The sequence below is a fragment of the Streptomyces albus subsp. albus genome (assembly GCF_000719865.1).
Lineage (GTDB): Bacteria > Actinomycetota > Actinomycetes > Streptomycetales > Streptomycetaceae > Streptomyces > Streptomyces albus_E.
This window is the reverse complement of record NZ_JOID01000019.1, coordinates 1-56,276: the sequence shown is the minus strand read 5'-3', so window position 1 is coordinate 56,276 and position 56,276 is coordinate 1. Positions and strand designations below refer to the sequence as shown.

50 protein-coding genes and 2 pseudogenes (1 of these 52 running past the window's edge) are annotated in these 56,276 nt (G+C 73.0%); 27 read left to right on the top strand and 25 right to left on the bottom strand.

Annotated elements, in window-relative coordinates:
• Positions 1–258 carry the 3' portion of a hypothetical protein gene (locus IF83_RS33815; protein ID WP_158711080.1) on the top strand. 9 nt of this gene lie to the left of the window's left edge, so only the last 258 of its 267 coding nucleotides appear in the window; the start codon falls outside the window, past its left edge; it ends in the stop codon at positions 256–258.
• 93 nt (positions 259–351) lie between these two features.
• Here the strand turns inward: IF83_RS33815 and IF83_RS0120760 are convergent.
• A pseudogene (locus tag IF83_RS0120760) lies at positions 352–627 on the bottom strand (maltokinase N-terminal cap-like domain-containing protein); the annotation flags it as partial.
• Between the two features lie 325 nt (positions 628–952).
• Between IF83_RS0120760 and IF83_RS0120755 the strand changes: the two are divergent.
• Entirely contained in the window at positions 953–1,582 is a 630-nt protein-coding gene (locus IF83_RS0120755; RefSeq protein ID WP_030546327.1) for a hypothetical protein, read from the top strand.
• A 116-nt stretch (positions 1,583–1,698) separates the two neighbouring features.
• Here the strand turns inward: IF83_RS0120755 and IF83_RS0120750 are convergent, their stop codons facing one another.
• The 3 genes from IF83_RS0120750 to IF83_RS0120740 form a co-directional block, all read right to left on the bottom strand.
• Positions 1,699–3,081, bottom strand: a complete 1,383-nt coding sequence (locus tag IF83_RS0120750) for an outer membrane protein assembly factor BamB family protein (protein WP_158711078.1) — start codon at positions 3,079–3,081, stop codon at positions 1,699–1,701.
• 494 nt (positions 3,082–3,575) lie between these two features.
• The gene (locus IF83_RS0120745; protein ID WP_030546323.1) at positions 3,576–4,151 is read right to left on the bottom strand and encodes a maltokinase N-terminal cap-like domain-containing protein; all 576 of its coding nucleotides are present in this window, start codon (positions 4,149–4,151) and stop codon (positions 3,576–3,578) included.
• Between the two features lie 223 nt (positions 4,152–4,374).
• Entirely contained in the window at positions 4,375–4,941 is a 567-nt protein-coding gene (locus IF83_RS0120740; protein WP_030546321.1) for a hypothetical protein, read from the bottom strand.
• A gap of 342 nt (positions 4,942–5,283) precedes the next feature.
• Between IF83_RS0120740 and IF83_RS0120735 the strand changes: the two genes are divergently transcribed.
• Positions 5,284–6,105: an alpha/beta fold hydrolase gene (locus IF83_RS0120735; RefSeq protein WP_244177143.1), complete on the top strand. Its 822-nt coding sequence runs from the start codon at positions 5,284–5,286 to the stop codon at positions 6,103–6,105.
• A gap of 55 nt (positions 6,106–6,160) precedes the next feature.
• Here the strand turns inward: IF83_RS0120735 and IF83_RS0120730 are convergent, their stop codons facing one another.
• Positions 6,161–7,501: a ferredoxin reductase family protein gene (locus IF83_RS0120730; RefSeq protein WP_030546317.1), complete on the bottom strand. Its 1,341-nt coding sequence runs from the start codon at positions 7,499–7,501 to the stop codon at positions 6,161–6,163.
• A gap of 234 nt (positions 7,502–7,735) precedes the next feature.
• Complete coding sequence (locus IF83_RS0120725; protein ID WP_030546315.1) at positions 7,736–8,557, bottom strand: helix-turn-helix domain-containing protein; 822 nt, start codon at positions 8,555–8,557, stop codon at positions 7,736–7,738.
• Positions 8,558–8,606: 49 nt separating this feature from the next.
• On the opposite strand from IF83_RS0120725, the gene IF83_RS0120720 reads away from it, so the two are divergent.
• Positions 8,607–9,065, top strand: coding sequence for a DUF2000 domain-containing protein (locus tag IF83_RS0120720; protein ID WP_030546313.1), 459 nt, complete (start codon positions 8,607–8,609; stop codon positions 9,063–9,065).
• A gap of 25 nt (positions 9,066–9,090) precedes the next feature.
• Here the strand turns inward: IF83_RS0120720 and amaP are convergent, their stop codons facing one another.
• The 5 genes from amaP to IF83_RS0120690 all read right to left on the bottom strand — a co-directional run bounded on the left by amaP (position 9,091) and on the right by IF83_RS0120690 (position 11,710).
• Positions 9,091–9,687, bottom strand: a complete 597-nt coding sequence (gene amaP / locus IF83_RS0120715) for an alkaline shock response membrane anchor protein AmaP (protein ID WP_030546312.1) — start codon at positions 9,685–9,687, stop codon at positions 9,091–9,093.
• An 8-nt stretch (positions 9,688–9,695) separates the two neighbouring features.
• Positions 9,696–10,358 (bottom strand): DUF6286 domain-containing protein, encoded by a 663-nt coding sequence (locus tag IF83_RS0120710; protein WP_051723064.1) that lies wholly within the window; start codon positions 10,356–10,358, stop codon positions 9,696–9,698.
• 194 nt (positions 10,359–10,552) lie between these two features.
• Positions 10,553–10,960, bottom strand: coding sequence for an Asp23/Gls24 family envelope stress response protein (locus IF83_RS0120700; RefSeq protein WP_030546310.1), 408 nt, complete (start codon positions 10,958–10,960; stop codon positions 10,553–10,555).
• 3 nt (positions 10,961–10,963) lie between these two features.
• Complete coding sequence (locus tag IF83_RS0120695; protein WP_030546309.1) at positions 10,964–11,155, bottom strand: hypothetical protein; 192 nt, start codon at positions 11,153–11,155, stop codon at positions 10,964–10,966.
• Positions 11,156–11,236: 81 nt separating this feature from the next.
• Complete coding sequence (locus tag IF83_RS0120690) at positions 11,237–11,710, bottom strand: Asp23/Gls24 family envelope stress response protein (RefSeq protein ID WP_030546308.1); 474 nt, start codon at positions 11,708–11,710, stop codon at positions 11,237–11,239.
• Positions 11,711–11,893: 183 nt separating this feature from the next.
• On the opposite strand from IF83_RS0120690, the gene IF83_RS0120685 reads away from it, so the two are divergent.
• The 5 genes from IF83_RS0120685 to IF83_RS0120665 all read left to right on the top strand — a co-directional run bounded on the left by IF83_RS0120685 (position 11,894) and on the right by IF83_RS0120665 (position 17,718).
• Positions 11,894–12,853, top strand: a complete 960-nt coding sequence (locus tag IF83_RS0120685) for a hypothetical protein (RefSeq protein ID WP_030546307.1) — start codon at positions 11,894–11,896, stop codon at positions 12,851–12,853.
• 287 nt (positions 12,854–13,140) lie between these two features.
• Positions 13,141–13,848 carry a hypothetical protein gene (locus IF83_RS0120680; protein ID WP_030546304.1) on the top strand — a complete coding sequence of 236 codons (708 nt, stop codon included), beginning with the start codon at positions 13,141–13,143 and terminating at the stop codon, positions 13,846–13,848.
• A 395-nt stretch (positions 13,849–14,243) separates the two neighbouring features.
• Positions 14,244–14,930 (top strand): DUF5987 family protein, encoded by a 687-nt coding sequence (locus tag IF83_RS0120675; protein WP_347877111.1) that lies wholly within the window; start codon positions 14,244–14,246, stop codon positions 14,928–14,930.
• Positions 14,927–16,576, top strand: a complete 1,650-nt coding sequence (locus IF83_RS0120670; RefSeq protein ID WP_030546300.1) for an FAD-dependent oxidoreductase — start codon at positions 14,927–14,929, stop codon at positions 16,574–16,576. Before IF83_RS0120675 ends, IF83_RS0120670 begins: the two co-directional genes overlap by 4 nt.
• Positions 16,573–17,718 carry a hypothetical protein gene (locus IF83_RS0120665; RefSeq protein ID WP_107046833.1) on the top strand — a complete coding sequence of 382 codons (1,146 nt, stop codon included), beginning with the start codon at positions 16,573–16,575 and terminating at the stop codon, positions 17,716–17,718. The genes IF83_RS0120670 and IF83_RS0120665 overlap by 4 nt, the downstream gene beginning before the upstream one ends.
• A gap of 204 nt (positions 17,719–17,922) precedes the next feature.
• On the opposite strand, the gene IF83_RS0120660 is transcribed toward IF83_RS0120665, so the two are convergent.
• On the bottom strand, positions 17,923–18,486 hold the full coding sequence (locus IF83_RS0120660; protein WP_030546296.1) for a hypothetical protein: 564 nt from the start codon (positions 18,484–18,486) through the stop codon (positions 17,923–17,925).
• Between the two features lie 299 nt (positions 18,487–18,785).
• Between IF83_RS0120660 and IF83_RS0120655 the strand changes: the two genes are divergently transcribed.
• The 3 genes from IF83_RS0120655 to IF83_RS0120645 all read left to right on the top strand — a co-directional run bounded on the left by IF83_RS0120655 (position 18,786) and on the right by IF83_RS0120645 (position 23,832).
• Positions 18,786–19,409: a histidine phosphatase family protein gene (locus IF83_RS0120655; RefSeq protein WP_107046832.1), complete on the top strand. Its 624-nt coding sequence runs from the start codon at positions 18,786–18,788 to the stop codon at positions 19,407–19,409.
• A gap of 129 nt (positions 19,410–19,538) precedes the next feature.
• Complete coding sequence (locus IF83_RS0120650) at positions 19,539–21,518, top strand: ATP-binding protein (RefSeq protein WP_030546292.1); 1,980 nt, start codon at positions 19,539–19,541, stop codon at positions 21,516–21,518.
• Positions 21,519–22,134: 616 nt separating this feature from the next.
• The gene (locus IF83_RS0120645) at positions 22,135–23,832 is read left to right on the top strand and encodes a phospholipid carrier-dependent glycosyltransferase (protein WP_051723061.1); all 1,698 of its coding nucleotides are present in this window, start codon (positions 22,135–22,137) and stop codon (positions 23,830–23,832) included.
• 129 nt (positions 23,833–23,961) lie between these two features.
• Here the strand turns inward: IF83_RS0120645 and IF83_RS0120640 are convergent, their stop codons facing one another.
• On the bottom strand, positions 23,962–24,408 hold the full coding sequence (locus IF83_RS0120640) for an anthrone oxygenase family protein (RefSeq protein ID WP_030546288.1): 447 nt from the start codon (positions 24,406–24,408) through the stop codon (positions 23,962–23,964).
• A 91-nt stretch (positions 24,409–24,499) separates the two neighbouring features.
• Here IF83_RS0120640 and IF83_RS0120635 point away from each other — a divergent pair, with 91 nt between their 5' ends.
• Complete coding sequence (locus IF83_RS0120635) at positions 24,500–25,078, top strand: TetR/AcrR family transcriptional regulator (RefSeq protein WP_030546286.1); 579 nt, start codon at positions 24,500–24,502, stop codon at positions 25,076–25,078.
• A gap of 122 nt (positions 25,079–25,200) precedes the next feature.
• Here the strand turns inward: IF83_RS0120635 and IF83_RS0120630 are convergent, their stop codons facing one another.
• A complete protein-coding gene (locus tag IF83_RS0120630; RefSeq protein WP_037680665.1) occupies positions 25,201–25,707 on the bottom strand; it encodes a MarR family transcriptional regulator in 507 nt (168 codons plus the stop codon).
• Between the two features lie 91 nt (positions 25,708–25,798).
• On the opposite strand from IF83_RS0120630, the gene IF83_RS0120625 reads away from it, so the two are divergent.
• On the top strand, positions 25,799–26,653 hold the full coding sequence (locus IF83_RS0120625; RefSeq protein WP_030546282.1) for an alpha/beta fold hydrolase: 855 nt from the start codon (positions 25,799–25,801) through the stop codon (positions 26,651–26,653).
• A gap of 94 nt (positions 26,654–26,747) precedes the next feature.
• Positions 26,748–27,353, top strand: a complete 606-nt coding sequence (locus tag IF83_RS0120620) for a YdcF family protein (RefSeq protein ID WP_030546280.1) — start codon at positions 26,748–26,750, stop codon at positions 27,351–27,353.
• Positions 27,354–27,521: 168 nt separating this feature from the next.
• Here the strand turns inward: IF83_RS0120620 and IF83_RS0120615 are convergent, their stop codons facing one another.
• From IF83_RS0120615 to IF83_RS0120605, 3 genes are all read right to left on the bottom strand, one after another.
• A complete protein-coding gene (locus IF83_RS0120615) occupies positions 27,522–28,019 on the bottom strand; it encodes a GNAT family N-acetyltransferase (protein WP_030546278.1) in 498 nt (165 codons plus the stop codon).
• A gap of 127 nt (positions 28,020–28,146) precedes the next feature.
• On the bottom strand, positions 28,147–28,980 hold the full coding sequence (locus IF83_RS0120610; protein ID WP_030546276.1) for an alpha/beta fold hydrolase: 834 nt from the start codon (positions 28,978–28,980) through the stop codon (positions 28,147–28,149).
• Positions 28,981–29,112: 132 nt separating this feature from the next.
• Entirely contained in the window at positions 29,113–29,589 is a 477-nt protein-coding gene (locus tag IF83_RS0120605) for an ATP-binding protein (protein WP_051723042.1), read from the bottom strand.
• Between the two features lie 149 nt (positions 29,590–29,738).
• On the opposite strand from IF83_RS0120605, the gene IF83_RS0120600 reads away from it, so the two are divergent.
• The 7 genes from IF83_RS0120600 (at position 29,739) to IF83_RS0120580 (ending at position 36,538) form a co-directional block, all read left to right on the top strand.
• Positions 29,739–30,626 (top strand): helix-turn-helix domain-containing protein, encoded by an 888-nt coding sequence (locus IF83_RS0120600; protein WP_078843697.1) that lies wholly within the window; start codon positions 29,739–29,741, stop codon positions 30,624–30,626.
• The gene (locus IF83_RS32365) at positions 30,623–30,829 is read left to right on the top strand and encodes a DUF397 domain-containing protein (RefSeq protein WP_078843680.1); all 207 of its coding nucleotides are present in this window, start codon (positions 30,623–30,625) and stop codon (positions 30,827–30,829) included. The genes IF83_RS0120600 and IF83_RS32365 overlap by 4 nt, the downstream gene beginning before the upstream one ends.
• A 39-nt stretch (positions 30,830–30,868) precedes the next feature.
• Complete coding sequence (locus tag IF83_RS32360) at positions 30,869–31,075, top strand: DUF397 domain-containing protein (RefSeq protein WP_078843679.1); 207 nt, start codon at positions 30,869–30,871, stop codon at positions 31,073–31,075.
• 248 nt (positions 31,076–31,323) lie between these two features.
• Positions 31,324–32,040 carry a PaeR7I family type II restriction endonuclease gene (locus tag IF83_RS0120595; protein ID WP_030546270.1) on the top strand — a complete coding sequence of 239 codons (717 nt, stop codon included), beginning with the start codon at positions 31,324–31,326 and terminating at the stop codon, positions 32,038–32,040.
• A gap of 89 nt (positions 32,041–32,129) precedes the next feature.
• The gene (locus IF83_RS0120590; protein WP_107046831.1) at positions 32,130–32,609 is read left to right on the top strand and encodes a GNAT family N-acetyltransferase; all 480 of its coding nucleotides are present in this window, start codon (positions 32,130–32,132) and stop codon (positions 32,607–32,609) included.
• A gap of 262 nt (positions 32,610–32,871) precedes the next feature.
• Entirely contained in the window at positions 32,872–33,942 is a 1,071-nt protein-coding gene (locus IF83_RS0120585; protein ID WP_078843696.1) for a DNA polymerase III subunit beta family protein, read from the top strand.
• A gap of 304 nt (positions 33,943–34,246) precedes the next feature.
• On the top strand, positions 34,247–36,538 hold the full coding sequence (locus IF83_RS0120580) for a HelD family protein (RefSeq protein WP_030546264.1): 2,292 nt from the start codon (positions 34,247–34,249) through the stop codon (positions 36,536–36,538).
• Between the two features lie 124 nt (positions 36,539–36,662).
• Here the strand turns inward: IF83_RS0120580 and IF83_RS0120575 are convergent, their stop codons facing one another.
• On the bottom strand, positions 36,663–37,070 hold the full coding sequence (locus IF83_RS0120575) for a RidA family protein (protein WP_030546263.1): 408 nt from the start codon (positions 37,068–37,070) through the stop codon (positions 36,663–36,665).
• A 147-nt stretch (positions 37,071–37,217) separates the two neighbouring features.
• Between IF83_RS0120575 and IF83_RS34910 the strand changes: the two are divergent.
• Positions 37,218–37,629, top strand: a pseudogene (locus IF83_RS34910) (winged helix-turn-helix transcriptional regulator).
• Here IF83_RS34910 and IF83_RS32350 read toward each other — a convergent pair.
• Positions 37,578–39,185, bottom strand: a complete 1,608-nt coding sequence (locus IF83_RS32350; RefSeq protein WP_078843677.1) for a helix-turn-helix domain-containing protein — start codon at positions 39,183–39,185, stop codon at positions 37,578–37,580. The pseudogene IF83_RS34910 and the gene IF83_RS32350 sit on opposite strands and share 52 nt — an antisense overlap.
• A 179-nt stretch (positions 39,186–39,364) precedes the next feature.
• Here IF83_RS32350 and IF83_RS0120565 point away from each other — a divergent pair, with 179 nt between their 5' ends.
• Complete coding sequence (locus tag IF83_RS0120565; RefSeq protein ID WP_030546259.1) at positions 39,365–40,102, top strand: DUF4232 domain-containing protein; 738 nt, start codon at positions 39,365–39,367, stop codon at positions 40,100–40,102.
• Positions 40,103–40,377: 275 nt separating this feature from the next.
• Here the strand turns inward: IF83_RS0120565 and IF83_RS0120560 are convergent, their stop codons facing one another.
• From IF83_RS0120560 to IF83_RS0120545, 4 genes are all read right to left on the bottom strand, one after another.
• Positions 40,378–41,895: an extracellular solute-binding protein gene (locus tag IF83_RS0120560; RefSeq protein WP_051723038.1), complete on the bottom strand. Its 1,518-nt coding sequence runs from the start codon at positions 41,893–41,895 to the stop codon at positions 40,378–40,380.
• Positions 41,892–45,029 (bottom strand): caspase family protein, encoded by a 3,138-nt coding sequence (locus IF83_RS0120555; RefSeq protein WP_030546255.1) that lies wholly within the window; start codon positions 45,027–45,029, stop codon positions 41,892–41,894. Before IF83_RS0120555 ends, IF83_RS0120560 begins: the two co-directional genes overlap by 4 nt.
• 3 nt (positions 45,030–45,032) lie before the next feature.
• On the bottom strand, positions 45,033–45,422 hold the full coding sequence (locus IF83_RS0120550) for an effector-associated constant component EACC1 (RefSeq protein ID WP_030546253.1): 390 nt from the start codon (positions 45,420–45,422) through the stop codon (positions 45,033–45,035).
• Positions 45,423–45,779: 357 nt separating this feature from the next.
• Positions 45,780–48,863, bottom strand: a complete 3,084-nt coding sequence (locus IF83_RS0120545; protein WP_030546251.1) for a hypothetical protein — start codon at positions 48,861–48,863, stop codon at positions 45,780–45,782.
• Positions 48,864–49,157: 294 nt separating this feature from the next.
• Between IF83_RS0120545 and IF83_RS0120540 the strand changes: the two genes are divergently transcribed.
• From IF83_RS0120540 to IF83_RS0120530, 3 genes are all read left to right on the top strand, one after another.
• Complete coding sequence (locus tag IF83_RS0120540; protein WP_030546249.1) at positions 49,158–49,886, top strand: GOLPH3/VPS74 family protein; 729 nt, start codon at positions 49,158–49,160, stop codon at positions 49,884–49,886.
• A gap of 385 nt (positions 49,887–50,271) precedes the next feature.
• Positions 50,272–51,129: a helix-turn-helix domain-containing protein gene (locus IF83_RS0120535; RefSeq protein WP_030546247.1), complete on the top strand. Its 858-nt coding sequence runs from the start codon at positions 50,272–50,274 to the stop codon at positions 51,127–51,129.
• Between the two features lie 360 nt (positions 51,130–51,489).
• On the top strand, positions 51,490–51,723 hold the full coding sequence (locus IF83_RS0120530; protein ID WP_051723036.1) for a DUF397 domain-containing protein: 234 nt from the start codon (positions 51,490–51,492) through the stop codon (positions 51,721–51,723).
• Positions 51,724–52,035: 312 nt separating this feature from the next.
• Here the strand turns inward: IF83_RS0120530 and IF83_RS0120525 are convergent, their stop codons facing one another.
• Both IF83_RS0120525 and IF83_RS0120520 read right to left on the bottom strand, forming a co-directional pair.
• A complete protein-coding gene (locus tag IF83_RS0120525) occupies positions 52,036–53,151 on the bottom strand; it encodes an ADP-ribosylglycohydrolase family protein (RefSeq protein WP_030546243.1) in 1,116 nt (371 codons plus the stop codon).
• A 391-nt stretch (positions 53,152–53,542) separates the two neighbouring features.
• The gene (locus IF83_RS0120520; RefSeq protein ID WP_078843675.1) at positions 53,543–56,176 is read right to left on the bottom strand and encodes a bifunctional FO biosynthesis protein CofGH; all 2,634 of its coding nucleotides are present in this window, start codon (positions 56,174–56,176) and stop codon (positions 53,543–53,545) included.
• Positions 56,177–56,276: the final 100 nt, after the last annotated feature.

Below are 56,276 nucleotides of genomic sequence, written 5' to 3'. Positions count from 1 at the left end.
CGCAAGCAAGGGTGGCTGGTCGGCGGTTGGCTCGTGCTGGTTGTCACCGGCTGGTCATTCACAGAGTCGATCAACGACGGCATCGAGCCGACGTCGGGGCCCCGGCCGGAGCCGTCATCGAGTTCCTCGGGATGCCCGGGGACGATGCCGACGCCGACGCCGACACCGACGGTCAACCCGGACCTCAGCGTGACCGGCTACACCGGTACGGAGTCCGACCTCGTTGTCACAGCGGTCATGTGCAAGACGTCGGACTAACGCCGGGCTCCCGATCCGACGTACAGACCAGCGCCCCCGCTACAGCGGTGCGTGCCCGACCCCGTGACAACGCCGGCGCGCAGCGGCGGACAAGCTCAGACCGATCAGCGCCTCGGCGGGGACGCCCTCCAGCGCCGCACCGCGGTGGCCCAACGGCACCAGGTAGGCCGCCGGCTCCTGCGCGGTGGTGTCCGCCACGATCATGAACTCGATCCCGACCTCACCCTTCGGATCGTCCAGACGGAACCCACCGGCCGTGGCCAGTTCCGGCGTTCCCGCGCCGCCCCCGTACCAGGGCTGCTTCGGCAGCCAGCCGCTGATCAGCTCCAGCTTGGCTGGTGTCATGGTCGTCTTGAGGATGAAGGCCATGCGAACTCCCTCGCGCGCGGGTCTGGGCCCGTCCTCCCACGGAATGTGTCGAACCTATACCCGTGCGAAACGCAGGCAGCGCGTCGCAGCCCTTGCCCAGCCCCCACCGTGTTTCCTCCCCGAGCCGCGGCAGTCAGGTCATCGCGGTGGGACGGGGGAGTTCGCCCGTCTTGCGGACGGGCGCGGTGGACGGCCGTCGGCGATCCCACCGACCGGGCGAAGACGCATTTCTACGGCCACGCCCTGGCCGGATCGCCCCCTTGCGTCCCGTTCGTGCGCCTGCCACACAAGTGGGAGACGGTCGGCCGGGCGGAGGGGGCAGGGTATGTCCGTGGTGGGTGGTGGTGATCCGTCGGCGCCGCCGGACTGGGCGATCAAGCGGTTCGGGCGGCAGGCCGGCCGGCTCGCCGCGGCGATTCCGGTGCAACTGGCCGCAGCGCACGGGAAGGCACACGCCACGCACCTCACGGCCGGGCTGAAGAGGCGAAGCCCCTACGGTGTCACCCTCGCGGAGGCCGTACGCGAGAACCTCGCGGACACGGCGCGGGAGCTGGGCGGGTCGGTGCGGAACGTACGCGGGTACGAGTACGCGGTGGTCAACGAGCACGCCCTCTTCCCCTACCGGTACGCGGACCGGCCGAGGCCGCTCGACCGCGCCCGGTTGCCCGCCAACGCCTCGCCCACGCGCCAACGGCTTTTCCGGGCACACGGACCGCGGCCGCAAGAGGGCCTGTTCGAGCTGGACGACGATCTGACGACGGCGGAGTACCTGGAGCTGCACGAGGTGTACGAGGAGTTGGGGGCGGCCACGAAGCTCGTCTGCGTGTTCTTCACAGCCGATGCCGAGAGCGGCATCCACGTCATCCACTGGGGCGAGGCTCGCCTCGAACCCGACCGGACCTTCACATGGCTCCATCACGGGCAGCTCCCGGTCGCTCCTGTGCCGCTCGAGTGAGGGGGTGGCGGCCGCCGCCGCTCGGTCGGTCCGCCCTGTGGCCTCGCTCGGCCGGTCCGGCTCGCGGCGGAGCGCCGCGGCTGGGGCTTCGTCTGCATGCGCTGCTCGACCGCGCACTACATGCCCTGGAACCCGACGGTCAAGGGGTTGTCCTCCAAGGCGTACTCCTCGCCTTCCTTGTCAGGGCCGAGGATGCCGGTGGCCGCGAAGTAGAGCCGGCCCCGTTCAAAGATCACCTGGGTCTCCTTCGGCCGCATCAGGCCGTTGATGCCCTCGGGCACGGGGACGACCAGCCAGATGGACTGCTTGCCAGTGGCAGGGTCGAGCGACAGGACAGCCCCGTTGGTCCAGCCGCCGCCTTGCCGGTAGGCGATGAGGCGATCACCGCTCATGCGCAGCGGCCAGATCATGAGGCCGGGCCGGCCATCGAATTTCTGCACCGCTTTCCCGGTCGTCAAGCTGAAGGCGACGATCTCATTGGCGGGCTCGCCGGCTTCGTAGCGCTCCTCGGTGGGCAGGTACAGCCTGTCTTCACTGACCACGGCGGTGCGGCAACTCTCCACGCCGTCGGTCGTATCGTTGTTGCAGTTCGGTTGGTAGTGGTTGTCCTTGAGGGCAATCCTCGCTTGGTGCCGGCCCTGGTCGTCGAGGGTTATGACGTCCGTTTCGAGGACGTCGCCGGCGGTGATGCCTATGACCGGCGGATCGGAAGAGAGAACCGACACCCTCTGAATGCCGCTGTCCACCTTGTACGTCCACTGGGGCTCCCCGGTGCGCGCGTCGATCCGCTGCACACGGAACTCCCGGTTCTCGTCGCCGCACTCGACCACGGCCAGGAGCTCACGGCCGCCGCCGAAGCCGGTGTCACGGCACTGGGAGGTGGCGCGGCTCTTCCACACCTGCTTGCCGGTATCCAGGTCATAGGCGACTGATCCGTCCCCCCAGGCGGAGGCGACGACACCGCGGGTGATGGCGACGTCGGCGGTGAGCTGTGTGGCGACCTGGGCATCGGGCATGGTCTTCCGGAAGACCTGCCGGCCGGTGTCAACGTCGAAGACGGTCAGGATGCTGCAGGCGCGTGGACGGTTCGGGCCGGCTCGCTTGCCGTCCTCGGAGACCACCGCGGTCCGGCCGTCCACCGTGATGTGCTTGGCCGCCGCGCAGAGTTGCCCCGGCAGCTCGAGCGTCCAGGCCGGTTCGCTGGTATCGGTCGCGTAGCCGACCACGGCGCTGTCCTGACCCTTGGCGTAGATCTTTTCCGATACCCACGCACCCGGCGCGGGGAGAACCGCGCCGACGGGCACCTTGGGCACCTCCACGCCGAAGGTCAACTGTCCGTCCACACTGGCCGGTCGCTTCTCCACGTTCTGCCGGATGTCGTCCGGGGCCTGTGGCGCAGTCGGCGACGGCTTGCCTTGCGCGTGCGCGGCGGTGTCCTCGTCACGCAGCAGCAGCCAGCCGCCCCCGGCGAGACCCGCGGCCAGCGAGATGCCGAGCACGCCGACGAGAACGGTGCGGCGTCTCTTCCGCGCGCCCGTGACCGCGGTGGGGGTCGATTCGGGGAGGGGAGGGGGTGGCGGGCCGAAGGCCATGCGGAGTGCCCTTTCTGTGGCCGTGCGCTGTGGCGGCGGCCGACGGTGTGACTGACCGGGAGGCGCGGTTACCGGACGGTGCCGCAGCCGGAACCGGCGGGGACGTATGGGGAGAGCCTGCGTGGCACACGCCCACGGGCCCCGGTGAGGCCCGTTCAGTACTCGTCCGACGCTGTGGACTCGGACCGAACCGCGGAGGTGGTCCGGAGCGCGGAACGCGGGGGCGCGTACCCGTAACGTCGTGGCGGATTCCTGTTCGCAGGTGAGGATGTGCCGTGAGCCGGGCGGGAGAGGCGTCAACCCGCCTGCGGCGGGACTGGACCACCCGCCGCTGGGACGGATATCCGGACCACCGGCTGTGGCCGAAACGTCGGGATGTTGCTGTGCTCTTGCGCCTCCTTCTACGGCGCGACGGACGCGAGCAGGCCCTGAGCGGGCGTTCCGTCGGGCCAGGTCCATCCGGCGACGACGTGTACGGGCGGCTTCTGCCCTTCCTCCAGCGGCCGCAGGACGCGGTTCACCTGGATGTCGAACACGCCGTCGGGGCCCGTTCCGTGCACGGTGACGGTCGGGTCAGGGGTGTCGCTCTCGCTCTGGTGCTGCGGTGTCGCCTCACCGCGCAGGAGAGCGCGCAACTGTGCCATCACCACCGGGTCGTGGACGCCGTCGTAGACCCACCGGGTGCCGAGTACGCCGTGCTCGGAGGTGCCGATCAACGCCTCGCCGGGGACGCCCTCCAGCGCCTCGCCGCGGTAGCTCAGCGGCACCAGGTACGCCACCGGCTCCTGCGCGGTGGTGTCCGCCACGATCATGAACTCGATCCCGACCTCGCCCTCCGGGTCGTCCAGACGGAACCCGCCGGCCCTGACCAGTTCCGGCGTTCCCGCGCCGCCCGCGTACCAGCTCTGCTTCGGCAGCCAGCCGCTGATCAGCTCCAGCTTGGTCGGTGTCATGGTCGTCTTGTGGATGAAGGCCATGCGAACTCCCTCACGCGCAGGTCTGGGCCCGTCCTTTCACGGGATGTGATCGAACCTATACCCATGCGGAAAGGCCACGCTTTCCCCAGGGCGGTGAACTCGTCATGCAGGCAGGGCTGTTGGCACTGCGGCGTTGGCCTTGACGGTGACGGTCCGGCCGTGCGGCCCGGCATCCGCGCTCCTTCCGGGACGGCGAGCAGGTCGGCCCGAAGGGTCCCGGCGGTCAGCCGCCGCGCCGGCGAAGGACACCGCGGCGTCCCAGCAGTTTCGCCTGCTCGCCTTTCAGGCGTATGAACTGCTCACGGGTGTACTGCTTCAGCTCCCGGCCCGGGAACGCGATGAGGGAGAGGTGCTCCTCGTACCGAGCCTCCTCCCACCGTGCCGCGGTGACCTCGTAACCGGCCACATGCGCGCAGAGTTGGAGCAGGACCGGCGGCATCTCCTCTTCGATGAGGAGATCCGCCTTGCCGACCACCACGTCCCGCATGGCCTGGATGTTCGGGATGAACACCGTGGTGGCCCACAGCCGCCACTCGGCCAGTTCCTGCTCGGTGGGAGGGATCTCGTGCCGGAAGGGGTCCCGGCCGTCGGGGCGGGCGTACTTCTCGGCAAAGGTGTCGTAGACACGGCCGTTGGTCTCCATCAGAGCGAACAGCGGTCCGTACAGCTCGCTCAGTTGCAGGTTGACCCGGGTCAGCCGCGCTTGCCTCTGAGCCAGGCGCAATCCGTTGAGATAGGTCGCGAGGTAGCCGACGAACGCCAGCCCAATGGTCGCGCTCACGGTGAGCACGGCACCCGGTTCCACGAAAACTCCCCCTGTCGATTCGGCTCATCGGCTCTTGACGGCAGCCTTCCGGGGGGCCGGTGCGGGCCGGATACCGTTTCCCGGATGAAGACAGTGCTCTGGTCCTTCCTTTCCCTCTTCCTCATTGTCGGCGCCATCGGCGGCTTACTCGCCGCCGCAACGGGAGGTGACCCCTCTGACATCATCCGTAGCCTGCTCTTCAGTGCCCTGTCCTCGTGGGGGGCCTGGCTGAGCTGGAAGAAGGCATCCCGCCCCATGGCGCCGCGAATCGCCCGTATCGCAGAACCGCGCCGGGCTCCTCGGCGGCGAGGGTGACCCTGTTATCGGGTGGCACCAGCGCTGTTGTCCTGCGAGCATCCGCGGATGCTCACCCTCACCGATGATCTCGGACACCTTTCCTACGTCGTCTCCGGCGATGGACCACCCGTCGTCCTCGTGCACGCCGGCGTCGCCGACCACCGCATGTGGGACGCGATCGTGTCCGGCCTGGCGGAACGGCACACCGTCATCCGGTACGACTTGCGCGGCTTCGGTCAGTCCGCGCCGCCCAGTGGCCCGTTCAGCGAGACCGACGATCTGCGCCGACTCCTGGACCACCTCGGCCACGACCGTGTCCGGCTCGTCGGCGCCTCCTGGGGCGGCCGCGTGGCCGTGGCCTTCACCCTCGCCCACCCGGACCGGGTGCGCTCCCTCGCGCTGCTCGCTCCGCCATGGCCGGGATACCCCTGGTCCGCGGACATGGTCGCGTACGACGAGGCGGAAACGGAGGCCCTGGCCTCGGGCGACCTGGACGCCGCGGTCCGCATCAACCTGGACATGTGGCTGCGCGGTCCGGCCCGCGGCTGGGAGGACGTCCCCGCCCGGCTGGCCGGTCAACTCCGGGACCCGATGAGGACGTCACTGGCGAACCAGGACATCGTCGCGGAGCATTCCCAGGGCGCCGCTGAGGGCGATGTCTCCGCCGTCCCCGTTCCCACCCTGGTCGGTATCGGCAAGCTCGATGTCGCCGACTTCCAGGACATCGCCCGCCGCTACGCCTCCGGGATCCCCGGTGCCACCCTGGCCGAGTTCGACACCGCCGCCCACTTCATCGCCCTGGACGCGCCCACCGAACTCCTGGCCGTGCTCCGCCCGTTCCTCGCCCGCTGATCGCGGAGGCCGGGACGGCGGTACGTCGCAGCGCGCCGTCCCGCCGCTCCACGGGTCAGGCCAGCCCGAACCTCTCGGCGTGCACCTGCCGTGCGGGGACCCGCAGCTCCCGCAGGCCGGCGAGCACGGCCGCGGTCATGGCGGGCGGGCCGCAGACGTACACATCGCGTTCGGTGACGTCAGGGACCAGCCGGCGCAGGCTGTCCGGGGCGAACGGCGGGGCGGCGTGCTCGTCGGTCCTGCCGGTGAGCAAGTGCAGCTGTCCACCCCGGCGTTCGACCAGTTCGCGCACCTCGTCCAGCAGCACGGCGTCCTCCTCGCTGCGGACCCGGTACAGCACGACGAGGTCGCCGGTCTCCCGCTCCTCCAGCATCGCCCGCACGGGCGTGATCCCCACCCCGCCGGCGATCAGCAGGGCGCCGGGCCGGGTCCGGTGCAGCGAGGTGAACGCCCCGTACGGTCCCTCGACGAAGGCGCGGCTGCCGACCGGGAGGTTCCGCAGGCCGGCGCTGGCGCTGCCCGCCGCCTTCGCCGTGAGGCGCAGCCCCTCGCCGCCCGGCGCCGCCGACAGGGAGAACGGGTTGGCCGACCACCAGTGCTGGTGGCCCGGGAAGCGCCAGACGCAGAACTGCCCGGCCCGGGCGGGAAGTTCGCCGAGGTGCCGGCCGGTGACGTACACGGAGACCACGTCGTCCGACTCCGGCACCACGGCCGCGACGCGGAACCGGTGGTGGGCGTTGCGCCACAGCGGCACGGCGACCCGCCCGGCCAGCAGAGCGCCGAAGGCGAACAGCCACAGGATCCACCAGTAGGCCGTCGCGAACGGGGAGGACGTGAACGTCTTGGTCTCCAGCAGCTGGTGGACGAACGACAGGCCGAGGGCGGCGTAGAGCAGCAGGTGCAGTCCGTGCCAGACCTCGTACCGCAGCCGCCGCCGCAGGGGCCGGGCGGAGACCGCGGCTATCACGGCGATGACGGCCGCGGCGAGCATGCCCAGCAGGGAGGCCGGCACCCCGCTCAGGGCGAGGAACGTCTTCCCCATGGACGCGTCGTCGAGTCTCGCGTAGCCCAGCACCACCAGCACGGCGTGGGTGAGGACGGTCCAGAGCAGGGAGAAACCGATCCAGCGGTGCCACACCGTGAGCCGGTCCATCCCGATGCGCCGGTCCAGCCACGGCAGCCGGGCCACCAGCAGCAGTTGGAAGAACAGGAGCAGGGCCGCGTGTACTCCGAAGAACTTGGCGACCGTGAGCACCTCGTTCTTGCCCGGAGCGGCTCCAAGGAACAGCGCCTCGACGATCACCACGTTGACGATGGCGAACGTCCACATGGCCCCGCGCGCCACGACCACCGGAGGCACGCCGCCTCTCCGCACCGCGTCACTCACCGCTGTCATGCCCGCCCCCATCGCCCTGTGGCCGCGGTCTTCGCGGCCCGTCTGCGCCCACCCGTGAAGCTACCGCCGACTCGGTCCGGACGCGTCCCTCGATCGGGTACGAATACGGGGCGCGGAGCCGATCCGTTCGCCGGGCCGGCGAATCCGGCGCCCCCCGGGCGCGTTTCCGCGGCCCGGAGCTCCGCGGCGTTCCGCGCGGTCCGGGGTCACCGCCACCACGGCCGGGGGCCGGGTCTACCGCCCGACCCGTGACCCCTGAGCGGCCGCCCCGCGGGCGTAGCGGCCGGGGGTCGTGCCCGTGAAGCGTTTGAAGTGGCGGGTCAGGTGCGCCTGGTCGTAGAAGCCGGACGCGGCCGCCGCCTCCGCGGGTGGCCGGCCGTCGAGGAGCAGCCGCCGGGCGTGCTCGACCCGGCGGCCCGTCAGGTACTGGTGCGGGGCGATGCCGAAGGCGGCGGTGAACGCCATCACCAGGTGGGTGGGGTGGGCGTGGACCAGCTTCGCGGCCTCCTCCAGGCTCACCCCCTCGGGCAGCCGTGCGTCGAGGAGGTCCCGCAGGTCGCGGGCCACACCGCGACCGGTCTCCGGCGGGCGGGCGGCGAGCCGGGGTCGCAGCCGGCCGCGCAGCCGGTCACCGATCAGGGCCAGACGGCTCTCCGCCTCGAGTTCGCCGCCCTGCCGCGCCAGCGCCGCGTGCAGCTGTCCGACGCGCCGGCGCAGCAGGGGGTCGGCCATGTCGGGGGTGTCCGCCGCCGGGCCGATGTAGTGCTCGTCGAGTTGGGTCAGGTCCAGGTAGAGCACCCGTTTGCGGAAGCCCCGCGCGGTGGCGGACGAGCCGTTGTGCGGCACCTGCGGGGGGAGCAGGGACACCGTGTCGCGCGGGGTGCCGTGCTCGCGGCGGTTCAGGTCGTAGCGGACGGCGCCGTCGTCGACGATCAGCAGCGTCCACACGTCGTGGACGTGCATCGGGTACGCGTGCCCGGTGAAGCGGGCGTGGAGGACCTCCGCGATCCCCGGCACCCGCGGCCGCCACGCGGAGATCTCCTGGCGTGCCACCATGCCAGGAACGTACAAGAAGCCGCCGCGGTGCGGTTGGCAGTCTCACGGCATGACGAACGAGAACACCGAGAACACCGGGTACGCCGAGAACGCCCCCGTGCGGTTCGACACCAAGATCGCCGTTCTCCTGCGCGAGGACCTGGAGTCCTGGCAGCGGCTGAACGTCACCGCGTTCCTGGTCAGCGGCCTGGGCTCGGCGCTCCCCGAAGTGATCGGCGAACCGTACGCCGACGCCGACGGCACGCCCTACCTGCCCATGTTCCGCCAGCCCGTCCTGGTCTTCGAGGGGACGAAGGAGACCCTGGCCGCCGCACACCGCCGGGTCCTGTCCCGCTCGCTGCCCCGGTCCGTGTTCACCTCGGACCTCTTCGCCACCGGCAACGACCGGGACAACCGCGCCGCGGTACGGGCCGTGCGGAGAGATCAGCTGGATCTGGTGGGCCTCGCCGTGCACGGGCCGCGCAACGCGGTCGACAAGGCGCTGAAGGGCGCTCGTATGCACCCCTGAGGGGCGCGGCGCGGGCGGCGGGCCGTCAGGTCACCCGGCGCGCCCGGTGGCGCACCGCGTGGAGCCTGACCTCCGCCGGAAGGCTGCCCACGCCCGCCGACTCGCGCGCGTGCCGGAGCGCATCCCGGGCCAGCCGCTCCAGGGCGCTCACCGGCCGGGCGTGCGGTTCGAGCCGCAGCCCGGCGCGCGCCCGCGGCGCCGCGGGCCGGCCCGTCAGCCGGACGCGTGCCCGGGCGACGCCCTCCATCGCCTCCGCCTCAGCGGCCACGGCGTCCTCCAGTGCCCGTCCCCGCAGCTCCCCTCCCACCCCGTCGCCGCTGTCGACGGGGGCCGCCGCGAGGCGGTGCCGGCGCAGTTGGCTCAGCAGCCACCACAGCAGGAGCGCGAGGAGCACGCCGAGCGCCGCGAGGACGACCGGCCACCACCACCCGTCGTCCCGGAACCGGGTCCGCGCCGCGTCGGTGAGGATCACGTCGTCCGGTCCCCCGAAGGGCCACCAGCCGGGCAGCCGGAAGTCCCCGTGCCGTTCGAGGTCGAACCCGCCGGCCAGCGCGGCGCCGCCCAGGGCGAACAGGGCCAGCCCGCCCAGCCCCAGCAGCAGCCGGTTGACGGTCCTGAGCATGTGTGGCGTCACCCCTTCCTCGGGCGGTGGACGCGAACGGAGAGCGCGGGCCGCCGGGCGAGACCGAGTTCCCGCACCCCGTCCGCCAGGGCCGCGTCCAGGTCGGCCCGGATGTCGCCGGGATCGCGGAAGTGGGATGCCACCCTCGCCCTGACCCTGCGGCGGCGCACGCGGACGCGGGCCGACTGGACGCCCGGCACCTCCATGGCGCGGTCGCGCAGGATGAGCTCGGCGGCGGACCGGCCGAGTACGGCCCGTACGTCGCCGGACCCGGCCGGGGTCCGCATGGGCAGCAGGCCCCGGAGGCCCGGGGTCACCGCGAGGATCAGCAGCCACAGTCCGACGGCCGCCGCCAGCGCGGCTCCGGCGAGCACCCAGGGGTCGTCGAGCGGCCGGGTCGCCAGTTCGTCGGCGAGCACCCGCCGCCAGCGCATCGCGGGGCCGCCGGCCCGTACGGCGGCCACGTCGTACAGGAGCAGGCCGGTGCCCGCGGCCGCCACCAGGGCGACGACGGTGGCGGGGAGGCGCCGGGTGGACCAGAGCCGGTGCCCGGCCCGCCCCTCGGCCGGCTCGTCGGCCCGCGGCCCCTCGGCCGGGCCGCCGGTTCCTCCCCCGGCCCCTCCGTCGGCCCCTCCGTCGGCCCCTCCCCCGTCCCCTCCGTCGGCCCGCACAGCGGCCCCTTCACCGGGACCGGAGTGCCCGCCGGCTCCTCCCGCAGGGCTTGCGCCGGAGTGCCCGTCGCCCCGGCCGGCGGCCGGGCTTCCGCCCGGCGGGGTCCCGCCCGGCGCCGCGGACGAGGACGGTCCGGCGTCACCGGCCGCCGAGAGTGGCCGGAGCGGCGCCTGCGGCTCCGGGTCCCGCTCGCTCATCGCACCCTCCCCCGGCCCTCGCCCCGCGTGTGGGCCGAGTGCAGCCGCTCGACCGTCACCACGACGTCATGGACCGTCATGCCCGCCAGCCCGCCGACGCGTTCGGTGACGGCGCGGCGGACCGCCCCGCACTGCGCGCCGATGTCGGACGGATAGCCCAGTTCCACCTCCAGGTGCACCCGCGCGTCCCCGAGCGACCGCCCCCGCCCGAGCGCGGGCCGCACGGACGCCCGCGCGCGGGGTGCCGTGCGGCCGGGTGTCACGAGCGGCCCGGACTCCTCGAATGCGCTCAGCGCCTCACGGGCCGCCCGCGAAGCGATCTTCGCGACGACCCGGTCGGCGACACGTGTCGCCCCTCGCTCATGTGCGGGGACCGCCGGAGCTGCGGTCTGCGGCTGTGCCACCGGTCACCGTCGCCGGTCGGCGCGCGCACGGGACTGGAAGAAGTCGCCGGGCTCCAGATCACCGTCCGCGAACCGCCCGGCGACGTATCCCACCGCGCCCAGCGCCGCCACGAGGAGAAAAGCCCCGAAGCCGCCGAAGTACCCTGCGAAGCCCAGCGCCATCCCGGCGACCAGGCCCACCATGGCCATGCTCATCGTGCCTCTTTCGCGTTCTCCGGGTTCTTCGGGTGCGTCTTCTCCGCACTCGTCGCATTCTTCGCGTTGCGCGGGGTCCGGCTACCGGAGCCGTGGCTGCGCCTGCTCCGTCTGCTCTTCCTCTTCGCCCGGGAGACTCACGTCGCTGACGAAGATGTTCACCTCGACGACTTCCAGACCCGTCATCCACTCCACCGCGGAGATCACGCTCTCCCGCACGGAGGTGGCGACATCCTTGATGGAGACCCCGTAGTCGATGACGATCTCCAGATCGATCGCGGTCTGCTTCTCGCCCACCTCGACCCGGACCCCGTGGGCGACGGACTTGGTCGTCCCGGGCACCCTTTCCCGCGCCGCGTGGTAGGCCCGGGTCAAGCCGCCGCCCATGGCGTGCACGCCGTCCACGTCACGGGCCGCCATCCCGGCGATCTTCTCGACCACGCCGTCCGCGACGCTGGTCTTGCCCCGTACACCGCCGTCGGCGGTGTACGCCCCGCCGCCCGCGGACTCCTTGGCAGAGGTGCCGGACCTGTTCTGCTGTGCCGTTTCCGTCATGACCGGTGATCCCTTCCCGGAAGAGATAATTCCTCCCGATTTCCCAAGTTAGATCCTTTTTCCGTGTCATGCCTCTTTTGCGGACATACGGTGGACCCGGCCCGCCGGACCGGCGGCGCAGGCCGCCGGCCGGGACCGCTCGCGGCGGTCCCGACACAGCACACACGGAAGAGGTGGTGGCCGATGACGGCCGACGGATGGGCGCGGGGCGGACGGAGCCCGCTCGGCGCGGGCCTTCTCCTGCCCCTCGGCGAGCCCGGGGACGGAGCCTGGATCACCGAGCGCGCCGCCTGCGCCGTGCTGGGCCGAGCGGCGGCCCGGGTGCACGGTGTGCGGCTCGGCACGGTGAGAGTCCGCCTGGCCGCACCGGGGGCAGCAGCACCCGAACCGGCCATCCGGGTCCCCGGGGCCGCGCTTCCCCCGGAACCCCTACGGATCGAGGCGGACTTCGCGGCATCGGCGCGGCGGCCCCTGCCCCGCACCGCCCGGGAGCTGCGCCGGGCACTGCTCGCCGCGGCCACCGAACGCCTCGGGCTGCCGACGGCCGAGATCGACCTGCGGGTGACGGACTTGCTGGCGGAGCCCGCCGGCGCGGACCGGGCCCCGGACCCGTCCGCGGACCGGTTCGCGGACCGGTTCGCGGACCGGTTCGCGGAGTGGCGTCCGGGCCCGGCCGAAGCCGACGGCACGGGAACGCCCCCGCCCGGAACCGACGGCGCCGGGCCGGCCCGGGCGGGAGCCGACGGCGCCGGGGCGGCCCCGGCCTCCGGTTCCCCGCACCCGTCGCCGGGCCCGGCGCCGCACCCCTCACCCGGTCCCGTGCCCGTCCGGGATCCGGCCGCGGAGCTGGCCGACGCCGCGACGGCCGTGCCCGGCGTGATGCGCCTCGCCCCCGTTCCGGAGCCGCCCGGGGCACGGACCGGCCAGTGGCTCGCCCAGGCCGTACGGATCAAGGAGGGCGACGATCCCCCGGCCCGGCATGTCCGGATCCAGCTCGCCACCGCCGAGGACCATCGCGCCCTCGACGTGGCCCGGGCCGTCCGCACGGAGGTGGCCCGGGCCGCGGAGGGCGGCGCCCCCGGACCGGTGACGGTCACCGTGATCGTGACGTCGGTGGAGCCGGCCGGGGCACCGCGGGCCTGACGGGCACCGCCGGCCGGGCTCGCCCGGAGCACCCCTGCGCGCCGGAGTCGCGGGCGCGGCCCCGCGCGCCGCGTGCGCTTCCCGTGGTCGGGAGTCGGGTGGAGTTTGTGGAGGCGGATCCGGAAGGGGTTGCGCCGTGGACGCGGGAACATCAGGATGCAGGCCCGCGTAACCGAAGGTAACCAGCCAGCGGTGGCCGGAATCCGCCCCGGCTCCGACGTCTTGTCCCCCGCCACGTCTGCCCACCCACGCCCCCCGCACGTCCCGACGGGAAGCAGGTCCCTGCCGTGCCCACGCCACCCCGCGCCGTCTCCCCCCTCCGACTGCGCGCCGCCGTGGCCGGGTTGAGCGCCGCGCTGTTCCTCTCCGCGCTCCCCGCCGCGCCCGCCGCTGCCACCGAAATAGCCGAAGTCACCGGCGCCACCGGGCTCACCGCCACCGGCGCCGGATACGACACCGAGTACGCCGACGCCGCCGGTTCCGCCGGCGCCACGAGCGGCACCGTCTCAGTCGGCATCCGCGGCTACACCGACCCCGCCTTCGGCGACGCGTGCGCCTTCCACCGGTACGGCGAGGGCGAGACCCCGCCGTTCGACCTGATCGGCACCGACCCCGTCTGCGTCGAGTACGCCAAGCGCGACATCACCCTCAGCAACGGCGGCGCCCTGCGCTTCCTGCTCGCCGAGCCCGCCCGCTTCGCCCTCGCCATCCCCGCCTGCCGCTACTGGCAGTTGGACCACTGGAGCGTCCAGACCCACCCCGGCGGTCCCGCCCTCGTCGGCTGGGACGGCAGTTACTGGTTCGACCAGTCGACGGGCGAGGCCGCGCTCAAGGCCCGCAACATCACGGTCGCCGGAATACCGGCCACGGGCGAGGAAGCGGCCGACGCCCTCCGCCCCTACGACCCCGCGCTCGCCGACGCCTTGCAGCGCGCGGCCCTCGGCGTCAAGGTCGAGCTGCCGCTGAGCCTGTCCTGCGCGTGGCGGGCCCGGTGAGCGGGCGGATGCCGCCGCGGCCCAGCGGCTCACCGGGCGCGAGGCGAGACGTCCCTCCGGGGACGGCAGTGGTCACGACGGCGGACGGTGTGCGGGACAGGCAGGGCGGAACCCCGGACGAGATCCCGGGCAGGCCGGGCACACCGCAGGGCCGCGCTCCCGGAGCAACGCCGGGCACCGTGCCCACTGCCCTGCCGAGCACAACGCCGGGCCGCACCCCCGGAGTAACGCCAACTGCCGTGACGGGTGCCGCGCCGGGCGCGATTCCGGGCCGAACCCCCGGAGCAGCACCGACTGCCGTAACGGGCGCGATGCCCGGCGCAGTACCCGGCACACGACCGACCGGGACTCCGAGCCCGCCCCCGGCCCCCCGCCGCCCCACCCGGCGGCAGCTCGTGCTCGGCCTGGCCGGTGCCGTCGCCGCGCTCCAGGCCGGCGCGCTCGCCGTCCCCGCGCGGGCCTCGGCCGCCGCACCCGCCTCCGCACCCGCCTCCGCACCCGCCGCCGGGCCCGCGCCCGCCGCCGTCCCGGACATCACCGCCTGGCGGACCGCCCTGGAGGCGTTCGCCGACACCATGGTCCCGGGCGAGAAGCGCTACACCGGCGACCGCGCCGTCGCGGGCGCCGCCACCGGCCCCGGCGCCGTACAGGCCGGCACCGTCGACCTGTTGTGCCTCCCCGAGCTGGGGCTCGCGCCGCTGCTGCCGGTCCTCGCCGAACTGCTGGACACCCAGGCCGTCGCGTACGCGCTCGCCAGGGGCCGGGTCCTGCTGCCGGTCGTCGGCTCGGCCTTCGCCGGGCTCGGCTTCCGCGACCGCACCGCCCTCGCCGCGAAGCTCCTCAAGCCGGGCGCGCCCGACCAGAAGCTCTGGGTCCTGCTCGCCCTCTTCTCCTCCCTCGCCTTCGACACGGCGGCCCACCTCCACACCGCCGACGCCATCGCCCAGCGCCACCCCGGCCTGGCCTGGGCCGCGTTCCCGCCCCCGGACGCGGACGGCCTGTGGCGCTTCCCGGAGTTCGGCTACGGCCGGGAACTCGCCCGCACCCACCCGCGCACCACGTCCGGAGGCCACCCCGCATGACGTCCGCCATCGAACGCACCGACGTCCTCGTCATCGGCAGCGGCTTCGGCGGCGCCATCCCCGCCTACCATCTGGCGGCGGGCGGGGCGAAGGTGACCGTCCTGGAGCGCGGGCCCGAGCTGAGCGCCCAGGACTTCGCCCACGACCTGCGGATGGGCGGCTACACGCGCGCCGTCGACCTCGTGCAGGGCGACGGCATCACCGTCGTCGCCGGCAACTGCGTCGGCGGCTCCAGCGTCGTCTACTTCGCCGCCTCGCTCCGCGCCCCCGGCTTCGTCTTCGAACGCCGGGGCGGCATCGGCCGCCGCCTGTGGCCGGCCGCGCTGACCCGCGATGCCCTCGACCCCTGGTACGACCGGGTCGAGGAGGCCATCCCCGTCGCCCGGCAGACCTGGGACGACGTGCCGTACCCCGGCGGGCTGTTCGCCGCCGCCTGCGACCGCGCGGGGCGCACCTGCAACCCCGTCCCGCTCGCCGTCGACCTCGGCACCTGCACCAACTGCAACTGGATGCTGACCGGCTGCCGCTTCGACGCCAAGCGCTCCATGCTGCTCAACTACCTGCCCGCCGCCCGGGCCGCCGGAGCGGAGATCCGCCCGCTGCACGAGGTGCAGACCATCGGCCCCGCCGTCACGCCCGGCTACCGCTACCGGGTCGCGTACAGCGTGCTGGACGGGAACGACTACCGCGTCCCGGCCGGCGCCGGTCTCATCGAGGCGAAGATCGTGGTCATGGCGGCCGGTGCCATGGCCACCCCGGTGATCCTCCAGCGCTCGGCCGCCCTGCTGGGCTCCATGCCGCGCGCCGTCGGCCGTCACTTCTCCGGCAACGGCGACCGGGTGTCCATCGCGGACGTCGACGAGACGAAGGTGCGGGACCTGCTCGGGCTGGAGCGCACGCCGGGCGTCCCGTACGAGGGCTTCCCCGTCGGCAAGCCGATCGGCTCGATGTCCTACGACCGGCTCGACCCGGACGCCCCGGAGTTCAGCCGCTTCTCGCTCCAGCAGATCTACTTCCCGGGCATCACCAACGTCCTGGCGCAGGCCACGGACGATCCGGCGACGAGCTGGTTCGGGACGGAGAAGAAGGCGCTGCGGGCGCGCTGGCGCTCCTGGCTGTCCGTCCTGGCGATGACGGAGGACGACAACGAAGGGGTGTTCGGACCGCCGCCGCCCACCGGCGCCGCCGTCCGCCTCGCGTCCTCGCTGAGCCTGTCGACGCTGAGGTACCGGCCGAACGCCAACACCCTGCGCGGCTGGGCGGCGGCGGACGAGGAGGCGCGGGCCGTGCTGGAGAAGGACGGGCTGGCCCGGGTGCGGCCGTGGAGCGAGTTCGCGGGGTCGGTCAGCGCGCACCCGCTGTCGTCCTGCCGCATCGGCGACGACCCGGCCACGTCCGCCCTGGACGACCGGAACGAACTGCGCGGCCACCCGGGCCTGTTCGTGACGGACGCCTCCGCCGTCCCGACCTCGCTGTGCGTCAACCCGTCGCTGACGGTCGCGGCGCTGGCCGAGCGCGCCTGCCCGTCCATCGTGGAGCGGGCGGCGGAGGCCGGGGTGGACGTGCGCTACGGGGCCCCGTCCCCGGACGGCGAGACGGCGGCGCGGAACGCGGCGCTCAGGACACTGCAGGGGAGCGGACGATGACGGACGGCACGGGCACGGGAGCGAGGAGGGGCGCGGGCAAGGACGCCCGCGCCGGGACGGGCGCGGGCGCGGACACCGGCCCGACCGCGGGGAGGGGCGCGGGAAGGGACCGGAAGGCGGGCCCGGACAAGGCCACAGCGACGGCTGCGGCAACGGCGACAGCAACGGCGACGGGCCGCGAGGCGCTGGAGCGGCTGTACCGGCCACGGCTCACCGGCAAGTCCGGCCGCCTGGAGGTCTGGTACGCGACCCTGACCGACCCGCGCACCGGCACGGGCGTCTGGATCCACCACGAGGTGGTCGCCCCGGCGGACGGCGGGCCGCCGCGCCCGCACGGCTGGATCTCCGTCTTCCCGGCGGACGGCCGCCCGCCGGTGACGGAACGCTTCGGCCCGGAGTCACCCGGGGACACCCTGCCGGTGGCGGACAGCCCTCCCCCGTACTACACCTCCCCGGAAGTCCACGCCTCCAGCAGCCTGCTGGCGGGGACCGCGGGCAGCATCCGCTGGCGGCTGGGCGTGGTGGAGGGCGGCGGCGCGCCGCTGTACACCTTCCCGCGCTGGGCGTGGCGGACGGGCCTGCTGCCGGCCGCGCAGATCGTGCCCGCGCCGGACGCCCGCTTCTACGGCAGCATCGAAGTAGCGGGCGAGAAAATGGAGTTGGCGGGCGCACGAGGCGGCATCTCCCGGATCGCCGGGCACGGCAATGCGAAACGGTGGGCCTGGCTCCACGCCGACCTGGGCGGCGGCGACGTGCTGGAGATCGTGGCGGCCGTGGCCCGCCGCCCCGGGATGCGGCTGCTTCCGCCCCTCCCCCTGCTGCGACTCCGCCTCGGCGGCCGGGACTGGCCGCGCGACCCGCTGCTGGCCGCGCCGCGCTTCACGGCGAACATCGGCCTGCCGGACTGGACGGTGACCGGCCGGGCGGGCCGCCGCCGGCTCCGCGTGGAGGTCAGCCAGGACCCGGCCGACTGCGTCGCCCTCTCGTACACCGACCCGGACGGCGCGACGGCCACCTGTACGAACAGCGAGCGGGCCAGCGCGGAGATCGTGACCGAGCGCCGCACCGGTTCGCGCTGGCGGACCGAACACCGCTGGTCCCTGGACCACACGGCGCACGCGGAGGTCGGCGAGCGGCCGTGACCCCGAAGCGGTCGGTGTCCGGCCGAACGGGCCCCGCCCCGTGGCCGTACCCCTGACCGACCCGCCGCTCCCTCCCCGCCGACGGAACCGGGGAGGGAGCGGCGGTGCCCCTGACGTCACCGCAGGCTGTTCTGTCCGCACCCAGCCGCCCTGTCCGTACCGGACGGACACCCGGCTCCACCGGGCCCGATCCGCCGCCCGCGCTCACCGAACGCTTCGGGCCCCGGTGTCCGGCCGGGGAGCCGTCCCGCGGGCGTCCGCCCGGCGCAACTCCCCGGTCGCCAAGACGAAATACGCGGCCCCGGCGAAGAGGAGGCCGGGTATCGCGAACATCATGCGCTGGTCGTCCTCGAGGACGGACACGTACTCGCTGCGCGAGACCTCGATCACGCCGCGCTCATGGGGAGTCGTGTCGAGGACGAAGTACCGGCCGTCCCTCACCTCCGGCGCCTGCAGGTTCCCCGCGCCGGCCAGGCCGGCGAACAGCAGCACGACACCTGAGACGGCCAGGGCGCCCAGCCCGGCCCGCACCCTTCCGGGCAGGCAACTGAAGGCGAGCCAGAAGGCGCTCCGGTCCGCCCCCGTCAGCATCCCGCGCAGCACAGCGGCGACGAACACGGGGAACAACAGCGTCGCGATCACCGCCATCGGCCACTTCGTGCCGGTCAGCGGCAAGGTCCCCGGCAACCACGTGAGCGCGCCCAGCACCATCAGCAGGGCACTCAGCCCGGCCGCGATGCCCGCGTGCAGCTTGAAACTCCACCCCATGGCCCAGAGCTTCGCACGCCCGCTGCTCCACCTCACTGCCACGGCCCGGCAGAGACGACCGGTCCCACAGTGCCGGATCTCCACGCACAGGGGGAAGGACGAGGACGGCGACCCCGGATCCGGTCCGCGGCACCGACGCCCAGTGCGATCCCCTGTACTCCGGAACAACCCCGCACCGTGCAAGGGACCCGGCCCTGCCACCCCCGCCGCCCCGCCGGCCCGCCGGCCCCGCACCGCAACCGAGCCGACGGGCACCGCGTCCACCCCCTCAAGGCGAGATCACCACCTACCCCCGGGAGCTGGGCATGACGGCCGATCGCTATCTCTGGCTGACGCGGCACGGCGAGGCGTCCCCCGACGAGAGCGCCCTGACCGGGAACGGCCGCCGCCAGGCCGTGGCCCTGGGCGAGCGGCTCCGGGGCCGCCCCCTGTCGGCGATCCACCACGGCCCGCTCCCCCGGGCGGAGCAGACCGCACGGCTGATCGCCGGGCGGTTGGACGGCGTCCCCGTGCACCGCGCGGACGCGGCCGGGGACTACGCGCCGTATCTCCCGCACCGGGAGGAACTGCCGCCGGACTCCGCCGACCTCCTGCTGGACCGGCTCGCCGCGTTCCCGGCGGAGGAAAGGGAACGCGGTCCCGCCCTGGCCCGGGAGGCCCTCCGGCGGTTCACCGGACCGGTTGACGGCGCCGAGCCGCGCCACGAACTGCTGGTCACCCACAACTTCCTGATCGGCTGGCTGCTCCGCGCCGCCCTCGACGCCCCCGCCTGGCGCTGGACGGGCCTGAACCACGCAAACGCCGCGCTGACGGTGATCCGTTACGCCCCGGACCGCCCGGCCTCCGTGCTCCTCTACAACGACACGGGCCACCTGCCGCCCGAGCTGCGGTGGACGGGGTTCCCGCCCGAACTGCACGTCTGAGACCACACCGGGCGGGCATCACCTGTGACTTGTTCCGAACATCCGAGTTGTACCGCGTGGGCAGAGAAGACCCACGCACCGGCCTTCCCGCCCGCACGACCACGGGATCACGGGGAAGGGCACACGTCCATGGTGAAACTACGGCTGACGATCGGCCGGGACCACGTCGCGGAATTCGCCCGGCTGCGCAACCCCGTGGGTGCCGTGGAAGAGCTCATCTGGAACGCTCTGGACGCCGACGCCGAACACGTCACGGTCGAACTGGAGCGCAACGAACTCGGCGGCGTAACCCGGGTGACCGTCGCCGACGACGGCACGGGCATCGCCGCCGAGCACTGCGACGCCCGCTTCCGTCACATCGGCGTGTCATGGAAAAGGCACGCACAGGTCAGCCGGGTCAAGAAGCGCATGCTGCACGGCAAGAACGGCCGCGGCCGGGTCCGCGCCTTCGCCCTGGGCAGCGAGGTGCGGTGGACCAGCGTGAGCGAAGGCCCACAGGGCCGGCAACGTGTGGTCATCGAATCCGGCCGCGCCTCCATGGACGAGTTCGACGTCAGCGACCCCGAGCCGGCGAAGGACCGGACGGGAACGGTCTCCGAGGCATTCGGCGGCGAGGAGCTGCACCAACTGACCGACAGCACCGCGATGTCCACGCTCACCGCCGCGTTCGCCCTGCACCTGGAGGCATACCCGGACATCCACATCGAGTACGACGGCCGACGGCTCGACCCGTCCTCCGAGCAGCTCCATGTCGCGGCCTACGACGTGCCCGCCGGGCCCGGCAGCCCGTACGGACCGGCCCAGCTCAAGCTGATCGAGTGGACACGCCCCGTCTCCCGCGCCCTCATCCTGTGCGACGGCCGCGGCATGTCCGTGGCCCAGCTCAAACCGGAAATCCAGGCCCCCGGTTTCCATTTCACGGCCTACCTCTCCTGGCCCGGGTTCGAGGACGACCGGGCGGGGGACCTCACCTTCGCCGACTGGCTACCGGACGGTGCCACGGCCGACGTGGTGGCCGCCGCGCGCAAACGGATGCGGGCCCACTTCCGCGACCGGGCCGACGAACGCCGGCGCGAGCTCGTCAGCGAGTGGCGCACCGACGGCATCTACCCCTACGAGGGGGAGCCGGCCGACAACCGGGAGCGCGCCGAGCGGGAGACCTTCGACGCCGTGGCGACGACGGTGGTCCGCCACCTCCCCCAGTACAAGCGGACCCGCCGGATGACGCTGGCCTTCCTGCGGTCCGTGCTGACCCATGAGCCGGGTGATGTGCTCAGGATCGTCGAGGACGTCTTCTCCCTGACCCAGCAAGAACAGGAGGAACTCTCCCGTCTCCTTGACCGCACCCCCCTTTCCTCGCTCATCAAAGCGTCCACGAAAGCGTCGGGGCGGCTCGACTTCCTGGCGGCGCTCGAGCATCTCGTCTTCGACCCCGAGGCCAAGGGCCGCGTCAAGGAGCGCACAGAACTCCACCGCATCCTCGAAAACGAGTGCTGGGTGTTCGGCGAGGAGTACGGGCTGCACGTCAGCGACCGCAGCCTGAACGAAGTCCTCCGGCGCCACTGCCACCTGCTCGGCAGGGAAACCCCGTCGGGCGAACCGGTGCTCCGCGCGGACGGCCGGAAGGGCATCGTCGACCTCATGCTGTCCCGCGCGAGCCGGCAGCGGCAGGGGGAGCGCCACCACCTCGTGGTCGAACTCAAGCGGCCGAGCGTGGTCCTCGGCATGGCCGAGCTGGGACAGATCAGCGGCTACGCCCAGGCTGTGATGGGCGACGACCGGTTCCGCGACACCCGCGTCACGTGGGATTTCTGGCTGGTCGGGAACACCGTGGACGACAACCTCCGGCAGATGGCCCATCAGCGCGGCCGCGAACCCGGCTGCGCGGTCGACCAGCCCTCGTACCGGGTCTGGGTCCGGACCTGGGGCGAGGTGATCCAGGACTGCGAGGAGCGGCTGCGCTTCTACCGCGAGCAGTTGGAGTACGAGTCGACGGGCCAGCACGCCATGGACTATCTGATCCGCGAACACACGGAGGCGGTGGCGGAGCCGGCGGACAAGGGGGTCCTGCCGGCGCAGCGGCCTGGGGAGCACGTCGTCTCATCCTGAGGGTGCGCGTCCCTGCGGATCCCCGTCCGTGCGTGTCCGTACGGATCTCCGTTCGTGCGTGTCCGTGAGGGTACGCATCCGTGCGCGACTGGCCGGAGGCCGCCCGGGCAGGCACGGAGGGGCAGCGTCCTCGCGCCCGCGCGTCGTTCGCGGAAGTGGCTGCGGGGGCGGGAGTTGCTTGCGAGGGTGGGGGCATGGTCGCTTCGCATCGCCTTCGCAGCCGCCGCCCCGGGGCCGTGTCCTGCTCCGGGGCCGCGCCCAGCCTCACGGCCGGGACTTGGACCAGGACCGGGACGGGGACGGGGGCACGCAGACGGTCCGGCGGCACGGTGGGAGGGCTCGGCGCGACGAGTGGCCCATGACGCCGGGGCACGGCGCGGTTCTCGACCCGGCGGAGGAAGAGGGGCGGTCCGGGACCGCGGGCGGGCCCGGGTGTGAGCCGGCAGAGGCTGCGGGGGCGACGGGAGCGGCGGGGGCGGCGGGCGGCGGATCTCCTACGGCCGTCCCGGCGCCCGGCGGCGGGGCATCGCCCGCCCGGCGCGAACGCGCTGTTGCATGGCTGCGCCGGCACCGTCGGTGGGTGATCACCCTCCTCGTGGCCGGGCTCCTCGGGCAGATGGCGGTCGCCATGGTCACCACGGCCGTGCGGCAGACCCCGACCATCGACGAACCCGTGTACGTCGGCGCGGCCGAGGTCTATCGGCGCGAGCACAGCCTGCGGTTCAACCCGGAGCATCCGCCGCTGGGCAAGCTCGTCATCGCGGCCGGGACGGCCTTCGCCGACGCCCGCCTCAAACCGGGATTCGACGGCAATCAGACGGAACTCGGGCGGCGTCTCCTCTACGAGTCGGGCAACGATCCCGGGCGGCTGATGCTGCTGGCGCGGCTGCCGGTGATCGCGCTGACCCTGCTGTCCGGCCTCGTCGTCTTCGCCTTCGCCCGCGATCTGGCCGGCGGGGTGGGCGGGTTGGCGGCGCTCGCCCTGTACGCGTTCTCCCCCGACGTCATCGCCCACGGCTCGCTGGCCACGCTCGACGTCCCGGCGGCCGGTTTCCTGCTGACGTCCGTATGGCTGCTGTGGCGGGCGCGCCGACGGCCGCTGCTCTGCCTCCCGCTCGCCGGTGCGGCGCTCGGCGCGGCCGTGGCGACGAAGATGAGCATGCTGGCGGCCGTGCCGGTGCTGCTGCTCCTCGCCGCGCTGTCGGCCGTCGTCCACCACTCCTCAGGGCGGTCGCGCGGTGACCCGGGCGGCGCGAGCGCCCCCGCCGCCTCCGGTGGCCCCCGCCTCTCCCATCTCCCCCGTGCCGCCCGCCTGTTCGGGCCGACCGTCCTCGCGGCGAGTGTCGTGGCCCTGGCCTGCGTCGCCGTCGTATGGGCCTCCTACCTGGCCGTCGATCCGCAGGTGCGGTGGACGACGCCCGGGAGCGTGCCAGACACGCACGGGCTGCGCGGGCGCCTCGTCGGCCTGCTGCCGTTCCCCGAGCCGTTCCGCGACGGGATGCTCCTCCAGTTCGCGTTCGAGAAGGCGGGGTGGGAGGGCTTCCTGTTCGGGCGGCACTACAGCGGTTCGCTCTGGTACTACCTGCCGGCCGCGCTGCTGGTGAAGACGCCCCTCGGCGCGCTCGCGCTGTGGGCGGCCGGGGCGGTGGCACTGGTGGCGGTTCCCCGGCTGCGGCCGGCGGCGCCGTACGTGCTCCTCCCGGCGGCCGTGCTGCTGCTCGCAGCCATGAGCGGGGACCGCGATCTGGGCGTCCGGTACGCCGTCTTCCTGCCGATGCTGCTGGCGGTCGCGGCGGCCGGTGCGGTCAGCGCGGTCCGGTCGGCCGGTGCCGCCAGTGCCGACGCTGCCGCCGACGCCACCCGTGCCCCCGTCCCCCGCCGCACCGGACCGTGGCGGCGGGCCCGTGCCGTGACGGCGGCGCTGCTGCTCCTGTCCGTCGCGGTCAGCTCGCTGCGGACGTTCCCGTACTACCTGCCGTACGCCAACGAGGCGTTCGGCGGGCCGTCGAACACCCACCGCCACCTGCACGACTCGAACGTCGACTGGGGCCAGGACCTCGGACGGCTCGCCGAGCACCTGCGGAAGCGGTACCGGGGCGAGCGGGTCTGGCTCGTCTACAAGGGCAGCGGCGTCCCGTCCCACTACGGCATCAGTGCGTCCGATCCGCGCAAGGTGCCGCCGGACCGGGTGCGTGGCGTGCTCGTCGTCTCGAACTCGTCGATCGCGAAGGCGGAAGGCAGGCTGGCGGCGCTGGTCGCCGGCAGCAGGCCGGTCGAACAGGTCGGCCACTCGATCACGGTCTTCCGCAGGTAGCCGAAGCCGTGGCCGTAGCCGTAGCCGCTCCGAACTCCGCTGGTCGCTTGCCGTTTTGGCGAAGGCTGCCGCCCCCGGGAGTCGGAACGGTGCGCCGCATGCGCGGTACCGGCCCGTCGGCCCGCGAGGTCAGGCCAGGGCGGCGACCAGCAGGGTGAAGGCGGCGATGATGACGGCGACGCGGACGTAGTGGAGGCGGTCCCAGCGGTTCATCTGCTGCTTCCAGTCGGCGGGCCGGTTGTCCGGGGTCCACGTCCTGCCCCGGTTGTTGATCGGGACGAGCAGCAGGATCGACATGATCACGCTGACGATCAGCAGCGCGCCCGCGGTGACGACGAGGCCGGTGCCGTGGTGATGCCATCCGGCGACGGCCCAGACCGCGACGAGGACGAGCGAGGTGATGTACCAGACCGGCATCACGGCGCCGAGCATCCGGCCCCCGTGGGCGCGGCCGAGTTGGCCGCTGTCGCCGGGGAGTGCGTTGAGGATCGGGTTGATGACGAAGGCGACGGAGAACTCCACCCCCACCATCACGCCGACGACCACGGTGGTGAACACCTCGAGTGCGTTGAGCATGATGACCCCTCCCAGAATCTAGCGTTGCTAGCAGACGAGGCAACGCTAGACCTGCCGCCGCTCGCTTGTCTAGCGATGCTAGGATCACGCCATGTCGGTACAGGAACGCAAGCAGCGGGAACGGGCGGAGCGCGAGCGCCTCATCGTGGCCACGGCACGCGAACTCGCCGAGCAGCAGGGCTGGGACGCGGTCACCACCCGTCGGCTCGCCGAGCGCATCGAGTACAGCCAGCCCGTCCTCTACAGCCACTTCCGCGGCAAGCGCGAGATCATCGGCGCCGTCGCCCTGGAGGGTGCCGCCGAGATGGCCGCGGCGGTGCGGGCCGCGACCTCCGCCGCGGACGGCCCCCGCGGCAGGGTCACCGCCCTCGCCCGCGCGTACCTCGGCTTCGCCGAACGCAACCCGGCGGTCTACGACGCCATGTTCCGGCTCGACGGCGGCCTGGCGTTCGCGCACGAGGACACCCCCCAGCCACTGAAGGACGCCTTCGCCGCCCTGCTGGAGAACCTCGGCGAGGTCGCGGGGGACGGCGTCCACCCGGAACTGTTCACCGAGACGTTCTGGGCGGCCCTGCACGGACTGGCCACCCTGACCCGGGCGCGACGGCTCCCGCCGGAGGACACCGAGCGCAGGGTGGAGCTGCTGGTGGACCGGCTCGCCGTGGTCTGACACAGCATCCGGCGGGCACGCGCGAGATGAGCAGGATGCCCTCGCGTTCGACGACCGGGCCGGCGCCGGTCTTCACCTACAGTGCGGTCAAGAGGGTCCCGAGGTCTGTCGTCACCGACAGATCACCGAGGCTCTCGCCCGTTCTGCGGCAGGGGACTTCGGCCGAGCGAGCTCGAAGGGTCTCGCTGTGCGGCGAGGACGTCGCGCACATCCAGGAGAAAACGCTGGATCGCCGCCAGCTCCGTGTCGGAGAAGGTCCGCGTCGCGGCGACGATCTCCGTGATCAGCGGCCCGAAGAACGACTGTCCCAGAGCGACTGCCCGTTCATCGACCTCGAGCAGCACACGGCGTCGGTCACGGCTGTCTCGTACGCGCCGCACGTGGCCGAGCCTCTCGAGCCGGTCGACGAGGGCCGTCGTGCCCGCGGAGTTCAGGCCGAGCTGCCGCCCGAGCCAGCCGGGCGTCGCGGGCGTGTGCGCCCGAGCGGCGTCCAACAGGCAGATCAGGGCACGGAGGTCGGTCGGGTGCAGGCCGTTGCGTTGCGCGAACTCGGCTCCGCGCAGGTCGAGTTCGACGGTGATGGCACGCAGTCGATGCACAACCCGCAGTCCGGGCTCTCCTTCGTCCATGCCGTTCCGCCCTTCCGTGACCGATCCGGGGTGCATAGTATCTCGCTCGACGAGATACTTGCTCAGCGACTTATCTCTCCGGGGGCGTCCCATGGCAGAAGACCTGACTCGCTTTTGGGCGGCGTACGACGCCGTCCTGGACCACTGGCCCGTGCCCGTCGACCGGATGGACCTGACGTCGGTGTACGGCACCACCCGGGTCATCGCGTGCGGCCCCGTGGACGGGGAGCCGTTGGTACTGCTGCACGGTGGCGGCACCACCTCGGCGGTGTGGTTCGCCAACGTGGCCGACCTGAGCCGAACCCGGCGCGTCTACGCCGTCGACCGGATCGGCGAACCAGGCCGCAGCAGCCTGCGCGGGGGCCGCCCCGTCCGGACCGTCGACGACCTTCTCGACTGGCTGGACGGCGTACTCGACGGCTTGGTGGGCCAAGGACGCGCCGACCTGTGCGGGCACTCCTACGGCGGCTGGATCGCCCTCACCTACGCGCTGCGCACGCCGCGACGGGTCCGCAAGCTCGCTCTCCTCGATCCCACCCAGTGCTTCGCCGGATACAAGGCCGGGTACCTGCTGCGCGCCCTTCCCTTGCTCCTCCGGCCCACCAGCCGACGGGCCCGCGCGTTCCTCGCCTGGGAAACCCGCGGTGCGGAAGTCGACCCCGCCTGGCTGGACCTCTACGGGCTCGCCGCCGAATTCCCGCGCACGAAGGTCGTCGTGGGCAAGCGCCCGACGCCCCCGCAGCTGCGGAGTTCGACGATCCCGACGCTGGTCCTGCTGGCCGGGGACAGCAAGGCGCACGACATCCGGCGCGTCGAGGCGGCGGCGCGGCTGCACCTGCCACACGTCGAGACCGCGGTACTCCCCGGCCTGTCGCACCACGGCATCCCGTTCACCCGGGCCGCCGCGATCAACAGCATGCTCCTCGATTTTCTCAGCAAGCCCTGAACCGGGGTGGGAGGCTCCACATCATTCCCGGACTCGGCACCCACCGGAGGCCGGAAGCAGACATCGGACTCACTCACTCATCTGGAGTCACCGCATGCGGCGAAGGACAGTACTGGCGATGGCCGGGGGCGCGACCCTGGCCCTGAGCGAATGGCTCAACTGGCGCTGGTCCCGAGCCCTCGTGGGAAGCGGCGAGGGCGATTCCGAGGCCGTGGTGGTGCTCGGCTACCGAAACCCCCGGGCGACGGCGAACCTCGTCAACCGCTGGCGGGTCCGCGCCGGAATCCGCTCCATAGCCGCCGACCGCGCGCGGGAAACTCGCCTGATCTTCAGCGGCGGTGCGACCGGCGGTGGCACTGGCGCCACCGAGGCCCGGCTAATGGCCGACTACGCGAAGTCGGTGCTCCGGTTCGACGGCACGGTGATCCTCGAAGACAAGAGCACAACGACGTGGGAGAACGTCACGAACGTGATCCCACTCCTCGAGGATGCCGACCGCATCAAGATCGTCTCCCAGCCGGCTCACGCGCTCAAGGCCCGCGCATACCTCCGGCGTCAGCGCCCCGATCTCGCCGAAAGACTCGTGCGCGCGGACGACTACCGCCCCGGCGAGTGGATGGCCGCCAAACCGCTGCTGGCCCTGTACGGGTTGTGGAAGCTCCGCGCCCTGACGGCGGGCGAACGAAAAGTCTCGCCGTAGACGGCCACCATCGCGTGGGCCCGACGAGCGGCGGTTCCTGACCCAACACCGGCAGACGGCTTCGCGCCGCCGGAACACCGGCAGACGGCCCCGTGATCACCGCCCCCAATTCGCGCCTGCCGTCCAGGCTGCACAGCCACCACCGGGACGTCCCCAACAACTGCCCTGTCAGCACAGCGCCTTGGCCATCACCCGCTCCCGCGTCACACCGTCGGGCAACACGTCTCCGCACTCCCCCGTGGCGACGAAGCCGTGGCGCCGGTAGAGCGCGATGGCCGCGTCATTGCCGGGCAACACGGCCAGCTTGAATTCCGTGGCCCCTGCCTGCCGGGCCTGCCGTTCGACCGCCGCCACAAGCCGGTCCGCGACGCCCCGGCCGCGCGCCTCGGGGCCGACCCACACGGACCGCAGCTCCCAGGTGCGCCCGCCGTCGCCCTCGCCCGGGAGACCACTGGCCACTCCGACGGCCCGGCCGTCCAGCAGCGCGACGACGTTGTACGCACCCGGTGTCCCGAGCCGCGCGCGCCAGCGCTCCTCACCCCCGCGATGCCAGTCCGCCAGCCTGGCCTTGAACGCGTGCGGCGCCTCGGTCAGCGCGGCGAGACGGACCTCCCGCCACAGCGGCCAGTCACTGTCCGGGTCGTCGAGAACACGCAGGCGCAGCATGCCGACAGTGTGCCCGCCGAGCGGCCTCACCGGGCCGCCGGAGGACGGGACGAGACCCGGTGCCGGAAGCCAGGGATCGCGGGAACGGGACAGGGATCGGCGACCGGGGGGATCGGGAGATGGGCAATCAGCCGAGCAGCGCCAGAAGCCGCTGGGCGAACTCCTTCGGATGCTCGGTGATGCCGAGGTGCCCGCCCGGGAACTCCGCGACGTCCGTGCCGAGCAGCCGCGCCAGCCGCGTGGCCGGCCCGGACAGCGGTACCTGCTCGCGCGAGTCGCGGCCGACCGCCAGAACCAGCCGGTCCGCGGCGCGGCGCAGTGCCGCGATGTCCGGCGGGGTCGTCGCGAAGGGGTACAGCATGTGCTCCAGGAAGACCGGGAGGTTGGCGTGCATACGGGGCGCCATCTCGCGGATCTCGGGCGCCAGTTCGGTCGCCGCTTCCGCTTCCTCCCGCTGCCCGCCCAGCCCTTCGGCGAAGCGCGTCATCGCCGCACCGGCCCCCTCCGTCCGGAACACCTCGCGCACCTCGGCGAAGAGCGCCCGGTGCGGCGCGGGATCGTCCAGCACCTCCAGCAGCGGCGGTTCGTGCGCGACGACCCGGCGCAGCCGCTCCGGGTACCGGGCCAGCAGGTCGAGCGCGACGATGGCGCCCGAACTGCTGCCGAAGACGTACGCCGGTTCGCCGGGAGAGTGCAGTTCGAGGAGCGCGTGCGCGTCGTCGGCCCAGTCCTTCACCCGCTGGTCGGTGAGCGGTCCGTCGAGCGTGCTGCGGGAGAGGCCGCGCGGGTCGTACGCGACGACGGTGTAGCCGGCGGCCGCCAGGCCCCCAGCCGTTCCCGCGTACAGACCGGCGTCGGCGGCCCCGCCGGGGATCAGCAGCAGCACCGGCCCGCTGCCGCGCTCCTCGTAGTGGAGGGTGGCACCGGAGACTTGGAGACTGCCGGTGATGTGGGTGTTCATGGTGAGCGCTCCCGTCGTGACGTGTCGGGTCGGCCGGTTCTCTCCCCGCGGCCGCCTCCGTGGAGCGGGCGGCCGTGATCCCCGCCGGCACCGTGTGGCACCTCCCCGGATGCCGGTGCTCCGGGCGGAACCCTAGGAACACCGGGAAGCGCCCGTACACCGAATTTCGCCGAAGTCCGCGACGCCGAGGTCGAGTTCGGCCCAGACGGTCTTCTGGGGCGGTGGCCCCGTGGTGACCCCCCAGCGGTCCGCCAGGGCTTCGACGAGGAGCAGACCGCGGCCGGACTCGGCGTCCGGTGAGGCCCGTTCCGGGGTGACGGGCGGAAGATGGTCGCCCCGGGTGTCGGTCACCTCGATACGGAGCGTGTCGGCGCCCCGGAGGGTGAGCGTCAAGCGGAAGTCGCGCCCCGGTGCGCGGCCGTGGAGCGCGGCGTTGGCGGCCAGCTCGGCCACGATGTGCTCGGCCGACTCGTACGGCAGCTCCCACGAGCACAGTTGCGCCACGGCGAGGCGCCGGGCGAGCCGTGCGCCGCGCCGGGTGGAGGAGAGGCGGACGCTGAACTCCCGGGCGGGAGCGGAATTTCCGGTTCGGGTGATTTCTTGCTTCACGTCACTCAGCGTGGCCGTTCCGGGTCTACGGTGGCCAGTAACGGCGGCGGCACGCAGCGTATTTGTCGGCCGGGTACGGGATTGGTACCGCCCGTCGGTCGTGTCGTCCCGCGCACGCCGCCGTTCCACACATGACGAAGGGGGTCTTCATGAGCGTGGACGGAAACGGTACGGGCGAGCGCCGCACGGAGTACACGACGGACGGTGCGGACAACGCCTGTTGGGCTTCCGCCGTGGACGACGACGGGGCGGTGCTGAGGACGGTCGGCCGCCAGATCAAGCTGTGGCGCGAGGCGGCGGGCCTCAAACAGTCGGAACTGGGCAAGGCCATCGGGTTCAGCGAGGATCTGGTGTCGTCAGTGGAACGCGCCCGCCGCGTACCGCAGCCGGACTTCCTGAAGAACGCCGACCAGGCGCTCCAGGCCGGCGGCAAGATCGCGGCGATGGCCAAGGACGTGGCTGAGGCGCGCTATCCGAAGAAGGTCCGGGATCTGGCCAGGCTTGAGGCCGAGGCGGTCGAGATCGGCGCGTACATCAGTACCGTCATCGACGGGCTCCTGCAGACGGAGGAGTACACACGGGCGCTGTTCAGCCAGCGACGACCACCCTATGGAGAGGACGAGCTCGCACGGCTCGTCGCCGCACGTATGGCCAGGCAAGCGCTTCTAGAGCAGCCGTCCCCTCCCATGCTCACGTTTGTCCAAGAAGAGGCCACACTCCGCAGGCCGATCGGGGGCAGAATGGCCTTGCGGCGCCAACTCGAACATCTATTGGAAGTTGGACAGTTGAGCCATGTGGCGATCCAGGTGATGCCCACAGTGGTCGAGGAACACTCTGGTCTCGGTGGCTCACTGCGAGTCCTGAAACTCAAGGACGGCACGTCAGTTGCGCAGAACGAAGTCCAGCTCACCAGCCGACTGATCGCCGATCCTAAGGAAGTGCAGATTCTGGAGATGCGCTATGGGACCATCCGGGCGCAGGCGCTCACGCCGCGTGAGTCGTTGGCCTTCATCGAAAAAGTGCTGGGAGAGACATGACCATCAAGCCCTCCGTAGAAAACGGCCCCGATCCGCAGTGGTGCAAGAGTAGCCACAGCACTGACGACGGGCCGGCCTGCGTAGAAGTAGCAGCCATACCCGGCACGGTCCTTGTCCGCGATTCCAAGAACCCCCAGGGTCCACGGCTCAGCTTCGAACCCGGTGCATGGACGAGCTTCCTCTCGTACACCACCGAGCGCTGACCCCGACCCCGACCCCGCCGAAGAGCAACTGGAGAGGCCATGGCCCCCAGCCCTTCAAGCGAAGACAACTCCGCCCCGCGCTGGTTCAAGAGCACCCACAGCACCAACGACGGCCCCGATTGTGTGGAGGTCGCCGCCATACCCGGGGCCGTCCTCGTCCACGACTCCAAGGACCCGCAAGGTCCGTGTCTCGTCTCGTCCCCGACCTCTTGGGGCGACTTCGTCTGTTTCGCCAGTCGTCGCTGACGGCCATCGGGGAACTGCCCCCTCCAGTGGCGGCGGCCTCGGCGTAACGTCCGGGTCGCCGCCCAATGGAGCAGGGGCCTCAAGTGACGACTCCGCGCAAGCAAGCCTTCGGCCCGGCACAAGCCGAGGACTCCACCGCCTGGCTCGCGGACCCTCCGGCCGCCGGGACGCGCCGCAGCCACCGAAATCGGGGCGCGCGTAAGGACTTGCTGAACTGCCCGAATAGGAGAAGGAGAAGACGCCGGCCGATGACGGTCACGGTCACCCGCCAGGAGTTCGAGGAGGCTGCCGCCTCCCACTGGTACGCGAAGCGGTTACAGAAGGAGCAACCCGCAGATCAGGGCGCCGCGGAATCCGTCCATTGCCGCAAGCACCTCGACAGCATCACCGGCTTGCTGTCCCGGTTCTTCCTCAACGTCGGTTACCCACCGGAGAGCATCCGTGTTACGCCATCCCAGGGGCTTGAACTACCGGGCTACTACACGCCGCAGAAACAATGGGACCTCGTGATCGTCCATGAGGGCGTCCTCGTAGCCGCCTTCGAACTCAAGGCGGTGGACGGCCCCACGGACGGCGACAACTACAACACCAGGGCCAGGGAGGCCCTCGGCAGCGCCGTCGATCTGCACCGTGCCGCTCTTGCGGAGCTGTTCCCGAGGGAGAAGCCCTGGCTCGGCTACTTCTTCATCATGCAGGACGGCGAGAAGTGCAGCGCTCCCGTCAGGATCGCCCAGGGCGCGCTGCCGGTGGACGATGTCTGGCACGGCACCTCTTACCAGGACCGCTTCGGGATCTTCTGCCGCCGACTCCTCGACGAAAGCCTCTACGATGCCGTCTGCTACGTGACGTCATCGGCCGGTACCCCCAGGCCTGTGGAGCCGGTCGAAAGCCTCGACTGGCGCCACTTCGCCGCGGCCATTAACGGGCGTCTGGCCTACCTGAAGAGCCTGGGGATCCCCGGCTAAGTGCCGTGCCACGAGAAGGTGCACCGGGTCGGTGCCGGTCTGTCGGTGACAGGGTTCGCCATATGGTTGGAAACGCTTACACGCTACGGATGGCAACGGCTGACGATGTGGGCTTCCTCACGGACATGCTCGTGACCGCCGTTAACTGGGACCCTGATCGCGAAGGGGTCGGCCGCGATCGCGTCCTCGGGGATCATCACACGGCGCACTACGTCGAGGGCTGGCCTCGACCGGGTGATCTCGGAGTGGTAGCGGTCGGGGCCAGTGGCCAGCCGATCGGCGCGGCGTGGCTGCGGCTGTTCAGCTCCGGTGATCCCGGTTTTGGATTTGTCGCGGAGGACGTTCCGGAACTCTCCGTGGGTGTTCTCCCGCCGTGGCGCGGCCGGGGAGTGGGGCGTGCGCTGTTGTCCGGGATCGCCCGGGCAGCGGTGAAACACGGCTTCGACCGCATCTGTCTGAGCGTTGAGCGGGCCAACCGCGCACGTCGCCTCTACGCCGCCGCGGGCTTCACGACCGTCGGCTCGGGGCCGGACTCCGACACCATGGTGATGGTCCTCTCCGAACGGTGACGTCGATCGCCATCAAGGCCGCGCGCTGGCCGGGCGCCCCGTTGGTTGTTCTTCCTGTCAGTGGACGACATCTGGCACGGCACCTCTTACCAGGACCGTTTCGGAATCTTCTGCCGCTGGCCCGGCCCAGCAGCCCAGGGCCGCACCTGGGACTGTCCCGTCACCCCGCAGCGCCCGTCCTCCGCCGCCGCGCGATCCGCTCAGGAGGCGGGTTGACCCTTGACCTTGTGCAGGGCCCAGAGTGCCGGGTGTGGAGAACGACATGCGCAGCATTGGCGAGATGGCCCGCGACAGCGGCCTGGGCGTGAGCGCCCTGCGGTTCTACGACCGTGCCGGTGTGCTGGTCCCGGCCTGGGTGGATCCGGTGAGCGGCTACCGCTGGTATGAGCCCGGGCAGCTCGAAGAGGCCCGGCTGCTGGCCCGCTTACGCCGGGCCGGGATGCCGCTGGCGGACATCCGGCTGGTGCTGGCCAGTTGGTCCGGCGCGGACACCGTCCTGGTCCGGAAGCTGTTGACGACGCACCTGCGCCGCCTCGAACAAGGGCTGTCCGAGGCACGAAGCGAGTTCTCCGCGCTCCGAGCACTACTCGATCACAGGGAGAACCTCATGACTTCGCACCGCATGGCCACGGTCCGGCTGTCCGTCGCCGCGCCCGAGTTGGCGGCCGCCCTGGATTCGGTCCGTTTCGCGGCGAGCACCGACCCGGAACTGCCGATGCTCGGCGGGGTCCTGTTCGACATCGAGGGCGAGAGCCTCCACGTCGTGGCCACCGACCGATTCCGTATGGCTGTCGCACAGGCCCGTATCACCGAGCACGCCGCGAGCCGAGTGCAGGTCATCGTGCCCACCCCGCTCGCTGACGCGATGCGGGCGCTGTTGGACGGTTCGGGACCCGTGCGGCTCTGCGTCGACGGTGACCGGGTGGCGCTGGAGACCGGGGGCGGGCAGGCAGCCGGTCTGTGCCTCGGCCACGACTTCCCCGACTACCGTCGTCTCCTCCCTCGGGCCGCAGAGCGGCGCCGCGCCGTCGTCGAGGTGGAGGACTTCCGGAAAACCCTGGAGACCGGTCCGGTCCGTTCCGAGGAAGCCGGAGCGCACGATCTCAGCGTGCTCAGAGTGGAGGAGGACGGCACGGTGACTCTCTGCCCCGATGGCGCCGGAGACCCGGACCGCGTCGCCGCCAACCGTGAGTTTCTGCTGGAGGCGCTGACCGCCGGAGCCCGCGACCGGCTGGTTCTGGAGCTCGGTTCCCCCACCGCGCCGGTCGCGATCCGCCGGCCGGACGACGAGAACTCCTTCTCGATCCTCATGCCGGTCCGTCTGGAGGACTGACAGCACGTTCCCCGACCAACCTGCCCGGGCCGTCATCCTGTGCGTCGGACTGATCGAAGGGAAACCTCCCCGGTGCCCAGCCCTCGTACCCGGGCTTGATCCCGGGCCCCGGCCACCACCCCTGCCCGGGCGCAAAGAAATACCCCGGACGTGATTGACGTCCGGGGTATTTCTTTGCGTATATTAGAGGTTTCCGTGTCCAGAATCGCAAGACGCATGACGGCACGGAGAAGCTTTATACAGCCATCGTATCGGGGCGGGAGTCGCATTGTCAAACGCGGAATTGATTCGCGAGCAGGAATTCATGAATGTGCTGTACGCGCGGCTCGAGGAGCTGCGGGAACAGGCCGAGGACGCGCTGCGTTCGGCCATGGCTCCCGCCGGGGAGGCGGGCGGTGGCACGTTCCAGGCGCGGCTGGAGCGGGATGTTCTGGTGGCCGAACAGTCCGGGCTGCTGGCCGCGTTCAACGCCGGTGAGCGCGGGCTGTGCTTCGGGCGGCTGGTGTTCCGGGACGGCCGGGACCACCACATCGGCCGGATCGGCATCCGCCGCGACGACGCCGAGCGCACCCCGCTCGTCATCGACTGGCGGGCCGACGTGGCGCGGCCGTTCTATCTCGCCACCGGGCACACCCCGATGGGGCTGCGCCGCCGGCGGCACATCACCACCGAAGGGCAGAAGGTCACCGCCCTGCACGACGAGATCCTCGATCTCGGCGACAGCGAGCGCACCGGCTACGAGGGCAGCGACGCCGACGCCGTGCTCCTCGCCTCCCTCGACGCCGCCCGCACCGGCCGGATGCACGACATCGTGCAGACCATCCAGGCCGAGCAGGACCGGATCATCCGCGCCCCGCACCAGGGGGTGCTGGTGGTGGAGGGCGGGCCCGGCACCGGCAAGACCGTCGTCGCGCTGCACCGCGCCGCGTATCTGCTGTATGCCCAGCGGGAGTTGCTGGCCCGCCGCGCCGTGCTGATCGTCGGGCCGAACCCGGCCTTCCTCGGCTACATCGGCGAGGTGCTGCCCTCGCTCGGCGAGACGGGCGTGCTGATGGCCACGCCCGGCGAGCTGTTCCCCGGCGTCACCGCCACCGCGACGGACACCCCGGAGGCCGCCGAGGTCAAGGGCCGGGCCGAGATGGCGGACGCCCTCGCCCGGTATCTACGGGACCGGCAGACGCTGCCCGAGCCCGGGACCGTCATCGGCACCGAGGACGGCGATCTGCTGCTGGACGCCGACATCATCACCCTCGCCCGTCACCAGGCCCGCGAGACGAAGCTGCCGCACAACCTCGCCCGGCCGCACTTCGCCTTCCGCGTCATCGACGAGCTGACGGCCCAGCTTGCCGACCGCATCGGCGCCGACCCCTTCGGCGGCCCGAACTTCCTCGGCCCGGACGACATCGCCCAGCTCGGCGTCTCCGTCGCCGCAAGCGGTGAAGTCCAGGCGGCCATCGACGAGTTGTGGCCGCTGCTGACGCCGCAGGAGCTGGTCGCCGGGTTCCTCGCCGACCCCGTGCACCTGCCGGAGGCCGACGCCGAGGCGATCCGGCGCACCGGCGGCGAGTGGACCACGGCCGACGTCCCGCTGCTGGACGAGGCCGCCGAACTGCTCGGCGAGGACGACTCGGCGGCCCGCGCCCGCGCCGAGGCCGAGCGGCAGGAGCGCGTCGCCTACGCGCAGGGCGTGCTCGACCTGTCGTACGGCTCCCGGACCCAGGAGTTCGAGGACCGCGACGACGAGGAGTCGGAGGTGCTGGCCGCGCACGACCTGATCAACGCCGAACGGCTGGCCGACCGTGCCGAGGAGGCGGATCACCGCAGCGCGGCGGAACGGGCGGCGGCGGACCGCACCTGGGCGTTCGGGCACATCATCGTGGACGAGGCGCAGGAGCTGTCCCCGATGGCGTGGCGGCTGCTGATGCGGCGCTGCCCGACCCGCTCCATGACGCTGGTCGGCGACCCGGCCCAGACCGCCGAGCCCGGTAGCTGCGGCTCGTGGGAGGAGATCCTCCAGCCGTATGTGGGCGAGCGATGGGAGCACGTCCGGCTGGGCGTCAACTACCGCACGCCCAGCCAGATCATGGACGTCGCCGCCGGGGTGCTGCGCGCCGGCGACCCGTCGTTCCGGCCGCCGCGTTCGATCCGTACGACGGACAGCGCGCCGTGGGCGCACCGGGTGCCGGAGGAGAAGGAGCTGGCGGACGCCGTCGCCGCGGCGGTGGCCCGGGAGGCGGCGGAGCTCGGTGACGAGGCGGGGCAGGGGCGGCTCGCGGTGATCGCGCCCGGGGAACTGGTGGAGCCGCTGGCCGCCGCGCTGCCGGAGGCGTCCGCCGGGCCCCGGCCGGATCTGACCCGGCCGGTGGTGGTGCTCGGTCCGCGGCAGGCGAAGGGGCTGGAGTTCGACGCGGTGATCGTGGTGGAGCCCGCGGAGTTCGGGGTGAGTGATCTGTATGTGGCGCTGACCCGGGCCACGCAGCGGCTGGGTGTCGTCCACGCGGCGGAGCTCCCGGCCGGGTTGGGGGCGGGGCTCGTTCCCGGACCGGGGGGACCGGGGGAACCGGGGGACGGGGTGAGGGCTCGGGCTGAGGACTGAGCCGGAGAGCTGGGGCGGGGGCGGGTCGGGGCCGGGGCACCCGACTGGCCCCGGGTCCCAACAGTTCGCCTCCACCCATGCGTTGGTGCACCGCGCGCCGCCGGTGCGGATTACCGGCTTCCGCTCAGTCGAGGACCGCGGTGGCCTCGATCTCCACCAGGTGTTCGGGCACGGACAGTGCCGCCACGCCCAGCAGCGTGGCCGGCGGGGTCGGCGTGACCCCCAGCTTCGCGGCCGCCCGGGAGATGCCCTCCAGGAGGGCGGGCATCTTGTCGGGCGTCCAGTCCACGACGTGGACCGTCAGTTTCGCCACATCGTCGAAGGACGCGCCGGCCCCGGCCAGGGCCGTGCCGACGTTCAGGTAGCACTGCTCGACCTGGGCGGCGAGGTCCCCTTCGCCGACCGTGACCCCCTCGGCGTCCCAGGAGACCTGCCCGGCGAGGAAGACCAGCTTCGACCCCGTCGCGACCGACACCTGCCGGTACACGTCGATCTCCGGCAGTCCGCTGGGGTTGAGCAGGGTGATGGCCATGCCGTCCGTCTCCTTGTGTCATGGGGCACCCCGCGGATCCGCTTACCCGGAACCAGGCGCGGAGGTGCTCTCTCGTGGTTACTGGGAAACCGTAGGAGAGTGGCCGCCGACAGGGAAGAACGCACTTTTTGGTGACTGGGGAACCTGATGGTGACCAAGCAGTTGAAGGGCTCGGCCGACGAACCGGATGAAGCGGATTCGCAGCGCGCGGACTCCCCGGTGCGGGAGATCTTCTCCGGCCTCGCCGGCCAAAGGGCGCTGCTGATCAGCGAGATCCTCGGTGACCGCACCCCGCGCTTCAGCGAGGTGCGGAACGAGAGCGAGGGCATCAGCCACAAGATGCTCACCCGGAAGCTGCGCATGGTGGAGCTCAACGGCCGCCCTCACCGAGGCGGGCACGGCCCCGCGGAAGACGGTCGACGGCGTGTGCGACGGGACCCACCGGCACCTCGGCCACATCGAATCCGCCCGAGGCCGCCGCCCGGCACCCGGCGGCCCCGGCAGCGGTCATTCGTCCACCTGGGCCGTCCAGCTGTCGGTGCCCAGTGGGTACCCGTAGTCCGGGCGGCCGTTCGCGGACGTGGTGCGGAACGGCTTGCCGTTGTCGTCGATGCGCAGCGTCCCGCGGCGGTTGCCGCTCGACCACTCCAGCTCCGCGTACCAGCTGACGTACTGCGAGCCGGCATCGGCGGTGACGTACAGGACCTCGGGGTCGCTCTCGCTCACCTTGTACGGGAAGTCGCGCTGGCCGGCCTTGGGCACGGGTGCCGGGTTGCCCGCCGCCAGGTCGACGGAGAACGACTTCGTCGGGACGCCGCCCCCGCAGCCCACCGCCATGCGGTACGCGTTCCAGGCCGGCGCGCCCGCGCGCTCCACCACGCGGATCCGCAGGTTCTGCAGCACCACCGTCTCCCGGCCGGTTCCCTGCACGGTGAGTTCGACCCGGTGTTCGTCCGCAGCGACGGCACCCATCGCGGCCACCCAGCCCGGCGCGTCCTGCACCGGGGGCGGCGGCGAGACCTTCTCCGGCGGACGGTTGACCAAGTACATCGCCGAGCACGGGTGTTCCCAGGCGTGCGCACGGGCGGTCACCGCGAGGGGGGCGGCGCCCGTCTCCCCCCGTCCCGCGCCCCGGACCGGATTTCCGTCCGGAGAAGGGGACTTGGCGGCGTCGGGCTTTGTCCTGCCGCGGCCCGGGGCCGATGGGCTCGGGTCGCCGCCGGACGAGGCGGAGACGGACGGCGCAGCGGAGGACGGCGTGCCGGTCTCGCCCTTCGGCGCCTTCCCGGCGGCGCCCTCGCCGGCGGACACCGAACCCGGGCGCCGCTCGCCCCACTTCCCCTCGGGCACCAGGCTCAGCAGCACGGCCGTCGAGGCGAGGACGAGGGCGGCGGCGGACGCGGCGAGCACGGCCTTGCGCCGCCTGATCCGCCGGGTACGGGGAGACGGTGGGACGGGGAGGGTCGAGACCGCCGGGTCTGCCGGGTCTGCCTGATCCGCCTGATCTGCATCGTCTGCCGTGCCGGCTGCCGCGGTGGGCGCGGCGGGGCGCGGGGGGTCTGCTGGTCCGGCTGGTCCGAGTGATCCGGCTCGTCCGGCTGGTCCGGCTGGTCCGGCTGGTCCGGCTGGTCCGGCTGCGGACCCCGCGCCCCCGGGCGCTCCCGTCCAGGGCCTGGCGGCGGCCCGGTCGTCGGCGGCGTCCGGCCCCTCGCGGCCGGGCGCCGCCGCGTCGGGGACCTGCGCCGTGCCGGAGGCCGGCGCCATACCGGGGTCCCGGGCCTTATCGGCGTCCCTCCCCGTACCGGCCGCCGTGGCGGCTGCCGCCGCCCTGCGATCGCGGTCGCGGGCGGCATCCGCCACCACCCACCGGCGGTGTACTTCGACCAACTCCTCCGGCGTGGCCTTGCACAGCCGCGCGAGCCGCTCCACCGGCGCGTAATCCGCCGGTACGGCATCGCCGTTGCAGTAGCGGTGCAGTGTCGAGGCGCTCATGTGCAGACGCTTCGCCAGCGTGCCGTAGCTGAGCCCCGAGCGGTCCTTCAGTCCCCGTAACAGCTGGGCGAACTCGGCCTTCTCCTCCGCCGTCCCCACCTTGTCTCCATCCCATTCGCGCATTCGAGGGGAGGGTCAATTCCCCTGGTCAGCACCGGTTCGAACGTTCCAGCCTTCCGAACTCCCCGCCACGGCTACCGGCTGGAACGGATCGCGGCACAAGCTGAGGACATCCAAGCACGCGGCTCCCGCTCACCGGACGAGCCGCTGCTCCACATCGCGTGTCCTATGGGGGAATCATCATGTCCGCACTCGCTCACCGCTCCCGCACCCGCCTCTTCCTCACCGCCGCGTCCGCGGCCCTCGCCGCGCTCTCGCTGACCGCCTGCGCGGACGGCGGGGGTGTGCAGAGCGAGGGCCCGGCCGCGTCGGGTGCGGCCGGGAAGCAGGGCGGCGGTGCGTCGCAGGAGGGGAACGGCAACGGCATCAACGCGGTGCCGGCCGGATCCGCCGACGGCAAGGGCGGCACGGAGACGGGTGGCAAGTCCGCTTCCGGCGAATCGGGTTCGGATGAGGGTGCCACCGCCTCCAAGTCCCGGTCCGGCAAGGCCGGCCGGGCGGCCGTGGCCTGCTCCGACGCCAACACCGAGGTCACGGTGACCGAGGTCCCGCGCCCCATCAACCACCTGCTGCTGACCGCGACCAACACCGGCACCGCGCCCTGCTTCGCGTACAGCGCCCCGCTGCTGCGGTTCGACGAGAGCGCGCAGTCGGCCGTCCAGATCGTGGAGGACAGCAAGCCGCAGTCCGTCATCACCCTCGCACCGGGCGAGTCCGCCTACGCGGGCGTCCTCACCTGGGTGCCGGACGGCGGCGACGAGTCCGTGTCCAAGCGGCTGGACGTGTGGTTCGCCGCCAAGGAGGGAGGTTCGACGGGCTCCATGGTGAAGCTGCCGCTCCCGGGCGAGGGCGTCACCGTCAACGACGGAGCCGCCGTCACGTACTGGCAGCCGGACGTGGCCTCCGCGCTGACCTGGTGACCCGGCCCGGTCCGGGCAAACCCCGCCCGGTCTCCGGCTGTCCGGCCGCACGCGGCTCCGGACGGCCCGGGGGCCGGGCAGCGTGCCACGGTGTGATCCTTACCGGGTCCGGCCGGGTCCGGCCGGATACGCGGGACCGCGGCCGGCGCGGGCCCGACGCGGGTCCCGGCGCGGCCCGGGTCGTGCCCGGCACGGCACGGGTCCAGCACGGCACGGGCCCGGCGCGGCCCGGGCCCGGTCGTCCGCGCGGCGCGGGGCCGGCCCCCGGCCCGGCGTCAGCCGCCCTCCATGACCTGCCGGAGATCCTTGTCGAGCTGTTCCGAGGCGACGGTGCCCTCGTCCGTGTTCGTCCGCAGGGACGGGTGCACCTGCGTCTGGATCAGCTCCGTGAACGCCGCGTAGTACGGGGTCACCGGGCGCGGACGGGCGCTTCCCAGCGCCGCCTTGAGGGCGCGGGTGTACGGCGGGAGGCCGTCGTCGCCGGGCCCGGGCACCGGCTCCCCTGTGTCTTCCCCGCTCTCCCCGGCCCCGGCCGTCTCCCCGGCCCCGGCCGTCTCCCCGGCCCCGCCCGTGCCGGCCCCGGCCGTCTCCCCGGCCCCGCCCGTGCCGGCCCCGGCCGTCTCCCCGCCGCCACCGCCCGGTGCCGCGCTGCCCGTGAGGGAGCACTTCGGGCCCTCCGGCTCGTAGGACGCCTTCAGCACCGGTGCGAACCCGCCGTCCAGCAGGCAGCGTTGCTGCTCGGGTTCGGCGAGGTGGTCCAGCAGCTCCCGGGCCGGGCCGGCGTTCTCGCTGCCCGCCGTGATCGCCAGGTTCTGCCCGCCGAGCACGGAGGCGCCGCGCCCCTTCGGCCCGGGCAGCGGTACGACCCCGAACTTGCCCGCCATCTTCGCGGCCAGCACGTTGTAGACGTAGGGCCAGTTGCGCATGAAGGCCACCTCGCCCTTCTCGAACATGCGCAGCGTGTCGAGCTCCGTGGCGCTCCGCGCCTCCGGGGGCATGATCCGCCGGTAGCGGTCGGCGAGGTTGCGCAGCCCGGCCTCGGTCCGCGGGGTGGCGGCGCGGACGTCGTACGCCGTCGCCGACCCCTCCCTCTTCTCGACGAGTTCGCCGCCGCTCGCCCAGACCGACTCCAGCGTGTTGACCGTCAGCCCCTCGTACTCGCCAAGCTGGGTGGCGTAGCCGTGCGGGAAGACCCTGGTGACCTGGTCCTCGTCCGTGGCCGCGACCGCCGCGCGTTCGAGGTCCGCCCAGGTCCGCGGCGGCTCCCGGTCCCGGTCCCGCCAGACGTCCTTGCGGTAGTAGAGCAGGGCCGCGTCGGTGTTGAACGGCACGGCCCAGACGTCCTCGCCGTACCGGGCCGTGCTGGCGACCTGCTCCCACATGCCCTCCAGCGGGTCCCCGCCGAGGGGCCGGATCAGCTCGCCGGCCGCGAACTCGGCGGTCCAGGTCACGTCCATGTTGACGATGTCGTAGGCGGCCCTGTCTCCCTGCAGGGTCGCGACGAGCTGGCTGCGGGCGTCGTCGGTGGCGGTCGGCAGATGGACGAACTCCACCTCCACGTCCGGCCGTCGGGCGTCCCAGGCCCGGATGAGGTTCTGCCGCACCGGCTCCTGCGAGACGTCGGAGGCCGTGGCCAGCCGCAGTACGCGCTTCACGCCGGACGGTGCCGGGTCGGGCGGGCCGTCCCCGCCGGCGCCGCAGCCGGCCAGGGCGGCCAGAACGGCCAGGGCGGTGAGAGCGCTCGGGGCGGCGCCCCGCGCACGGCCGCTCCGCGCCGGGCTCCGCCTGCTCACCGCGCCGCCCTCCCCCGCACCGCTCCGGCCACCTGCTCGGCGAGTTTCTTCGCCGCGTCCTCCCCCGCGAAGCACTCGGCCCGGTCCTGGGGGTTCTTGAACCCCTGGATCTCGGCCGTGCAGCCCTCCAGCCGGGTGGAGAGCACCAGCACATCGGCGCTGCCGTCCTTGGTGCGTTCCTTCTCCATGGCCCTGAAGGCGGCCGCGTCGGAGTCGCGCCGGGGCCGGTCGTCCCCGTCGGTGATGAGGACGATCAGCGGCCGGTCGTCGCCCCGGGTGTCGCGCAACGCCTTCGTCAGCACCTCGTAGACCGCCGCGCCCTCCGGGACCACCCGCTGTCCGGGCAGGTCCCTGGCCCATTCCTGGGCCCGCGCCTGCTCGTCGCCCGGGGTGTTCCGCTCGACGACCACGGTGGCCTCGGCCGGTCTCGCCGCCGACTTCGGATAGGTCCGGATCCCGAAGCGGTCCTGGGGGCCGAGCCTGCGCAGCGCGCGCCGCAGGGCGTCCGCCGCGAGCTCCCGCTTGCCGCCCCCGGCCATGGAGCCGGAGACGTCGACGAGGAAGAGCACCTGGCCGGGTTCGCGGGTCCGGGTGTGGTCCGCGACCACTGCGTCGGCGACGAGATGGCCGGGGACCTCGCGCACGAACGGGACGTCCCGCAGGACGCCGCTCTCCTCCGGCTCCCGCCACGCCTCCCCGGACGGGGGCAGCGGACGGCCCCCGGCGTCGGACCCGCGGACCAGGCCGCCCAGCAGCCGCCCGCCGCCCTCCCCGGCGAGCCAGCTCTGGAACGCCTTCACCGCCGCCGACCGCGGCTCCGCGTCGCCCGCGCCCTCCCAGACCACCTCGGCCACCTGGAGATCCATCCAGGGCACTCCCTCCGGGTAGTACGCCAGCAGCCGCGCCTCGTCGTCCGCCGGCCTGCTGTTGCCGCAGGACGAGTCGGCGCCGGGACGGTCCCCGAGGTTGAAGTCGGCGACGTGCTTCTCCGCGACGAGCACCGCCGCGCGGCCGAGGCCCGGGCCGTCGCGGTCCGCCGCGTCGCGGGTGAGATCGCAGAGCAGGGTGTCGGCGCCGGCCGCCGGCACGGACCGGCCGCCGAGCCGCTTCTCGATCTGCTCGGCGTCCCGTTCCGCCCCGCCCGCGAACCGGCCGTCGGGTGCCTCGTACAGGCCGACGGTGTGCTGGAGCCCGGTGCCGGAGGAGTCCGGATCGGGGCGGAGCAGCGGCAGGCCGGGCTCCACCTCCTCCAGGGCGGCGAGGAGTTCGTCCCAGCTACTGCCCGTGCGGTGGACTCCGGCCTTCCGCAACCGCGGCTCCAGGGCGGCGGGGACGGCGAGGACCAGCGGCGAATAGCCCACGGTGCGGTAGGACTTCACTGCCGCGGGACCCGGCGCGCGGCGCAGGCTGCCCTCGATCCGGCCGAGTTCCGTGCTGGAGCCGGCGACGATGACGTCCGGCTGCGGGCCCACGTCCCGCAGCGGGTCGGGGCAGGCGGCGTTCAGGGACTTCTCACCGGCGGGGTTCTTGTTCTTCTTGTCCTTGTCTTTGTCGTCGGCGGGGTCCTCCTTCTCCTGGCCGGCCTTGTCCTCGCCGGCCTCGTCCCCGGCCGGTGACGCGTCCGGCGCGGTGGGCCGGCACGCCCCGGCGGGGATGCCGCCCGTGCCGGTGCCGGAGCCCCGGTGGTCGGCGCCCTTGGCGCTGTCGTACCCCTCCCAGAGGACGGACGCCTCGAACGCCTCGGCGGTCTCGCCCGGCCCCGCCTCGTAGACGGTGAGGTTCACGCGGCGGCAGTGCGCCGGCTCCCGGTCGTCCGGGCCGAGCGGTTCGCGGTTGGCCTCGCTCCGCATGTACGCGTTCGCGGCCCGGGTCACGGCCGTCCGGTTCTCGGCGCCGGTCATGACGCGCAGTTCCCTCGGCGGGGGGCAGTCCGGGCCGTCCGGCTCGTCCGTGCCCGCGTACGCGTACAGCGCGACGGACGACAGCAGGACGCTCAGCATCAGGGCCGCCGCCTTCCACCGCCGGGCGACGGCCGGGGCGGGGCCGGACGCCCTGTCCCCGCGGCGCCCGCCCGCCGTCCTCAGTCGGCGCAACAGCCGGTCGCGCGACGGGAGTTCCGGGTACGGGGGCGGCGGGGGCGGCGGCACGGGCCGCGGGGCGGGCCCCGGGCGGACGGCACGCGAGATCAGCAGTCCGGGCCCGTCGCCCCTGCCGTTGTTCTCGGGACCCCAGCCGTCCTCCAGCCTTGTCGGCCAGCGGCCGGTCTCCCGGCGGAGCCACTGGTAGAGGTCCTGCATGCTCAGTCCCGCCGACCCCGGTTCGCCGCCCTGCTCCATGGCGGTGATCACGGCATGGGTGAAGCGGCTGCGCGGCGGTGTGCCGTCCACTCCGTCGACGGACTGGGTCCTGGTCGGCTGCGACGAGGCCAGGACGTAGTAGCTCTCCAACTGGGTGCCGCCGACCGCCGCCGTTCCCGAGTAGCAGCAGTCGAGGATGAAGACGGCGTGCCGGAAGGTGCCGGACGACAGTTGGTCCCGTACGTCCGGCCAGAGGACGGCCGTTCCCCGCGGATCGATCCGGACGTCCGAGTTCCGCGTCAGGAGATGGAGCACCTGCTCGCCGTGCGGGGCACGGTGGCCGTGGCCCACGAAGTAGAAGAACAGGAGGTCCGTGGCCTCTTCACCGGCCCGTTTGAGCGCGGCCAGCCACTCGGCGCGGAGCGGCGCGTGCAGCACCTCGATGCGGTCCGGCCGGAGGATGCCGTGCCGCTCGTCGGACAGCGCGGCTTTGAGGTCCTTCAGATCGCGCTCGACATAGTCCAGCGTCTCGAAGCCCGGCGCGGACGGCGCCCCGACGAGCAGGGCCCGGGAACGCGCGGGGTCGGGGAAGGTCCGGCCGGGTGCGTGGTGGTGGGCGTGGCCGTGGTGGTGGTCGTGGTGGTGGCTGCCGTCGCCGTGGCTGTCCCCCGGTACCGGTTCCGGTGCTGGTCCGCGGCCGGGTGTCCGTTCGCGGTCGGGTGCGTCCTCGTGGTCGTGGGCGGCGCGCGGCTGTCCCGGCGCGTCCGGGGAGGAGGAAGAGGAGGGGGACGAGGATGAAGAGGGGGAGGACAAGCGGTCGGACCCACGCTGTGCCATGGTCTAGGCCCCACCGGCCGTGCCGGCCTCCAGCTCCGCCCGGATGCGGTCCACGATGTCGGGGACTCCCTGTTCGTCCAGATCGGCCGCCGTGAACCGCAGCGGGGCCCGGCCCTCCAGTTCGACCCGGACGACGACGTCCTCACCGCCGGACGCGAGCCTCCGGCGGCTCCGCATCCAGCCCGCCAGCCCGCCGAACAGCGCGTTCAGCTGCTCGTGCAGCGTGGCCGCCGCGATGTTCGCGACGACGGTCACCACGATGGCCTCCAGCAGTCCGGCCCGGCCGGGAGCCGGCTCCTCCGTGAACCGCCAGTGGGCCGTGAACGCCGTGTCGTCTCCGAGCCAGCCCGCGATGCCGTGCAGTTCCGTGCCGGTGTCCGCGACCCCGTCCACACTGATCCGGATCCTCACTGCCGCCAGCCCCCGCTCGGTCGACCTGTGCCCGGTGAACACGATACGTCCGTGTCCTGTGACACACAGCCAATCCGACTGACTTGGGCGTCAGTTGGCCCGAATCGTGACCGTCGGGACGGCGGAAGCGGTGGACGGCCGAACGCCGTCCCCGGACGGCGGGCGCGCCCCCTCCCCTCTCCCTCCCGAAGCCGACCGCCCGGACCGTGAGGCCGGTCCGGGCGGTCGGGGGGGTCGGGGCAGTCCGGGCGGTCGGGGCGATCCGGCGTTACGGGCGTCCGTCCCGCTCGGGGCTCCGGGCCGGGATCCGTGTCGGGGGACCCGTCCCGGAGGACCCGGTCAGAGGATCCGGGTCAGCTTGCTGCCGAAGCCCGGCTCCTCCTTGACCTTCTCCAGCGCCACCGGAACCTTCACCTGGCCCGGGCCGCTGCCGACCGTCAGCAGGCCGACCTCGGTGCCCGCCTCCGCCTCGTGCGGGACGGTCTCCCCGCCGTCGCTGAGCGCGAGTTCCACCGTCAGCCCCGGCCAGCCGACCGCCGTGACGTCCTTGGTGGCGACCACCGGGGTCGTACCGCCCAGGCCGTCGTCGACATGGCCGACGACCTGGCCCTTCTCGACCACCTTGGCGTCCGTGAGCACCGCCTGCGCCGACTCGATGAGCTGCTTGCTGACCTCGGTCACCGAGTCGATGGCCGGCACCTTGTACTGGCCCAGCGCCGCGCCGACGATCAGCTGCTTCGTCCCGGCGATGGGCTGCTCCGCCGCGAAGAGCAGATTGCCGCCCGCGGCGGTGCTCGTACCGGTCTTGATGCCGATGCCCGTGTAGGGGATCAGGCGGTTGTAGTTGAGCTGCTTGTCGTCATTGCTGTCGATGTAGTACGTCTTCGCGGAGATCTCCTTGAAGACCGGGATCGCCATCGCCGCCTTGCCGAGCTTCACCAGGTCCTTGGCGGTGCTCACCGTCGACTTCTCCAGGCCGCTGGGGTCGGTGAAGGTGGTGTTCCTCATGCCGAGGTCCTTGGCGGCGTCGTTCATCGCGGCGACGAAGTCCCCGCCGTTCTCCTGCTCGTACCAACGGGCCATCAGCCGCGCCACGTTGTTCGCGGAGGGGAGCATGAGCGCTTCCAGCGCCTCGTACTCGGAGAGCATCTGCCCCTCCGTCAGCCGCACCACGGACTCGCTGTCGGCCTTGCCGGTCTCGTAGTCCTTCACGGCCTGGGCGTCGACCTTCATCTTCACGCCCTCGTCGCCCTTCTTCACCGGATGCTCGCGCAGGAAGACGTACGCGGTCATGACCTTGGCGACGCTGGCGATCGGAACGGGCTTCTCCTCCCCGGAGGAACCGAGGCTGCCGAGACCGTCGATCTCCACATAGGCCTGGCCCTCGTCCGGCCACGGCAGGGACGGCTTCTCGCCCTTGAAGGCGTACTCGGAGGCCGCCGTCAGCCGCAGCTCGGGTTCCGGCAGCGGACGGATGGACTGTGCGATCGCGAACACGATCAGGAGGAGCAGGACCAGCGGCGTCCAGATCTTGACCCGGCGCACCAGGGTGCGCAGCGGAGTCTCCGGCGGCGGCGGGGTGTTGGTGAGCTTGGCCAGCAGATCGAGCGGCGGCAGCGGCTGCTGCTTGGTCCGCTCGACCTCGGACTCCCCGGCCGGTGACGGAGCGACCGCGGCTCCGGCGGCGGCCTCGGCCCCGGGCGCGGCGGTGGTTCCGGGCGCGGCCTTGGCATCAGGGGCAGCCGTGGCCCCGGCTCCGGCCCGCGCGGCGGGCGCGGCGCCGCCGCTCGCGGAGTCCGCGCGGGCGGTCTCCGGACGCGCCGCCCAGGAGGGCCCGGCGGCGGGGGTCTTGGACGGCGGGGGCGTGCGGGGCGCGGTCTCGGAGGACTGCAGCGGTACGAACGTGCTGGCCCGCCCGGCAGCCGGTCCGGCAGCCCTCGGCTTGCCGGACCCGGCCTCGCCGGCGTCCGCCTTTCCGGGCTCGGACTTTCCGGGCTCGGACTTTCCGGACCCGGGCTCGCCGGCCCCCGTCTTCGCGCGCTCCGGCTTCCCCGTGTCCGGTGTTCCGGCCTCCGGCTTCGCAGTGCCGGGCTTTGCGGTGCCGGGCTTGTCGCCGCCCGGCTCCCCGGTTTCCGGCCCCCCGCCACCCGCCTTGTCCGCAACCGCCTTTGCGGCCTCCGCCGTCTTCGCCCCGCCCGTCGAACCGTTGGCCGATGTGCTGTCGCGGGTCTCGTCCGTGTCCTTCCCGCCGGTTCCGACGGCCGGCCCGGCACCGCCCGGCTTGGCCGGCTGCCGCACCCGGAAGACCGCCGTCGGCTGGTCCACGGGCTTGTCCTTACGGGCCGCACCGCCCGCGGCGGCATCGGCGGCACCTCCGGCATCGGCGGCACCGGCGGCACCGGCGGCACCACTGTCCCCGTCGACACGGTCGGCGTTCGCGCCGCTCCCGGTGCTCGCCGTGCCCGCGCCGCTCTTGCCGGCCTTCGAGCCCGCCGCATCAGGTGACGCGGACTCGGCGTCCCGCGCCGGTTCGTCCGCCGTGGCGGAGTCGCCGTCCTTCGCGTTCGCCTTCGCAAGCGGTTCGGCTGCCTTCCGGCCCTGGCGAGCCTCTTCCGGGGCGGACTTCTTCCCGGGGGCCACCGCGTCCGCGGAGTCCGAGTCCTCGCCCTTCCCGGTCGACGGCTCGGACGGCTCGGACGGCTCGGAGGGCTCTGACGGCTCCGCGGGCTTCCGCTCCTCGCCGTCCCGGAGGGGACTGCCGAAGACCATGGTTCCCCGGTCTCCGCTGCCCCCCGCGGGAGCCCCGGTGCGGGCGGACGAACCGCGTTCCGAGGACTCGGCGCGTGCGGCCCGCAGGCCGCCGAAGGCCGCCGTCACCAGGTCGGCGCGCCCGGCCGCGTCGTCCTCGGCCCTCCCGTCCACGGCCGTTTCACCCTCGGCCGTCCCGCTCTCGGCCGTCCCGGTGGACGGTCCGGCGGACGGTCCGGTGTCTTCGTCCTCCGAGGCAGCCTCGGAGGACGTCTCCGGGGCGGACTGCTCGTCGTCGCTCGTGGCGACCCAGGCCGCGACCGCGTCCCGCAGCCGTCCGTCGACCGGTTCCGCCGCCTTCTGCCCGCTCCCGGCTCCGGTCCCGGGGGTCCCGGCAGCAGCGCCGTCCTCCGAAGCCCCGCTCTCCGAAGCACCGGCCTCCGGCGCGCTGCCGTCCGGGATGCCGTTCTCCGGGTCGGCATCCTCCGCCACGGCCTCCACGGCCTCCGCGGCCTCCGCGGCCTCCGCGTCCCCGCCGCCACCGCCCGCTCCGCGGCCGTCGTCCTCCGACGAGGTTCCGAAAACGGCGAGGCGCGGGTCGCGCCCGGATTCCGCTTCCGTCGTCGCCCCCGATGACTTCCGCTGCTCCGACTTACCGGGGGACTCGCCCGCCACCGTGCCTCCTCCATACGTACTGCTGTCCAACGTGCCGCGGGGACCCCGTATGATCCGACGGCACCGCGCGCCACTGCTGATCCGCACCACCAGTGTCCAGCGCGGAACCCTCCGTTCCGCCCACCGGGCCGCCGAGATCCGGCTTCCGCTCCCCGATCGGCGCCCGGACGGCCCCCGCCCAGTGGCTAGACGAGGACGACATACCTAACGGTTCCCTCACAAAGTCCCCAGGCACTCTCGACAGACCATTGTGAGAGGGGTCACCCTGTCAGACATCCACGCGGGGAGGCATGGATGGGCAGGAGCCGCAGAACAATTCCGGAGGAGCTTCTGCTGCTGGCCTTGGACCCGGCCACGGGAACCACGGCGCAGCCGCAGTCGCTCGACCTCGGTCTCGCCGGGGCACAGCTAGTGGAGCTGGCTCTGGCAGGACGGATAGCCCCTGACGGGGATCGTATCGCCGTGGTGCTGCCACGGCCGACAGGAGATCCGACACTGGACTCCGCGCTCGAACTGCTGCGCCGTCGCGGCAGTCCGGTGCGCGCCGTCCACTGGATCGGCGGGCCCCGGCTGGGGCTGCGCCAGACGTATCTCACGCATCTGGAGCGGTGCGGCATGGTCCATGCCGTGGCCGGACAGATGTGCGGGGTACTGCCGACGACGCGCTACCAGGCGACGGAGACGGCCATCAGCCGGGACATCAGGAACCGGCTCGACAACGCGATCCGCACCGGCGTACCGCCGGACCCGCGGACCGCGGCGCTGGCCGCGCTCGCCCACGCGGTGGGGCTCGGCAAGCACCTCTACCCGGGCAACGAGGGCAGGTCCTGCCGCTCCAGGCTGCGGGATCTGATCCGGCACGACCCGATGGGCGGGCTCGTGGCCCACGCCGTGATGGACGTGCAGAACGGCGTGGCCGTGCAGCCGCGGCGATCGCCGGCGCCCCGGGGCGGACCGGGCGATCCGGCGGGCGTGCCGCCGCAGGCGCGGCGCGGGAGCATGGCGCGCGCCGCGGCGCGTTAGAGCGCCGGACGCACCCCACCCCGGTGCGTCGGCGGTCCGGCGCATCGGCGCACCAATGCGCCGGAGCACCGGAGCAGCAACTCAGTACCCACACCCCCAACCCACTCTCGGAACCGAACGATTCACCCACCCACCGACCGGACCGCCGTCCCCACGGCCGGTCCGGGAGCCGGCGAGACGCGCGCGGGCGGTGGGCCGGGCGCCCGCGAAGGCGCCCGGCCCCCGTCCGCGCGCGGCCTGCCCGGGTATGTCCGCACGCGCGGCGGCGCGGCCATCGCCCGAAGTGCACGGAGGGCAACCCTCTGTCGCCGTTTCCCAGCGCCGCCGCGGTCCGCAGTGGCAGGCTGCTGGAAAAACAGCGGTTTCGAGTCGGAGGTGCGGCCTCGTGGCGTCTCATGTCAATCCCACCGTCAGGCGTCGCCGGTTGGGCCAGGAGTTGCGCCGGCTCCGCGAGCTCAAGGGCATGACGGCGGAAGCCGTCGCGGAGCGGCTGCTGGTGTCCCAGTCCAAGATCAGCAGGCTGGAGAACGGCCGCCGCAGCATCAGCCAGCGCGACGTGCGCGATCTCTGCCGGGTCTACGAGGTCGAGGACCAGCGTGTCGTCGACTCCCTGATGCAGATGGCCAAGGAGTCGCGGCAACAGGGCTGGTGGCATGCCTTCGGCGACATCCCGTACAGCGTCTACATCGGTCTGGAGACGGACGCCGCGTCCGTCCGCAACTACGAGTCGCTGCTCGTCCCCGGGCTGCTGCAGACCCGAGAGTACGCCGAGGCCGTGATCGAGGGCATGGAGCCCGAGGCGGCCCCGGCCGACAAGGCCAAGCGGGTGGAGGTCCGGATGAAGCGCCAGGACCGCATCCACGACCCCGTCTCTCCGCTGCGCTTCTGGGCCGTGGTGGACGAGTCGGCGCTGCGCCGGGTCGTCGGCAGCCCGCGGATCATGCGGGAACAGCTGGAGCAGCTGATCGAGCTGAGCCACCGCCCGCATGTGACGGTGCAGGTCCTCCCGTACTCGGTGGGCGCGCACCCGGGCATGGTCGGCACCTTCTCGCTGCTGGAGTTCTCGGACGCGGCGGACTCCAGCGTGGTCTACCTGGAGGGCGTCACCAGCGACCTCTACCTGGAGAAGCACGGGGAGGTGCAGCACTACAGCGTGATGTACGAGCACCTGCGGGCCCAGGCGCTTCACCCGGAGCGCACCCGGCAGCTCATGTCCAAACTGGCCAAGGAGTACGCCGGCTGAGCGGCGCGCTGCCGGGGGCCGGGCGGCCGGGCGGCACCGGAAAGACGCGCGTCCGGGAAGGCGGGGAGGCCGGCCGGGCGGGGCCGCGAAAGTGCCGCCTCCCAGCTGTAGCGGCCCGGAGTGTCCGTCAGGTGACGTTCAGTCAACCAGTGGATGACCACGGGGTGGCAGGGCCGGGGCAGAGTACACGCCCTGGTCGGCGGGCGGCAGAGATCGTCGCATATGCCATTCGTTCGGGTGATGGGACTTCCGGACCGGGTGGGGTGAGCCCGTAGCGTCGCTCACGCCCCGTCTCCCGGTGCCGTGCGCGGCCCGGGCGCCGCGGGCGTCACATCAACCCGCGAAGCCATCGGAGCAATCATGGCTGTACCACCCGTCACCCCCGCAACCCCCCACGCACAGGGCCTCAGCGGCGCCTGGAGGAAGTCGTCCCACTCGGGCAACGGCAACTGCGTCGAGGTCGCCGCCCGCGTTCCCGGATCCGTCGCGGTCCGGGACTCCAAGGACGTCGGCCGCCCGCCCCTGAGCTTCTCCGAGACCTCCTGGCGGGCATTCGTCGCGGGCCTCGACCACCGGGCCCCCGGCCTCGGCTGACCACCTCCCACAGCGGTGGCCGCGCCGTCACCTCGCACGGGGGAACGCGCCCACCGGGCACCACCCGCACGACGCACCACCCGCGGACGCACCACGCGCACCACGCGCACCACGCGCCAGGCGTCACGCACCAGGCACCACGCGTCACGCATCACCCGAGCTGAGCCCTCTCGACTGTGCTCGCCGTCCCGGCCGAGGGGGCTCGGCCCCACCCCCCGCACCACCTCCCCGCGGCACCTCCCCGCGGCACCTCCCCGCGGCACCCTCCGCAGATCCTCCCCGCACCTCACCGGCCCCGGCGCCCGCCCGGCGCTACGCCCGCGGGTAACGGGCCAGCCAGCCCGGGGAGGAGATCGCCGGTCCGTGCAGGGCCGGGCCCTGCGTCATCTCCATCGCGAAGTCGTCCGCCAGTTCCAGGATCGTCTGCCGCCCCTCCACCTCCGCCAGCCATCCCGGCGGCAGGGCCGTCTCGCCATGCAGCACCCCGAGGAGGTTGCCGCAGACGGAGCCGGTGGCGTCCGAGGCGCCGCCGTGGTTCACGGCGAGCAGCAGCCCGTGCCGCACGTCCTCGGCGACCAGCGCGCAGTAGAGGGCGATCGCCAGCGCCTCGTCCGCCGTGCGGCCCTCGCCCAGCGACTCGACCCGAGCGGCCGACGGCAGCCCCTGCCGCACGGCGCCGAGGGCCGACTTGAGCGCGGCCGTCGTCTCCTCGTGGCCCGGCCGGGAGGCGATCTGCACCATGGCCTGCTGCACGGCCTGGTCGAGACTCTCCCCGCGCCCCAGCCCGTGCACGACGACCGCGAACGCCCCGGCGGCCAGATAGCCCGTCGGATGGCCGTGCGTCTGCGCCCCGCACTCCACCGCCAGCTGGAAAACGAGCTGCGGCTCCCAGCCGACGAGCAGCCCGAACGGCGCCGAGCGGGCCAGGGCGCCGCAGCCCTTCTCCTCCGGGTTCTTCGGCCGGTCGAGGGTGCCCATCCGGTCGTCGGCGAGCCCGAGGAGGCCGGCGCGGTCCGGGTCGCGGCGCGAGTAGAGCCACTCCTCGCGGGCCAGCCAGCCGTCCTCCGTCCGGCGCTCGTCCGGGCCCCACTCGTGCTGGGTGGCCGCCCAGCGCCGGTAGGCCCGGTGGAGATCGGTCGGCGGGTGCCAGGCCCCGGTGTCCCGGCGCACCTGGGCCCGTATCAGCCCGTCGACGGTGAACAGGGTCATCTGCGTCTCGTCGGTGACCGCGCCGCGGCGCCCGTACACCGGGACGAGGTCCGTCAGCCCCTGCTGGCCGTGGGCGGTGCGGATGTCCGGGAGCGAGTCGCCGGCGACCCCGGCGCCCAGCGCGTCGCCGATGGCGCCCCCGAGCAGGCAGCCCCGCACCCGGCTGCGGAAGTCCTGCTGTTCGGCGCGGCCCCAGACGGCCGTGCGCGCTGCGGTCACTGCGTTCCCTTCCGACGATGTACGCGCCCCCCAGCGCGCTGTCCCCCGCCATCTCTTCGGCGCGCAGCACTGTAGTGGACTGGTCCACACCTCAGGCCGGGCCGGATGCGGTTCCCCGGCGCCGCCGCGTCGCAGCGGCCTCCCGGCCCGCAACACCCGTCGCCCGGCACCCGGGGGCCTCTCCCGTCCCACGCGCTCCGCCGCCGGACCGTGCCGGGACGCGGTGTGCGGACCGCGCCCGGGCCGCGTGCGGCGGCGGGACGGCCGCACTCGGCGCGCTCCGGCCCGCCTCAACTGCCGCCCGGTGCCGCCGGGGTCGCTTCCGTCCCAACCGAGCCGTCCCACCCGAGCCGTCCAACCGGCGCTGCCGGACCGGCCCTCTCGGGCACACTCAGGAGTCGAGGACCGGCAGCAGCTCCGGCAGATGCCCGTCGGAGGCGGCCGCCGCCGCCTGCCGCTCCGCCGGCACCTCGCCGTAGGTGGTGGTGCGCGGGCGGGCGGGCCGGCCGGCGGCCTCGGCGATGGCCGTCAGATCGCGCACCGAGCGGTAGGAGCCGTAGGAGGAGCCCGCCATGCGGGAGATGGTCTCCTCCATCAGCGTGCCGCCCAGGTCGTTGGCTCCGGAGCGGAGCATCTCGGCGGCGCCCTCCGCGCCGAGCTTCACCCAGCTCGTCTGGATGTTGGGGATGTACGGGTGGAGCAGCAGCCGCGCCATGGCGGTGACGGCTCGGTTGTCGCGCACGGTCGGCCCGGGGCGGGCGATGCCGGCGAGGTAGACCGGGGCGTTGGTGTGGATGAACGGCAGGGTCACGAACTCGGTGAAGCCCAGGGCCCCCTTCTCCAGCGCCTGCCGCTGCATCCCGGCGAGCAGCCGCAGATGGCCGAGCCAGTGGCGGGGCTGGTCCACATGCCCGTACATCATCGTGGAGGAGGAGCGGATGCCCAGCTCGTGGGCCGTCCCGATCACCTCGACCCAGGTGGCGGCGGGCAGTTTGCCCTTGGTGAGCACCCAGCGGACCTCGTCGTCGAGGATCTCCGCGGCGGTGCCGGGGACGGAGTCGAGCCCCGCCTCCTTCGCGGCCGTCAGCCACTCGCGGACCGGCATCCCGGTGCGGGAGGCGCCGTTGACGACCTCCATCGGCGAGAAGGCGTGGACGTGCATCCCCGGCACGCGCTCCTTCACGGCCCGGGCGATGTCGAAGTAGGCGGTGCCGGGCAGGTCCGGGTGGATGCCGCCCTGCATGCACACCTCGACGGCGCCCACGTCCCACGCCTGCGCGGCCCGGTCGGCGACCTGCTCCAGGGAGAGGGTGTACGCGTCGGCGTCGGTGCGGCGCTGCGCGAAGGCGCAGAAGCGGCAGCCGGTGTAACAGACGTTGGTGAAGTTGATGTTGCGGGTGACGATGTACGTCACCTCGTCGCCGACCACCGAGCGGCGCAGGTCGTCCGCGACGGAGCACAGGGCGTCCAGGGCCGGGCCGTCGGCGTGCAGCAGGGCCAGCGCCTCGGCGTCCGTCAGCCGCTCCGGGTCGTCGGCGGCGGTGGCCAGCGCGGAGCGCACGTCGGCGTCGATGCGGGACGGGGCCATGCCCGGGGCGGCGGCCTCGCGCAGCGCCTCCCAGTCGCCGTACACCGCGTCGAAGTCCGCGCGGCGGTCGGCCGTGCGGCCCTCGGTGTCGATGGTGCGGTGCAGATCGGTGCGGCCGGTGGCGGTGAACCGCTCGTCCGGCTCCTGCCAGGGCAGGCCGGACGGCTTGACGCCCTCGCGGGCGAGGCCGGTCTCCGGGTCGGCGAGCGCGGTGACGTGCGGCAGCAGGCGCGGGTCGAGCCAGGGCTCGCCGCGGCGGATGAACTCCGGGTAGACGGTGAGGCGTTCGCGGAGTTCGAAACCGGCCTCGGCGGTGCGCGCGGCCAGCTCGTCGATCTGCGGCCAGGGGCGCTCGGGGTTGACGTGGTCGGGGGTGAGCGGGGAGACGCCGCCCCAGTCGTCGATGCCCGCGCCGATCAGCAGGGCGTACTCGGCGTCCACGAGGTTCGGCGGGGCCTGGATGCGGGCCGAGGGGCCGAGGATGTGCCGGGCCACGGCGACGGCCGCGGCCAGCTCCTCCAGCTCCGCGTCGGGCATGCCGCGCATCGCCGTGTCCGGCTTCGCGCGGAAGTTCTGGACGATGACCTCCTGGATGCCCTGGTAGGCGCGGGCGGTGCGGCGCAGCGCGAACAGCGACTCGGCGCGCTCCTCGTACGTCTCGCCGATGCCGATGAGGACGCCGGTGGTGAACGGCACATTGGAGCGGCCGGCGTCCTCCAGCACCCGCAGCCGCACGGCCGGTTCCTTGTCGGGCGAGCCGTGGTGCGGGCCACCGGGCTCGGACCAGAGGCGGGTGGCCGTCGTCTCCAGCATCATCCCCATGGAGGGGGCGACGGGCTTGAGCCGCTGGAGGTCCGTCCAGGACAGGACGCCGGGGTTGAGGTGCGGGAGGAGGCCGGTCTCCTCCAGGACGCGGACCGCCATGGCGCGGACGTAGGCGAGCGTGTCGTCGTAGCCGTGCGCCTCCAGCCAGGCGCGGGCCTCGGGCCAGCGGTCCTCCGGGCGGTCGCCGAGCGTGAACAGGGCTTCCTTGCAGCCCATCTCGGCGCCCCGGCGGGCGATGTCCAGCACCTCGTCCGGGGAGAGGAACATGCCCTCGCCGGCGCGGCGCAGCTTGCCGGGGACCGTGACGAAGGTGCAGTAGTGGCACGTGTCGCGGCAGAGGCGGGTGAGCGGGATGAAGACCTTGCGGGAGTACGTGATGACGCCGGGGCGCCCGGCCGCGGCCAGCCCGGCGTCCCGGACGCGGGCGGCCGAGGCGGTCAGCTCGGCCAGATCGGCGCCGCGGGCCCGCAGCAGGACGGCCGCCTCGGCGGTGTCGAGGGCCACGCCGTCGCGGGCCCGCCTGAGGGCGCGCCGCATGGCGTTGGCGGTGGGAGCGGCGGTGGGAGCGGCCTCCGCTCCGGGTGTCTCGGTGCCGTGCTCGCTCGTGGTCATCGTCCGAGCGTATGCGGACGGCTGACGAACCCGGGGCGGCGGGGGCGGCCGGAGCGGGGGCCCGGGCCCAGCCCGGGGCGGGGCGGGGCGGGGCGGGGTC

Coding starts and splice junctions, on each gene's coding strand:
- IF83_RS0120755 (WP_030546327.1), top strand. CDS start 953: ATGTCCGTGGTGGGTGGTGGTGATCCGTCGGCGCCGCCGGACTGGGCG.
- IF83_RS0120745 (WP_030546323.1), bottom strand. CDS start 4,151: ATGGCCTTCATCCACAAGACGACCATGACACCGACCAAGCTGGAGCTG.
- IF83_RS0120730 (WP_030546317.1), bottom strand. CDS start 7,501: ATGACAGCGGTGAGTGACGCGGTGCGGAGAGGCGGCGTGCCTCCGGTG.
- IF83_RS0120725 (WP_030546315.1), bottom strand. CDS start 8,557: ATGGTGGCACGCCAGGAGATCTCCGCGTGGCGGCCGCGGGTGCCGGGG.
- IF83_RS0120720 (WP_030546313.1), top strand. CDS start 8,607: ATGACGAACGAGAACACCGAGAACACCGGGTACGCCGAGAACGCCCCC.
- amaP (WP_030546312.1), bottom strand. CDS start 9,687: ATGCTCAGGACCGTCAACCGGCTGCTGCTGGGGCTGGGCGGGCTGGCC.
- IF83_RS0120695 (WP_030546309.1), bottom strand. CDS start 11,155: ATGAGCATGGCCATGGTGGGCCTGGTCGCCGGGATGGCGCTGGGCTTC.
- IF83_RS0120690 (WP_030546308.1), bottom strand. CDS start 11,710: ATGACGGAAACGGCACAGCAGAACAGGTCCGGCACCTCTGCCAAGGAG.
- IF83_RS0120685 (WP_030546307.1), top strand. CDS start 11,894: ATGACGGCCGACGGATGGGCGCGGGGCGGACGGAGCCCGCTCGGCGCG.
- IF83_RS0120670 (WP_030546300.1), top strand. CDS start 14,927: ATGACGTCCGCCATCGAACGCACCGACGTCCTCGTCATCGGCAGCGGC.
- IF83_RS0120665 (WP_107046833.1), top strand. CDS start 16,573: ATGACGGACGGCACGGGCACGGGAGCGAGGAGGGGCGCGGGCAAGGAC.
- IF83_RS0120660 (WP_030546296.1), bottom strand. CDS start 18,486: ATGGGGTGGAGTTTCAAGCTGCACGCGGGCATCGCGGCCGGGCTGAGT.
- IF83_RS0120650 (WP_030546292.1), top strand. CDS start 19,539: ATGGTGAAACTACGGCTGACGATCGGCCGGGACCACGTCGCGGAATTC.
- IF83_RS0120645 (WP_051723061.1), top strand. CDS start 22,135: ATGGCGGTCGCCATGGTCACCACGGCCGTGCGGCAGACCCCGACCATC.
- IF83_RS0120640 (WP_030546288.1), bottom strand. CDS start 24,408: ATGCTCAACGCACTCGAGGTGTTCACCACCGTGGTCGTCGGCGTGATG.
- IF83_RS0120635 (WP_030546286.1), top strand. CDS start 24,500: ATGTCGGTACAGGAACGCAAGCAGCGGGAACGGGCGGAGCGCGAGCGC.
- IF83_RS0120630 (WP_037680665.1), bottom strand. CDS start 25,707: ATGGACGAAGGAGAGCCCGGACTGCGGGTTGTGCATCGACTGCGTGCC.
- IF83_RS0120625 (WP_030546282.1), top strand. CDS start 25,799: ATGGCAGAAGACCTGACTCGCTTTTGGGCGGCGTACGACGCCGTCCTG.
- IF83_RS0120620 (WP_030546280.1), top strand. CDS start 26,748: ATGCGGCGAAGGACAGTACTGGCGATGGCCGGGGGCGCGACCCTGGCC.
- IF83_RS0120615 (WP_030546278.1), bottom strand. CDS start 28,019: ATGCTGCGCCTGCGTGTTCTCGACGACCCGGACAGTGACTGGCCGCTG.
- IF83_RS0120610 (WP_030546276.1), bottom strand. CDS start 28,980: ATGAACACCCACATCACCGGCAGTCTCCAAGTCTCCGGTGCCACCCTC.
- IF83_RS0120600 (WP_078843697.1), top strand. CDS start 29,739: ATGAGCGTGGACGGAAACGGTACGGGCGAGCGCCGCACGGAGTACACG.
- IF83_RS32365 (WP_078843680.1), top strand. CDS start 30,623: ATGACCATCAAGCCCTCCGTAGAAAACGGCCCCGATCCGCAGTGGTGC.
- IF83_RS32360 (WP_078843679.1), top strand. CDS start 30,869: ATGGCCCCCAGCCCTTCAAGCGAAGACAACTCCGCCCCGCGCTGGTTC.
- IF83_RS0120595 (WP_030546270.1), top strand. CDS start 31,324: ATGACGGTCACGGTCACCCGCCAGGAGTTCGAGGAGGCTGCCGCCTCC.
- IF83_RS0120590 (WP_107046831.1), top strand. CDS start 32,130: ATGGCAACGGCTGACGATGTGGGCTTCCTCACGGACATGCTCGTGACC.
- IF83_RS0120585 (WP_078843696.1), top strand. CDS start 32,872: ATGCGCAGCATTGGCGAGATGGCCCGCGACAGCGGCCTGGGCGTGAGC.
- IF83_RS0120580 (WP_030546264.1), top strand. CDS start 34,247: ATGAATGTGCTGTACGCGCGGCTCGAGGAGCTGCGGGAACAGGCCGAG.
- IF83_RS0120575 (WP_030546263.1), bottom strand. CDS start 37,070: ATGGCCATCACCCTGCTCAACCCCAGCGGACTGCCGGAGATCGACGTG.
- IF83_RS32350 (WP_078843677.1), bottom strand. CDS start 39,185: ATGCGCGAATGGGATGGAGACAAGGTGGGGACGGCGGAGGAGAAGGCC.
- IF83_RS0120565 (WP_030546259.1), top strand. CDS start 39,365: ATGTCCGCACTCGCTCACCGCTCCCGCACCCGCCTCTTCCTCACCGCC.
- IF83_RS0120555 (WP_030546255.1), bottom strand. CDS start 45,029: ATGGCACAGCGTGGGTCCGACCGCTTGTCCTCCCCCTCTTCATCCTCG.
- IF83_RS0120540 (WP_030546249.1), top strand. CDS start 49,158: ATGGGCAGGAGCCGCAGAACAATTCCGGAGGAGCTTCTGCTGCTGGCC.
- IF83_RS0120530 (WP_051723036.1), top strand. CDS start 51,490: ATGGCTGTACCACCCGTCACCCCCGCAACCCCCCACGCACAGGGCCTC.
- IF83_RS0120520 (WP_078843675.1), bottom strand. CDS start 56,176: ATGACCACGAGCGAGCACGGCACCGAGACACCCGGAGCGGAGGCCGCT.